Origin of the sequence: Nonomuraea guangzhouensis, from assembly GCF_019396345.1 — a bacterium.
Taxonomy (GTDB): domain Bacteria; phylum Actinomycetota; class Actinomycetes; order Streptosporangiales; family Streptosporangiaceae; genus Nonomuraea; species Nonomuraea guangzhouensis.
Genome location: NZ_JAHKRM010000016.1, coordinates 251,972 through 295,435 on the forward strand (window position 1 = coordinate 251,972; position 43,464 = coordinate 295,435).

The 43,464-nt window shown below is 69.4% G+C and carries 43 protein-coding genes; 30 read left to right on the top strand and 13 right to left on the bottom strand.

The features are described 5' to 3' along the window. Nucleotides 1-53: 53 nt before the first annotated feature. Nucleotides 54-257 (bottom strand): cold-shock protein, encoded by a 204-nt coding sequence (locus KME78_RS32085; protein WP_219533118.1) that lies wholly within the window; start codon nucleotides 255-257, stop codon nucleotides 54-56. Between the two features lie 482 nt (nucleotides 258-739). On the opposite strand from KME78_RS32085, the gene KME78_RS32090 reads away from it, so the two are divergent. Further along, nucleotides 740-1,255: a hypothetical protein gene (locus tag KME78_RS32090; RefSeq protein WP_219533119.1), complete on the top strand. Its 516-nt coding sequence runs from the start codon at nucleotides 740-742 to the stop codon at nucleotides 1,253-1,255. A gap of 114 nt (nucleotides 1,256-1,369) precedes the next feature. Here KME78_RS32090 and KME78_RS32095 read toward each other — a convergent pair whose 3' ends face one another. Then, the gene (locus KME78_RS32095; RefSeq protein WP_219533120.1) at nucleotides 1,370-1,870 is read right to left on the bottom strand and encodes a GNAT family N-acetyltransferase; all 501 of its coding nucleotides are present in this window, start codon (nucleotides 1,868-1,870) and stop codon (nucleotides 1,370-1,372) included. Between the two features lie 340 nt (nucleotides 1,871-2,210). Between KME78_RS32095 and KME78_RS32100 the strand changes: the two genes are divergently transcribed. Genes KME78_RS32100 through KME78_RS32110 form a run of 3 tightly spaced genes read left to right on the top strand, consistent with a single transcriptional unit; the run spans nucleotide 2,211 to nucleotide 4,675 of the window. Beyond that, complete coding sequence (locus KME78_RS32100) at nucleotides 2,211-3,440, top strand: Tm-1-like ATP-binding domain-containing protein (protein WP_219533121.1); 1,230 nt, start codon at nucleotides 2,211-2,213, stop codon at nucleotides 3,438-3,440. Beyond that, entirely contained in the window at nucleotides 3,437-4,258 is an 822-nt protein-coding gene (locus KME78_RS32105; RefSeq protein WP_219533122.1) for a phosphoenolpyruvate hydrolase family protein, read from the top strand. The genes KME78_RS32100 and KME78_RS32105 overlap by 4 nt, the downstream gene beginning before the upstream one ends. Nucleotides 4,259-4,267: 9 nt before the next feature. After that, complete coding sequence (locus KME78_RS32110) at nucleotides 4,268-4,675, top strand: cupin domain-containing protein (RefSeq protein ID WP_219533123.1); 408 nt, start codon at nucleotides 4,268-4,270, stop codon at nucleotides 4,673-4,675. 72 nt (nucleotides 4,676-4,747) lie between these two features. Here the strand turns inward: KME78_RS32110 and KME78_RS32115 are convergent, their stop codons facing one another. Continuing rightward, on the bottom strand, nucleotides 4,748-5,620 hold the full coding sequence (locus KME78_RS32115; protein WP_219533124.1) for a CAP domain-containing protein: 873 nt from the start codon (nucleotides 5,618-5,620) through the stop codon (nucleotides 4,748-4,750). A gap of 509 nt (nucleotides 5,621-6,129) precedes the next feature. On the opposite strand from KME78_RS32115, the gene KME78_RS32120 reads away from it, so the two are divergent. The 4 genes from KME78_RS32120 (at nucleotide 6,130) to KME78_RS32135 (ending at nucleotide 9,494) form a co-directional block, all read left to right on the top strand. Continuing rightward, a complete protein-coding gene (locus tag KME78_RS32120) occupies nucleotides 6,130-6,495 on the top strand; it encodes an ArsC/Spx/MgsR family protein (protein WP_219533125.1) in 366 nt (121 codons plus the stop codon). Nucleotides 6,496-6,647: 152 nt separating this feature from the next. Further along, the gene (locus KME78_RS32125; RefSeq protein WP_219533126.1) at nucleotides 6,648-7,787 is read left to right on the top strand and encodes a sugar ABC transporter substrate-binding protein; all 1,140 of its coding nucleotides are present in this window, start codon (nucleotides 6,648-6,650) and stop codon (nucleotides 7,785-7,787) included. Then, nucleotides 7,780-8,748, top strand: a complete 969-nt coding sequence (locus tag KME78_RS32130; RefSeq protein WP_219533127.1) for an ABC transporter permease — start codon at nucleotides 7,780-7,782, stop codon at nucleotides 8,746-8,748. The genes KME78_RS32125 and KME78_RS32130 overlap by 8 nt, the downstream gene beginning before the upstream one ends. After that, nucleotides 8,745-9,494 (top strand): ATP-binding cassette domain-containing protein, encoded by a 750-nt coding sequence (locus KME78_RS32135; protein ID WP_219533128.1) that lies wholly within the window; start codon nucleotides 8,745-8,747, stop codon nucleotides 9,492-9,494. Before KME78_RS32130 ends, KME78_RS32135 begins: the two co-directional genes overlap by 4 nt. A 3-nt stretch (nucleotides 9,495-9,497) precedes the next feature. On the opposite strand, the gene KME78_RS32140 is transcribed toward KME78_RS32135, so the two are convergent. Both KME78_RS32140 and KME78_RS32145 read right to left on the bottom strand, forming a co-directional pair. Continuing rightward, entirely contained in the window at nucleotides 9,498-10,145 is a 648-nt protein-coding gene (locus tag KME78_RS32140; protein ID WP_219533129.1) for a CAP domain-containing protein, read from the bottom strand. Nucleotides 10,146-10,226: 81 nt separating this feature from the next. Then, nucleotides 10,227-11,009 (bottom strand): CPBP family intramembrane glutamic endopeptidase, encoded by a 783-nt coding sequence (locus tag KME78_RS32145; protein ID WP_219533130.1) that lies wholly within the window; start codon nucleotides 11,007-11,009, stop codon nucleotides 10,227-10,229. A gap of 277 nt (nucleotides 11,010-11,286) precedes the next feature. Here KME78_RS32145 and chvE point away from each other — a divergent pair, with 277 nt between their 5' ends. The 3 genes from chvE to mmsB are packed head-to-tail and all read left to right on the top strand — an operon-like array spanning nucleotide 11,287 to nucleotide 15,222. After that, on the top strand, nucleotides 11,287-12,423 hold the full coding sequence (chvE, locus tag KME78_RS32150) for a multiple monosaccharide ABC transporter substrate-binding protein (protein WP_219533131.1): 1,137 nt from the start codon (nucleotides 11,287-11,289) through the stop codon (nucleotides 12,421-12,423). Nucleotides 12,424-12,427: 4 nt separating this feature from the next. Further along, a complete protein-coding gene (mmsA, locus tag KME78_RS32155; RefSeq protein WP_219533132.1) occupies nucleotides 12,428-13,966 on the top strand; it encodes a multiple monosaccharide ABC transporter ATP-binding protein in 1,539 nt (512 codons plus the stop codon). Then, on the top strand, nucleotides 13,963-15,222 hold the full coding sequence (gene mmsB, locus KME78_RS32160; protein WP_219533133.1) for a multiple monosaccharide ABC transporter permease: 1,260 nt from the start codon (nucleotides 13,963-13,965) through the stop codon (nucleotides 15,220-15,222). The genes mmsA and mmsB overlap by 4 nt, the downstream gene beginning before the upstream one ends. Before the next feature lie 24 nt (nucleotides 15,223-15,246). On the opposite strand, the gene KME78_RS32165 is transcribed toward mmsB, so the two are convergent. Beyond that, entirely contained in the window at nucleotides 15,247-16,083 is an 837-nt protein-coding gene (locus KME78_RS32165; RefSeq protein ID WP_246652385.1) for a PaaX family transcriptional regulator, read from the bottom strand. 118 nt (nucleotides 16,084-16,201) lie between these two features. Here KME78_RS32165 and KME78_RS32170 point away from each other — a divergent pair, with 118 nt between their 5' ends. The 4 genes from KME78_RS32170 (at nucleotide 16,202) to KME78_RS32185 (ending at nucleotide 19,408) form a co-directional block, all read left to right on the top strand. Then, complete coding sequence (locus KME78_RS32170; protein WP_219533134.1) at nucleotides 16,202-17,692, top strand: acyl-CoA synthetase; 1,491 nt, start codon at nucleotides 16,202-16,204, stop codon at nucleotides 17,690-17,692. An 87-nt stretch (nucleotides 17,693-17,779) separates the two neighbouring features. Beyond that, nucleotides 17,780-18,634 carry an NAD(P)H-binding protein gene (locus KME78_RS32175; RefSeq protein ID WP_219533135.1) on the top strand — a complete coding sequence of 285 codons (855 nt, stop codon included), beginning with the start codon at nucleotides 17,780-17,782 and terminating at the stop codon, nucleotides 18,632-18,634. Nucleotides 18,635-18,667: 33 nt separating this feature from the next. Next, complete coding sequence (locus KME78_RS32180) at nucleotides 18,668-19,081, top strand: hypothetical protein (RefSeq protein ID WP_246652387.1); 414 nt, start codon at nucleotides 18,668-18,670, stop codon at nucleotides 19,079-19,081. Nucleotides 19,082-19,105: 24 nt separating this feature from the next. Further along, complete coding sequence (locus tag KME78_RS32185) at nucleotides 19,106-19,408, top strand: ArsR/SmtB family transcription factor (protein WP_308127219.1); 303 nt, start codon at nucleotides 19,106-19,108, stop codon at nucleotides 19,406-19,408. A gap of 465 nt (nucleotides 19,409-19,873) precedes the next feature. Here the strand turns inward: KME78_RS32185 and KME78_RS32190 are convergent, their stop codons facing one another. Then, nucleotides 19,874-20,920 (bottom strand): GlxA family transcriptional regulator, encoded by a 1,047-nt coding sequence (locus tag KME78_RS32190; protein WP_246652389.1) that lies wholly within the window; start codon nucleotides 20,918-20,920, stop codon nucleotides 19,874-19,876. A 71-nt stretch (nucleotides 20,921-20,991) separates the two neighbouring features. Between KME78_RS32190 and KME78_RS32195 the strand changes: the two genes are divergently transcribed. The 3 genes from KME78_RS32195 to KME78_RS32205 all read left to right on the top strand — a co-directional run bounded on the left by KME78_RS32195 (nucleotide 20,992) and on the right by KME78_RS32205 (nucleotide 22,392). Continuing rightward, nucleotides 20,992-21,306, top strand: a complete 315-nt coding sequence (locus KME78_RS32195) for a cupin domain-containing protein (RefSeq protein WP_219533137.1) — start codon at nucleotides 20,992-20,994, stop codon at nucleotides 21,304-21,306. A gap of 85 nt (nucleotides 21,307-21,391) precedes the next feature. Continuing rightward, nucleotides 21,392-21,766, top strand: coding sequence for a protein-tyrosine phosphatase family protein (locus KME78_RS32200; RefSeq protein ID WP_308127220.1), 375 nt, complete (start codon nucleotides 21,392-21,394; stop codon nucleotides 21,764-21,766). Between the two features lie 35 nt (nucleotides 21,767-21,801). Continuing rightward, nucleotides 21,802-22,392 (top strand): TetR/AcrR family transcriptional regulator, encoded by a 591-nt coding sequence (locus tag KME78_RS32205; RefSeq protein WP_219533139.1) that lies wholly within the window; start codon nucleotides 21,802-21,804, stop codon nucleotides 22,390-22,392. Between the two features lie 9 nt (nucleotides 22,393-22,401). On the opposite strand, the gene KME78_RS32210 is transcribed toward KME78_RS32205, so the two are convergent. The 3 genes from KME78_RS32210 to KME78_RS32220 all read right to left on the bottom strand — a co-directional run bounded on the left by KME78_RS32210 (nucleotide 22,402) and on the right by KME78_RS32220 (nucleotide 25,752). Continuing rightward, the gene (locus tag KME78_RS32210; protein WP_246652390.1) at nucleotides 22,402-22,989 is read right to left on the bottom strand and encodes a DUF305 domain-containing protein; all 588 of its coding nucleotides are present in this window, start codon (nucleotides 22,987-22,989) and stop codon (nucleotides 22,402-22,404) included. A 110-nt stretch (nucleotides 22,990-23,099) separates the two neighbouring features. Next, nucleotides 23,100-24,263 carry a pyridoxal phosphate-dependent aminotransferase gene (locus KME78_RS32215; protein WP_219533140.1) on the bottom strand — a complete coding sequence of 388 codons (1,164 nt, stop codon included), beginning with the start codon at nucleotides 24,261-24,263 and terminating at the stop codon, nucleotides 23,100-23,102. Nucleotides 24,264-24,378: 115 nt separating this feature from the next. Next, complete coding sequence (locus KME78_RS32220) at nucleotides 24,379-25,752, bottom strand: VCBS repeat-containing protein (RefSeq protein WP_219533141.1); 1,374 nt, start codon at nucleotides 25,750-25,752, stop codon at nucleotides 24,379-24,381. A 109-nt stretch (nucleotides 25,753-25,861) separates the two neighbouring features. On the opposite strand from KME78_RS32220, the gene KME78_RS32225 reads away from it, so the two are divergent. From KME78_RS32225 to KME78_RS32270, 10 genes are all read left to right on the top strand, one after another. Then, nucleotides 25,862-26,629 (top strand): GntR family transcriptional regulator, encoded by a 768-nt coding sequence (locus tag KME78_RS32225; RefSeq protein ID WP_219533142.1) that lies wholly within the window; start codon nucleotides 25,862-25,864, stop codon nucleotides 26,627-26,629. 61 nt (nucleotides 26,630-26,690) lie between these two features. After that, nucleotides 26,691-27,980, top strand: coding sequence for an ABC transporter substrate-binding protein (locus KME78_RS32230; protein WP_219533143.1), 1,290 nt, complete (start codon nucleotides 26,691-26,693; stop codon nucleotides 27,978-27,980). A 2-nt stretch (nucleotides 27,981-27,982) separates the two neighbouring features. Next, entirely contained in the window at nucleotides 27,983-28,894 is a 912-nt protein-coding gene (locus KME78_RS32235) for a carbohydrate ABC transporter permease (protein ID WP_219533144.1), read from the top strand. Further along, a complete protein-coding gene (locus tag KME78_RS32240; protein WP_219533145.1) occupies nucleotides 28,891-29,691 on the top strand; it encodes a carbohydrate ABC transporter permease in 801 nt (266 codons plus the stop codon). The genes KME78_RS32235 and KME78_RS32240 overlap by 4 nt, the downstream gene beginning before the upstream one ends. Further along, a complete protein-coding gene (locus tag KME78_RS32245) occupies nucleotides 29,688-31,745 on the top strand; it encodes a GH36-type glycosyl hydrolase domain-containing protein (protein ID WP_219533146.1) in 2,058 nt (685 codons plus the stop codon). Before KME78_RS32240 ends, KME78_RS32245 begins: the two co-directional genes overlap by 4 nt. Then, on the top strand, nucleotides 31,742-32,596 hold the full coding sequence (locus tag KME78_RS32250; RefSeq protein ID WP_219533147.1) for an ROK family protein: 855 nt from the start codon (nucleotides 31,742-31,744) through the stop codon (nucleotides 32,594-32,596). The genes KME78_RS32245 and KME78_RS32250 overlap by 4 nt, the downstream gene beginning before the upstream one ends. After that, on the top strand, nucleotides 32,593-33,357 hold the full coding sequence (locus KME78_RS32255) for a sugar isomerase domain-containing protein (RefSeq protein ID WP_219533148.1): 765 nt from the start codon (nucleotides 32,593-32,595) through the stop codon (nucleotides 33,355-33,357). Before KME78_RS32250 ends, KME78_RS32255 begins: the two co-directional genes overlap by 4 nt. Further along, on the top strand, nucleotides 33,354-34,046 hold the full coding sequence (locus tag KME78_RS32260) for an SDR family NAD(P)-dependent oxidoreductase (protein WP_219533149.1): 693 nt from the start codon (nucleotides 33,354-33,356) through the stop codon (nucleotides 34,044-34,046). Before KME78_RS32255 ends, KME78_RS32260 begins: the two co-directional genes overlap by 4 nt. After that, complete coding sequence (locus tag KME78_RS32265; protein ID WP_219533150.1) at nucleotides 34,043-35,260, top strand: FAD-dependent oxidoreductase; 1,218 nt, start codon at nucleotides 34,043-34,045, stop codon at nucleotides 35,258-35,260. Before KME78_RS32260 ends, KME78_RS32265 begins: the two co-directional genes overlap by 4 nt. Next, complete coding sequence (locus KME78_RS32270; protein WP_219533151.1) at nucleotides 35,257-36,201, top strand: phosphotriesterase family protein; 945 nt, start codon at nucleotides 35,257-35,259, stop codon at nucleotides 36,199-36,201. The genes KME78_RS32265 and KME78_RS32270 overlap by 4 nt, the downstream gene beginning before the upstream one ends. Here the strand turns inward: KME78_RS32270 and KME78_RS32275 are convergent. Further along, entirely contained in the window at nucleotides 36,198-37,025 is an 828-nt protein-coding gene (locus KME78_RS32275) for an alpha/beta hydrolase family protein (protein ID WP_219533152.1), read from the bottom strand. The two genes, KME78_RS32270 and KME78_RS32275, sit on opposite strands and share 4 nt — an antisense overlap. A 76-nt stretch (nucleotides 37,026-37,101) precedes the next feature. Between KME78_RS32275 and KME78_RS32280 the strand changes: the two genes are divergently transcribed. Further along, a complete protein-coding gene (locus KME78_RS32280; RefSeq protein ID WP_246652391.1) occupies nucleotides 37,102-38,400 on the top strand; it encodes a M28 family peptidase in 1,299 nt (432 codons plus the stop codon). Here the strand turns inward: KME78_RS32280 and KME78_RS66430 are convergent. Further along, nucleotides 38,388-39,017, bottom strand: a complete 630-nt coding sequence (locus KME78_RS66430) for a TetR/AcrR family transcriptional regulator (RefSeq protein WP_308127221.1) — start codon at nucleotides 39,015-39,017, stop codon at nucleotides 38,388-38,390. The two genes, KME78_RS32280 and KME78_RS66430, sit on opposite strands and share 13 nt — an antisense overlap. A gap of 178 nt (nucleotides 39,018-39,195) precedes the next feature. Next, nucleotides 39,196-41,817, bottom strand: a complete 2,622-nt coding sequence (gene rph, locus KME78_RS32290) for a rifamycin-inactivating phosphotransferase (RefSeq protein WP_219533153.1) — start codon at nucleotides 41,815-41,817, stop codon at nucleotides 39,196-39,198. A gap of 256 nt (nucleotides 41,818-42,073) precedes the next feature. On the opposite strand from rph, the gene KME78_RS32295 reads away from it, so the two are divergent. Continuing rightward, nucleotides 42,074-42,676, top strand: a complete 603-nt coding sequence (locus KME78_RS32295; protein WP_219533154.1) for a TetR/AcrR family transcriptional regulator — start codon at nucleotides 42,074-42,076, stop codon at nucleotides 42,674-42,676. Nucleotides 42,677-43,464: the final 788 nt, after the last annotated feature.

The window sequence follows — 43,464 nt, forward strand, 5'->3', positions numbered from 1 at the left end:
CGAACCGGGGCCCGCACCCGCGGACCCCGGCTCGTCGTGATGATGCGTCGTGATCAGACCGGGACGATGTTCTCGGCCTGCGGGCCCTTCTGGCCCTGCGTGATGTCGAAGCTCACCTTCTGGCCTTCCTGCAGCTCGCGGAAGCCCTGGGTGGCGATGTTCGAGTAGTGGGCGAAGACGTCGGCGCCGCCGCCGTCCTGCTGGATGAAGCCGAAGCCCTTTTCCGAGTTGAACCACTTCACGGTGCCAGTCGCCATGTCGATCTCCCTTGATAGGCGCAGAGCTGGGACGCGCAGGTCACGAATCCCATGTCGCCGCAATGACCCATCCGGAAATGACCGGGTGAAAACAACACGCCTTTGGGGGGCAAACCCCGTCGGGCGCGCACAGAGTTCGTGGGTACCAAAACTGCAACAGCTGTCACGCTAGCACGTGGACTCTCGTAGTCCCTCACGAGAAATGGCAGATCTTTGGACCTGCCTGGTGGAACGGAAAATCACCGCTGCCGCGCCATCCCCAGCCGCCCGGCCGCCTTCACTCCGGCGACGAGCGCGGGCAGTCCCGGCCTCGCCGCGGCGCCGGCTTATGTTAACCCGACATAGACAAATCAAAGCGGCATATCAGACAGCTCTAATGTTGCGTCGGCAGAGTTCAAGTCATGCGGATGACCCTTCGAGGCCGAATTCATCGGGGGTTCGGCCAGGTCATCCAGGATTGGACGTTGATCTCAGTGCGCTTCATGAAGCCCCTCACCGTGACCGCCGCCGCCACCGCTCTCATCGCCCTGCCGTTCGCGGGCGGCGCATTCGCCGACACCGCGAAGCCGCACCCCACCACGACGGTCACGCCGGGCCCGAAGACCACCCCCACCACCCTGCCGACCGCACCGGTGAAGACCGCCCGCCCCACCCCCACGGCTGACACCCTGTACGTGCAGGAGACCAAGCGGCGCGACCACACCTCCCTCGACGTGTCCGTCAACCCGAGCCGGGTCAAGCAGGGCGCCTCCTACGGGGTGACCATCGTCGTCAAGGGCGCGCCGGCGGGCGGCAAGGCCACGATCACCAGCCCCGAGGGCAAGAGCTACCGGGTCTCTCTCGACCAGCGGAAGGTCACCAAGACCCTGACCGTGCCGGCCCACGCCAAGCCCGGCACCAAGACCGTGTCCGTCAAGGTCGGCAACCGGGTCGCCACCGCCACGTTCACCGTCGTGGGCCGCGCCCACCGCGATGACCACCGCCACGAGGGCAAGTAGACCCTCGTCGCGGACTCGACCCGCGCCGCGGACCGGCCGTGTCCCCGTGGCCGGTCTGGCGTGGGCGCCGCGCCGCCGTACCAGAACGAGCTGGTACGGCGGCGCGGCGCGGGATCACACGCCGAACGGCGGCGCGTACCTGATGGTGCCCGCCGGCAGCGGGCTCCCGTCCAGCGACATGGCCATCAGCGCCTCGTCCGGCACGTCGAAGGACACGCCGATGCCGTGGCCGGAGGCGATCGTGAAGCCGAACCGCGGATAGTACTCGGGATGTCCGAGCACGACCACGGCGCTCTCGCCCCGCTCACGGGCCGCCTGGAGCGCGGCCCGGGTCACCGCCGCGCCCGCTCCCTGCCGCTGTACGGCCTGCGACACGGCCACCGGCCCGAGGGCCAGCGCGGACGCCTGCCCGATGTGGCAGCGGGTGAGCAGGGCATAGGCGACGATGTCCCCCTCAGGGGAGACCCCCACCCAGGACAGACCCGGAATCCAGGCCGGATCGCGGCGCAGCGCCTCGACGAGGTCGGCTTCCAGCGGGGTGGGGAAGGCCGACAGGTTGACCGCGCGAATGGCAGCGGCGTCTTCAGGCGTTTCCGCCCGCAGTGAGATGTTCAACGGAACCCTTCATCGGATGAGAGGGCTCCCGCGGAGAACGGCCGAGCTCAGCGGCGTTGACCGGCTCCCGGGCAGCCCGTAGAGACAGGAGAGGAGATGCCGCGCACAGCGGCCACCCAACGGGCGGTCATACGCTCCTCGCTCCTTTCCCTACTCACCGGCGCCTCAGCCGTCGTTCATCCGACAATGATCAACATACCGCACGGCCCGGCGAAATGCACGATCGACAGCGTTCGCCGAAGATTGGCTGGAGCGGGCGTTCGGTAGGCGGGGTTCACAAAGGCGCTCGACGCGATCAATGTGGCGAGGAAGGTCTTCGAACAGAGGGGTGTGGCGTGAGATGCCGACCGTCGTACTGATCGGGACGCTCGACACCAAGGGCGAGGAGTACGCCTGGCTGCGCAACCGGCTGGTGGAGCTGGGCAGCGACGTGCTCGTGGTCGACACGGGAGTGAACGACCCCGGCGTGGCACTGCCGGCCGACGTCTCCAACGAGCGGGTGGCCGAGGCGGTCGGCGGTGATCTGCGGGCGCTCCAGGAGGGGGGCGACCGTGGGGCCGCCGTCACCGCGATGGGCGAGGGCGCGGCGGTGGTCATGGCCGAGCTGTATGGCGAGGGCCGGGTCGACGCGGTGCTGGCCGTGGGCGGCAGCGGTGGATCGTCGATCGCCGCGCGGGCGGTCCGCGACCTGCCCATCGGCCTGCCCAAGTTGATCGTGTCCACGATGGCGTCGGGTGATGTGTCGCCTTATGTCGGGGCCAGGGATGTCACGCTGATGTACAGCGTGGTCGACATCGCCGGCGTCAACCGGGTCTCCCGGGCGATTCTCGGCAACGCGGCGGCCGCCGCCTCGGGCATGGCCAAGGCGCACCACCTGGCCAGGGCGGCGCGGACCGCGCAGAGTGAGGATCGGCCGCTGATCGGCGCGTCGATGTTCGGCGTGACCACCCCCGCCGTGGACGCGGCGCGCGCGCGGCTGGACGAGCTCGGTTACGAGGTGCTGGTCTTCCACGCGACCGGGTCGGGCGGCCGGGCGCTGGAGGGGCTGGCGGCGAGCGGGCTGCTGGCCGGGGTGCTGGATCTGACCACCACCGAGCTGGCCGACGACCTGGTCGGCGGGGTTCTGTCGGCGGGACCCGAGCGGCTGACGGCGGCGGGCGCGCACGGCGTGCCGCAGGTGGTCGCCCCCGGCGCCCTGGACATGGTCAACTTCGGCCCGCGCGACACTGTGCCCCCGCGGTTCGCGAACCGGCTGCTGTACGTGCACAACCCGACCGTCACGCTGATGCGTACCACGCCGGAGGAGATGGCCGAGCTGGGTGCTCGGGTGGCCGCCAAGCTCGGCGCGGCGACCGGCCCGACGGAGCTGTTCATCCCGTGGCGGGGCGTGTCCGCCCTGGATGCGCCGGGCATGGACTTCCACGACCCCAAGGCCGACGAGGCCTGCTTCGAGGCGCTGGCCGCCTTCCCCGCGACCGAGCGGCTCGACCTGCACATCAACGACCCGGAGTTCGGCCGGGCGATGGCCGAGCGGCTGCATCGCCTCATCTCGGGAGGGGATCCCTCGTGACCAGACAGGAGGTGCTGGCCAGGCTGCGCCGTACCGTCGCGGCGGGGCGGCCGGTGATCGGCGCCGGCGCGGGCACGGGCCTGTCGGCCAAGTGCGCGGAGGCCGGCGGCGTCGATCTGATCATCATCTACAACTCCGGCCGCTACCGGATGGCCGGGCGCGGCTCGCTGGCCGGGCTGCTGCCCTACGGCGACGCGAACCAGATCGTCGTCGAGATGGCGTCCGAGGTGCTGCCCGTCGTCGCCGACACCCCGGTGCTCGCGGGCGTCTGCGGCACCGACCCGTTCCGGGTCATGCCGCGCTTCCTCGACCAGCTCGCCGCGATGGGCTTCGCGGGCGTACAGAACTTTCCCACCGTGGGCCTGTACGACGGGGTCTTCCGGCAGAACCTGGAGGAGACCGGCATGGGCTACGAGCTGGAGGTGGAGATGGTCCGGCTGGCCCACGAGCGCGACCTGGTCACCGCTCCTTACGTCTTCGACGAGGACCAGGCCCGAGCCATGGCCGGGGCCGGCGCCGACGTCCTGGTGCCGCACGTCGGGCTGACCACCAAGGGCAGCATCGGCGCGGGCACCGCCCTGACCCTGGACGAGGCCGTGACCCGGGTGCAGGCCATGCGCGACGCCGCGGCGGCCGTCCGGCCCGACATCCTCGTGCTCTGTCACGGCGGCCCGATCGCCGAGCCCGACGACGCCGCCTATGTCCTGTCGCGCACCCAGGGCGTGGTGGGCTTCTTCGGCGCCTCGTCCGTCGAGCGGCTGCCGACGGAACGGGCCATCACCGAGCAGGTACGAGCCTTCAAAGCACTGAACTTCTGAGGAGCCGCCATGCACGTCAGCCCGGACACCGTGCCCACGATGGCCTTCGACTGGGGGTCCATCAAGTGGTTCGTCACCCCGTCGGCCATCGAGGGGGCGAGCAGCACACTGGGCGAGGTCATCATCAACCCCGGTCAGGGGCATGCCCGGCACAACCACCCGAACGCCGAGGAGATCATCTACGTCATCTCCGGTGAGGCGTCGCAGATGGTCGGCGACGGTGAGCCGTTCCCGATCAAGGAGGGTGACACCGTGCACATCCCGGCGGGCGCCTACCACTCGACGTTCAACTCGACCTGGCGGCCGTTGCGGCTGATCGTCACGTACACGCCCGGTGGCGAGGAGAAGGCGCTGGAGGGCGCGCCCGACCTGCATCTGCACGAGCCCGGCAGGGTGGCGGAGTGGCGTCAGGCCTGAAGAGTCCTGGTTTGAGGTGATGCCCCGCGGCCGGGCGGCCGGCCGCGGGGCATCGTTCTTCTCGGGCGGCCGCTACTTGGCGGCGAAGTCCTGGGTCCAGTAGATCTGGCCCCGGGAGTTCTTGGCCGCGCCGACACCGATGAGGTTGTACTTGCAGTTCATGATGTTGGCCTTGTGGCCCGGGCTGTTCATCCAGCCGGTGACCACGGACGCCGGGGTCGGCTGGCCCATGGCGATGTTCTCGGCCCAGCCCGTTCCGCCGGTGAAGCCCGCCGCGCGGATGCGGTCCAGGAAGCTCCGGCCGTCCTGCGAGGTGTGGTCGAAGTAGTTCTTGGCCGCCATGTCGGAGGAGTGGCCGAAGGCGGCCGTGCGCAGCTGGGCGTCATGCTTGAGCGGCTTGCAGCCGCCCTTCGCCCGCTCCGCGTTGGTCAGCCGCACGACCTCGTTCTCGTCGGCCGTGCCGACCGTGTCCGACGGCGAACTGGTGGTCGTGGGAGTGGCCGTCGGCGACGACGTGGGCGACCCCGTGGGCGACGGTGTGCCCGTCGGGGTGGGCGTAGGCGTGGTCGGCGCGCAGGACGGCAGCCGGACCGGCCGGGACTTGCCGGTGTTGCCCTGGTAGTCGGTGACGGACGCGTAGTAGACACCGGGGGTGCACGGCAGCGCGACGGTGACCCGCGGGCTGACGCCCCTGCCCGACGCGCTCTTGACGATGCGGTCGGGGCCGGGCACCGCGCGCTTGATGCGGACGCGGACCAGGGCGCTGCCTTCGCAACCGCGCCGGGTGGCGGAAACCTGGATCTTGCCGGCGGGGGTGACCTGCGGCTTGGCCACGGTCACGCGACATTCGGTTGGCCGCGCCGCTGCGGCGTCGGCCGTGGCGATCGGCGCACCGAGGGCTGCCAAGCTCACGAGGCCCGCGAGTACCCCAAGGGGTCTACGCATATGGGTGTCCTCCGTTGGGAGTGGACGGCGGTTGGGCGTTCCGCATTCTGTCGGTGCCAGGTGCCCTCTGTCATGAAATTTCAGACATCAATCTGTTATCTGGGTAAACCAGAGGGGATCCTGAGGCGTCAGGAACCCCTGCTGGCACAGGCCTTTCCGGCCGGAATCCGGGTCCGGAATTTTTTTCTGGAGATCAGCGACTCGATCACACTCGGTAACCGGAGGGCTCTACGCCGTGGCGTGCGGACCGGCTTGACATGGCAGCCCCCAGCCTCCGGAACAGATCGAACTTGGGGGAGATGGCGGCGGTGTTCTCGGCCGCTAAGCCCCTGGTCACAGGGCCATCCGAGCGTGGCATGACCATTTGGCGGCGCTTGACGTGGGTAATCCGTATGGCTAACACTTGCTAGTGAAATAGGGGGCAGGTCACGTTCAGTGCGCCTCCTGTTTCGCCATGGGACGCCTTGCCGGACGGCTCCGCGCTCCTCGCATCCCCAAAGGAAGTCAGCATGGAGATCTGGATCAACCCCGACTGCTCCAAGTGCCACTCCGCGCTGCAACTCCTGGACACCGAGAACGCCGAATACACCATTCGCCGCTACCTCGACGACCCGCCCAACGAGCTCGAACTCCGCGAGGTGCTCACCCGGCTCCGCCTCGAGCCTTGGGACATCACCCGGTTCGGCGAGACCACCGCCGCTGACCTCGGCATCGCCGACTGGCCCCGCGACATCGCGAACCGCAATCGCTGGATCAAGGCGCTGGCCAGCCACCCGATCCTCATCCAGCGCCCGATCATCACCGCCGGGGACGGCGCGGCCGTGGTCGGCCGTACGTCAGAGGCCGTCCGCTCCGTGCTCTCGCGCTCGTCCTAGCCGCGTCGACCCGCACCTCAGATCCGCCGGATCATCAGGGCTCCGCCTTGCCCATTGACACGCTTCGAGAACCTTTTAGTTTTTTCAGTGGGCGTGCTGACGGGGGAAGCGATCACCCTGGACCGATCCTTCAGGAACAAGAGGTCGAGCGCATGGATGTCCATCCCAAGGTCGAAGAGGCAGTCGAAACGCTCAGTCTCCCCCCGATCGCCCGGCGGCGCCTGCTGTCCGGTGCCGGTCTGGCCAGCGCATCGGCCGCGGCGGCCGCGCTGCTGGCGGCGTGCACCTCCAGCCAGGACAAACCCGCCGCGTCCGGCGGCGCGGGCGCTCCCGGCGACTTCCCGGCCACGCCCAAGTGGAAGTTCGTGCTCGTCTGCCATGTCACCACGAACCCGTTCTTCACCCCCACCCAGTACGGGGCGCAGGACGCGTGCGCGCTGCTCGGCACGGACTTCCAGTGGACGGGCTCGAAGGACTCGATCGTGGCCGAGATGGTCAACGCGTGCAACACCGCGATCTCCGCCAAGGCCGACGGGCTCGCGGTGGCCGTGGTGGACAAGGCCGCGTTCCGCGAACCGGTCGGCAAGGCGCTCGACGCGGGCATCCCCGTCGTGTCCTACAACGCCGACGGCGCCCGCGAGGACAAGGGCACCGCGCGGCTGGCCTACATCGGCCAGGGGCTCTACGAGTCCGGATACGCCCTCGGCCAGCGCGCCCTCCAGCAGGTGGACTCCGGCGAGGTCGTCGGCTTCATCGCCACCCCCGGCGCCCTCAACATCCAGCCGCGGATCGACGGCGCCCAGCAGGCGTTCAAGGACTCCGGCAAACCCATCAAGTTCACCCCGGTCGGCACGAACGCCGACATCACCAAGGGCTTATCGATCATCGACGCCTATGCGCGGGGCCACCCGAACCTGGCCGGGATGCTCGCCGTCGACGCCGGATCCACCCAGTCGATCGGGCAGACGGTCAAGAAGTACGGCATGCGGAGCAAGGGGCTCAAGGTCGCCGGCGGCTTCGACCTCGTACCCGAGACCCTGACGGCGATCAAGAACGGCGACCTCGACTACACCATCGACCAGCAGCCCTACCTGCAGGGCTTCCTGCCGGTGCTCTACCTGTACCTCTACAAGCTGTCCGGCGGGCTGCTCTTCCCCTCCGAGACCAACACCGGCCTGCTCTTCGTGACGAAGGACAACGTCGGCCCCTACCAGACGACCAAGACCCGCTTCGAGGGCTCCGACACCGCGCAGAAGCTCGTGCCACGCTCCGGTGCCATCGCTCATGCGTAGGATCCGCGAGGAGTTCCTGCGGCACCGGGAAGCCAGCGTGCTCGTGGTCGCGATCGGCCTGGGCCTGTACTTCGTGTCGGTGACGGACGTCTTCGTGTCCTACGACAACCTGGTCAACATCTCCCAGGCCACCGCCCCCGCGGCGATCGTGGCGTGCGGCACGGTCCTGCTGCTGGTCAGCGGTGAGATCGACCTGTCGGTGGGCGTGGTGGCGGCGCTGGCGCCGTTCATGATGCACTACGCCATCGACTTCTGGGAAGTGCCCGCGATCCCGGCGATCCTGCTGGCGCTGCTGACGGGGACGGTGATCGGGCTCGGGAACGGGTTCGTCACCGTCGTGCTGCGGGTCCCGTCGTTCGTGACCACGCTGGGCACCTTCTACGCGGTGACCGGCGTGGTGCTCACCACCTCGCACGCCTATCCGGCCGAGATCCCCGCCGTCGTGGACGGGACGATCGGCGAGTGGCTCGGGGCGGCGAACTGGGCGCATCTCGGCTGGACCCTGGCCATCGTGACCGTGCTGCACATCCTGCTGACCAGGACCCGGTGGGGGTTGCACACGATCGCGGTCGGCGGCAACCCGCTGGGCGCCTCGGAGGCGGGCGTACGGACCGGCCGCATCAAGATAGGAAATTTCATGATCGGCGGGACTCTGGGGGCGTTCGCCGGGCTGATCGAGGCGTTCCGCATCCACACCATCGACCCGAACATCGGCGGTGGCACCGGCCTGATGTTCACCGCGGTCTCGGCGGCGGTGATCGGCGGCACGGCGCTCGCGGGCGGCTCCGGGACCATCATCGGCTGCGCGCTCGGGGCGCTGGTGCTGGCCGTACTCCAGAACGGGATGAACCTCATCGGCATCTCCGCCAACCCGTACTTCCTCATCCTGGGCGCCGCGATCCTGCTGTCCATGATCGCGAATGTCTCCCTGACCCGGCTGCGAAGGGCGGGACGGACATGACCGCGATCCTGCGTACCGAGGCCCTGTCCAAGCGGTTCGGGGCGGTCACCGCGCTGCGGGAGGTCAGCCTGACCCTGGAGCGGGGAGAGGTGCTGGGGCTCATCGGCGACAACGGCGCGGGCAAGTCCACGCTGGTCAAGCTCCTGTGCGGGTTTCACCAGCCCGACTCGGGCCGCATCCTGCTCGACGGCGAGGAGGTCGCGCTGAAGTCCGTACGGCAGGCGCGATCGCTGGGCATCGACATCGTCTACCAGGACCTCGCCCTGATCAACGAGCTCAGCGTCTACCACAACATGTTCCTCGGCCGGGAGCACGTCGGCTTCGGGCGGCTGCTGAGCAACCGGCGCATGCGCGGGCTCGCCGCCGAGCACCTGGAGGCCATGGGGGTCCGCATCCCCTCGGTCGACGTCGAGGTGGCCAAGCTCTCCGGCGGGCAGCGGCAGGCGATCGCCGTGGCCCGTTCGGTGTACTCGCGATCGAGGATCCTGCTGCTCGACGAGCCGCTGGCCGCCATGGGCGCCAAGGAGGGGGCGCTGATCCTCGACCTGGTCAGTGACCTCAAGGCCCGCGGCGAGGTGTCCATCGTGATCATCGCGCACAACTACGCCCAGATCCTGGAGGTCTGTGACCGGGTCAACCTGCTCCAGCACGGCACGATCACCTTCGACAAGCCCACGGCGCAGACCTCGCTCCAGGAGCTGACGGACCTGGTGGTGGAGGAGTATCGCCGGGCCCGCCGCCCCTGACCGTCACCGGCAGAAGCCGAACACCTCCGTCGTCACCAGGGTGACGTTGGAGGTGACACCCGGGCGCGCGCTCCCGTTGCGTACCGAGATGCCGGTCTGCTTCATCTGCGGGTTGAGGATGTTCTGCCGGTGGGAGGCGCTGCCCATCCACCAGCGCACCGCCGCCCGAGGCGTCGCGTACGAGGTGCCCCAGCCGGCGTAGACGTTCTCCAGCGCCTGCCACGTGCCCGAGGGGCAGTAGCCCGCCGCGCGTATCCTGCTGCCCACGGTGGACCCGGTGACCGGGTTGACGTGCCAGTTGGCGCCGTCCACCCACCACTTCTGCTGGATGGCCGCCTTCACGTGACCGTCAGCCGCGTTGAACAGCCGCAGGCTGTCCTCCACCGGGGCGAGCCCGGCCTTCGCCCGCTCGGCGTTCACCAGGCAGCGGATGCTGCCCGAGGCGAACCCCTCGTTGAGCGCGACCGCGGCCTTGATCCGGCTGTCATTCCAGTCCGGATACTGCTGCCGGTACCACTGGGGCGTCCGGACGGTGTCGTCGGCGCCGCTGCACGCCGCCGCCACCGACGCGGGTGCCGGGGCCGTGACCAACAGGCCCAGCGCCAGTAGTGACGACGCGGCCGCCGCGGCGGCGAGCCTCTGCATGCCCATGGTCGTTTCTCCTCATGTCGGGATTTCTCGTCAGTCCCGACTGTGCGATCCGTGGGCACGGAGCACATGAGTAAGACCTACTCAGGGCAGCCAGCTCACCCGGCCGTGCAGGGCGGCGTAGCCGGCGAAGGCGACGGCGTCGATGAGCGTGTGCGCGATGATGAGCGGCATGGCCCGGCCCCAGCGCTGGTACAGGCGGCCGAACACCAGCCCCATCACCACATTGCCGACGAAACCGCCGAACCCCTGATAGAGGTGGTACGACCCGCGCAGCAGCGCCGCCACCACCACGGAGCGCCAGGGCGCCCATCCCGCCTGCTCCAGCCGGCGCAGCAGGTAGCCGCTGACGAGCACCTCTTCGAGCACGCCGTTCTGCGCGGCGGCCAGCAGCAGGACCGGGATCCGCCACCACACGTCGGGCAGCGCGCCGGCCACGACGTTGAGGTTGATCCCGGCGGCGTACACGGCCAGGTAGAAGGCCAGCCCCGTCCCGCCGATCGCAGCCGCGAGCAGGGCGCCGCGCACCAGGTCGCGCCGTGGTTCGCGGAGATCGACGCCGATGGTCCGCATCGACTCGCCGGAGCGTACCAGCAGGTAGGCGACGAGCCCGACCGGGGCCACGGAGATTGCGATGTCGACGAGCTGCAACGCCAGGTCCAGCCAGGGCCGGTCGGGAGCCAGTGAACGGACGAGTACGGCCTGCTGCCCCTTCAGCTGCTCTGGCGCCGTGAGCGCGCCGATCAGCCGGACGAGCGCCACGAGGCCGCTGGCCCCCAGCGAAACGGAGAACACCACGAGGATCTCGGCCCGGATCAGCCTCGGTCCGAGGGTCAGGGGCGGCGCGGCGGGGGACTGCGTGGTCATGGCCGCAGAGTAGCCGGAAGCCGGTAAAAGGAGCCTCAGCGCGAGCGACTTTCCGGGGGACGTGCCCGCCGGTGACCTCCAGGCGGGAGCTCGCCGGATCGACCGGTCGCCGGCGGAAGGTAGCCTCGCACCGCAGGCCCAGGCCACTTGAACTGTGAAGCTTGTGTTACGTCTACGTTATCCCCTTCGCTTGACACCGGAAATGTTAGCGATAACACTCGCGGGATCGGCTGTCTCCCACGACGCGCGGGCAGCCCCCATTTCCGCAAGGAGAAATATGAGATTTCCACGATTCGCGGCCGTGGTCTCCGTCCTGGCGCTAGCCACGGTCGCGACCGCATGTGGCTCGGCCGAGAAGACGGTCGACCAGCAGGCGGCCGCCAGCGCCTCCGCGGGCAGTGCCGGTGCGCTGGTGGGCGTCACCATGCCGACCAAGTCATCGGAGCGTTGGATCCACGACGGCGACAACGTCAAGGCCGGGCTGGAGAAGCTCGGATACAAGGTGGACCTGCAGTACGCGGAGAACGACATCCCGACCCAGGTCAACCAGATCGAGAACCAGATCACCAAGGGCGCCAAGCTCCTGATCATCGCCTCGATCGACGGCACGGCCATCACCACGCAGCTCCAAGAGGCCGCTGACAAGAAGATCCCGGTCGTCGCCTACGACCGGCTGATCCGCAACAGCCCGAACGTCGACTACTACGCCACCTTCGACAACTTCAAGGTCGGCGTGCAGCAGGCCACGTCGCTGCTGGTCGGACTGAAGCTGCTGAACGCCGACGGCTCCGCGGGCAGCGCCAAGGGCCCGTTCAACGTCGAACTGTTCGCCGGTTCGCCCGACGACAACAACGCGACGTTCTTCTTCAACGGCGCCATGTCGGTGCTCAAGCCGTTCATCGACAAGGGCACGCTCGTCGTCAAGAGCGGCCAGACGGACTTCAAGACGGTCGCCATCCTGCGCTGGGACCCGGCCACCGCGCAGAAGCGCATGGAAGACCTGCTGACCAAGACCTACAGCGGCGGCACCAAGGTCGACGGCGTCCTGTCGCCCTACGACGGCCTGTCGATCGGCATCCTGTCCGCGCTCAAGAGCAACGGCTACGGGACCTCCGGCCAGCCGTACCCGACCGTGACCGGCCAGGACGCCGAGCTGGCGTCGGTGAAGTCGATCATCGCGGGTGAGCAGTACTCCACCATCTACAAGGACACCCGGCAGCTGGCCGACGTGACCATCAAGATCGCCGACACCGTCCTCAAGGGTGGCAAGCCCGAGGTCAACAACACCAAGGACTACGACAACGGCAACAAGGTCGTGCCGTCGTACCTGCTCCAGCCGCTGATCGTCGACAAGACGAACTACGAGAAGGAACTCGTGGACACCGGCTACTACACCAAGTCCCAGCTGGGCTGACGACATGACTGATGACATCCTGCGGATGCGCGGGATCACCAAGACCTTCCCCGGAGTCAAGGCGCTGCAAGACGTCAACCTGTCCGTACGGCAGGGCGAGATCCACGCGATCTGCGGCGAGAACGGTGCCGGCAAGTCCACGCTCATGAAGGTGCTGTCGGGCGTCTACCCGCACGGCACCTACGAGGGCGAGATCTTGTTCGAGGGAGAGCCATGCCGGTTCGCCGACATCCGTGACAGCGAGCACCGCGGGATCGTCATCATCCACCAGGAGCTGGCCCTGTGCCCGCAACTGTCGATCGCCGAGAACATCTTTCTCGGCAACGAGCAGGCCAGCAATGGCCTGATCGACTGGAACCGGACCAACCACGAGGCGGCCGAGCTGCTGAAGCGGGTCGGGCTGCACGAGAACCCGGTGACGACGATCTCCGACATCGGGGTCGGCAAGCAGCAGCTCGTGGAGATCGCCAAGGCGCTGTCCAAGCGGGTGCGCCTGCTCATCCTCGACGAGCCGACGGCCGCGCTCAACGACGAGGACTCGGCGCACCTGCTCGACCTGCTGCGTGGCCTGCGTGATGAGGGCATCACGTGCGTGATCATCTCGCACAAGCTCAACGAGGTCATCGACATCGCCGACTCGATCACCATCCTGCGTGACGGCCGGACGATCGAGCGGCTCGACATGGTCACCGACCACGTCACCGAGGGCCGCATCATCTCCGGCATGGTCGGCCGCGACCTGGAGAACCGCTTCCCGCCGCACGAGCCGAACATCGGCGAGGAGGTGCTGCGCATCGAGGACTGGACGGTGCACAGCCCCGCCCATCGCGGCCGGGTCGTGGTCTCCAACGCCAGCCTCACCCTGCGCAGGGGTGAGATCGTCGGTCTGGCGGGGCTCATGGGCGCCGGCCGGACCGAGCTGGCCATGAGCGTCTTCGGCCGCGCCTACGGCACCGACATCTCCGGCCGCATCTACAAGGACGGCCGGCAGATCGAGATCCGGTCGGTGCAGGACGCGATCCGTCACGGCATCGCGTACGCCACCGAGGACCGCAAACGGTACGGCCTCAACCTGATCGAGGACATCAAGCGGAACGTCTCCGCCGCCGCGCTGCCGAAGCTGGCCCGGCGCGGCTGGGTCAACGACAACGAGGAATACCGGGTCGCCGACGAGTTCCGCGCGAGCATGAACATCAAGGCGCCCAGCGTGCTGAGCGTCACCGGCAAGCTCAGCGGTGGCAACCAGCAGAAGGTCGTCCTGTCGAAGTGGATCTTCACGGACCCCGACGTGCTCATCCTGGACGAGCCGACCCGGGGCATCGACGTCGGCGCCAAGTACGAGATCTACTCGATCATCAACCGGCTCGCCGACGAGGGTAAGGCCATCCTGGTCATCTCGTCGGAGCTGCCCGAACTCCTGGGGCTGTGCGACCGGATCTACGCGTTGTCGGCCGGCCGGATCACCGGCGAGGTCCCGCGCGAGGAGGCCACGCAGGAGGGCCTCATGCAGTACATGACGAAAGGACTGGACGAGATCCGATGAGCAGCACCTCATCCACTGACGCCGGGCTGGCGCCCGCCGGCCAGGAACCGCCCCCACCGCGGGGACAGGAAAGGTCCTCGTGGCTGTCGTTCAACGTGCGGCAGAGCGGCATCTATGTCGCGTTCGCGCTGATCGTCGTGCTGTTCGCGTTCCTCACCAAGGGGGCGCTGCTCCAGCCGCAGAACATCTCCAACATCATCGTCCAGAACTCCTACGTCCTGATCCTGGCCATCGGGATGATCCTCATCATCATCGCCGGGCACATCGACCTGTCCGTGGGATCGGTCGTGGCCGTCACCGGGGCCATCTCCGCCGTGCTGATGGTGAACTACGGCGTGCCGTGGCCGCTGGCGCTGGTCATCACGCTGGTCGCGGGCGCGCTCATCGGCGCGTGGCAGGGGTTCTGGATCGCCTACTACGGCATCCCGGCGTTCATCGTGACGCTGGCCGGCATGCTGCTGTTCCGCGCGCTCACGCTGACCGTGCTGGGCAACCAGGGCATCGGGCCGTTCCCTGACGCCGTCCGTACGCTGTCGAACGGCTTCACCGACGGCTATCTCGGCAACATCGGGCTCGGCCCGCTGGGCGGCGCGGACCTGTTCAGCCTGCTGCTCGGCCTGGTGGCGGTGGCCGGAATGGCCGCCAGCCAGTGGCGGAGCCGGGTGGCGCGGCAGGGTTACGGCCAGAGCGTGGACCCGCTGCCGATCTTCCTGCTCCGCATCGCCGCGGCCGCCGCGGTGATCCTCGCGGTGGTGGTGCAGCTGGCCAGGTTCAAGAACCTGCCCTGGGTGCTGATCCTGCTCGCGGTGCTGGTGCTGGGCTACTCGCTGGTGACCAGCCGGGCCGTGTTCGGCCGGCGGATCTACGCCATCGGCGGCAACCTGCAGGCGGCGCTGCTGTCCGGCATCAAGGTCAAGTCCGTCGTCTTCTGGATCTTCGTGAACATGGGCGTCCTGTCCGCGCTCGCCGGGATCATCTTCGCCGGGCGGCTGAACCAGGCCGGGCCCACGGCGGGCAACTCCTTCGAGCTGGACGCGATCGCCGCGGCGTTCATCGGCGGTGCGGCCGTCCAGGGCGGCGTCGGCAAGGTGGTCGGTGCGGTCACCGGCGGTCTGATCATGGGCGTCATCAACAACGGCATGTCGCTGATCGGCGCGCCGAGCGAGCGGGTCATGTTCGTCAAGGGCGCCGTCCTGCTCGCGGCCGTGGCCTTCGACGTGTGGACCAAGCGCCGCGCGGCGTCCGGCAGCCGCTGATCGAGCGGTCAGCTGACCGCTCGATCAGCTGACCGGTGAGGTGACGGCCAGTTCGTCCAGGACGGTGTCGGCCAGCACCCTGGCGCTCGGCTCGTAGTCGCGGGCCAGGGTGTGGAACACCTGCTCGGCCCGGATCGCCGGCCAGTCGGCCGGCAGGTGTTCGGCCGGCAGGTGCGGGTCCTGGCGGACCAGCTGCAGCCAGTCGGTGTGCAGGAGAAGCTGCCGGGCCAGATCGTCGGCCGCCGAGGGGAGCGGGTTCGGTGTGTCCCAGCGGTCGAGGAACGCCCGGTAGCGGGCGGCGATCCGCTCGGTGCTGAACGCCTTCCGCACCAGGTCGGCCGACTCGGTCGGCTTGAACGCCCGGGCCGTCATCACGGTGACGTGATCGCCGAGTTCGAGCGGGGCGAGGATGCCCCCGACGTCCTTGACACCCGGCGCGATCCACAACCCGCTCTGCAGCAGGCCGAACCCGGCCCAGATGAGCTGCGAGCGGAGGTCGTGCCGGGTGCTGCGCAGGCTGTCGGGGATCGAGAAGCCCACCAGGGTCCAGGCGCCGTCCCAGTCGCGGTTGACCGCGCCGGTCTCCCAGACCCGGCGGCGCCCGTCGTCGAGCACCTCCACCGCGTGCTCGGTGAGCCCGAAGTACATCCTGCGCCCCTGACGGTGGCGGGCCAGCAGCCCCCGCTTGACCATGCGGGTGAGCGTCGAGCGCACCGCCTCCTCGGTGACGCCGAGCCGGGCGAAGACGTCGATGACGCTGCCCGAATAGACGGCAGTGCCGCGCCCCAGGACGTAGACGCCGAGAAAGCTGAACATCAGGGACTGCGGACGGGCCGTCAGAGCGTCTGCATCGCCGAGCATCACAGCACCGAGGGTAGACGGATCCGTCACGGTCGGCAAAACTCTGACTCAGGTTGAGAAACTGCCCCATGTAAATGGGGTAGGTATCGGACTGACCGATGCGAGAGGCCGTACGCCCATGGAGAACGCGGGAGTGGGAGGGTGGCCGGCTCGCCGGGCCCAGATGACGCCGGACCGTACGGCGTTCGTCTTCGAAGGCCGGGCGGTCACCTACGCCGAGGTGCACGAGCGGACGACGAAGCTGGCCGCGCGCCTGCGTGCGGCCGGGGTGGGGGCCGGAGACCGGGTCGCCTACCTCGGCCCGAACCACCCCGCTCTCGCGGAGACCATGTTCGCCACGCACCTGCTCGGCGCGATCTTCGTGCCGCTGAACTTCCGGCTGACCGCGCCTGAGATCGGCTACATGCTGGACGACTGCGGCCCGGCCGTCCTGATCCACGCGCCCGAGTGCGCCGAGGTGGTCCGGGCGCTCTCCGGCACCACCGCCCTGCTCGTGCCGGACGTCGAGAGCTGGCTGGCCGAGGGTGATTCCGCGCCGATCGACGTACGGGTCGGGCTGGACGACCTCGCGCTCATCCTCTACACCTCCGGCACCACCGGGCGGCCCAAAGGCGCCCTGCTCAGCCACGCCAACCTGGTGTGGAACACCTTCAACATGCTGATCGGCGTCGACGTGACGAGCGACGAGATGACGCTGATCAGCGCGCCGCTCTTCCACGTCGCCGCGCTGAACCAGACGCTGCTGCCGACGTTCGCCAAGGGCGGCTGCTCGGTGATCATGCCGTCCTGGGACGTGGACGCGTGCTACGAGCTCATCGAGAAGCACCGCATCACCTGGATGTTCGGTGTCACGACGATGTTCGCCGCGTTCGCCCGGTCGCCGAGGTGGGCCACGGCCGACCTGTCGTCGCTGCGCAACCTGATGTCGGGCGGCGCGCCGATCCCGGCCGCGCTCATCCGTGTCTACCAGGAGCGGGGCCTGGTGTTCTGCCAGGGCTACGGGCTCACCGAGACGGCGCCGGGCGCGACCTTCCTGGAGGCCGGGCAGAGCGTGCGCAAGGTGGGCTCGGCCGGGGTCCCCGTGTTCTTCACCAACGTACGCGTGGTCCGGCCCGACCTCACCGGCACGGCCGTCGGCGAGCCGGGCGAGGTGCTGGTCCAGGGGCCGAACGTGACTCCCGGCTACTGGCAGAACCCCGAGGCGACCGAGGCGGCGTTCGTGGCGGGCGGCTGGCTCCGTACGGGCGACATCGGCGCGTTCGACGACGAGGGCCACCTGCACCTCGTGGACCGGGTCAAGGACATGTACATCTCGGGCGGAGAGAACGTCTATCCGGCGGAGGTCGAAGGCGTGCTGTTCGAGCACCCGGCCGTGGCGGAGGCGGCGGTCGTGGGGGTGCCGGACGTCACCTGGGGCGAGGTCGGGCGGGCGTTCGTGGTCTGCCGGGCGGCCGTCACCGGCGAGGAACTGCGGGAGTTCCTCGACGGGCGGCTGGCCAGATACAAGATCCCGCGCTACTTCGACCTGGTGGACGACCTGCCCCGGACCGGCTCGGGAAAGCTCCAGAAGGCCGCGCTGCGGGGCCGCCCGCTCAACCGGCCAGGCTGAGACGCCGGACGGATGTCACACTCGGCAGGCCCACCCGGCTCTATGGAGGTGATCGCACATAGATAGGCCCCAGTGAAAGGCCGTGCCATGTTCCTCGTAACCGGAGCCACGGGCGTCGTCGGACGTCCCCTCGTTCAGCTGCTCGTCAGCCAGGGCGCCAAGGTCCGCGCGGTCACCCGTGACCCGCAGGCGGCCGGTCTGCCCGACGGGGTCGAGGTCGTGGAGGCCGACCCCGCACTGCCCAGCTCGCTGGCCTCCTGCCTGGACGGCGTCACCGGCCTCTTCCTCCACCCGCGCGCCGTGGGACTCGCCGCCCCCGAACTGCTGGCACTGGCCAAGGAGCGTGGGGTGACCCGGGTGGCCGTGCTCTCCGCGGAGAATGTCGACGACGACCTCGATCACCAGCCGTCCCGGTTCAACGGGGACCGGAACAAGGAGGTTGAGGCCGCCGCCGTCGCCAGTGGCTTGGAATGGGTGAGCCTGCGGGCCAGTTCCTTCGCGATCAACACGCTCGTGGCGTGGGGCGGCCAGATCCGCGCCGGTGACGTCGTCCGGGGGGCGTACGCGAACTTCTCCGAAGCGCTCATCGACGAGCGCGACCTGGCCGAGGTCGGCGTCCGCGCGCTGCTCTCCGATGACCTGGTGGGCAGGAAGCTTCATCTGACAGGGCCGCGGTCCCTGACGCACGAGGAACTGGTCGCCACCCTCGGTGAGGTGCTCGGCAGGCCGCTGCGGTTCCAGGAGCTGCCGCCGGAGGCCGTCAGGCAGGGCATGGTCGGGATGGGCATGAACGAGGCGTTCGTGGTGGCCCTGCTCGCCAGGTACGCCCGTGGCGCCGGCCGGCCCGCGCTGGTCACCGACGAGGTGGACAAGGCCCTCGGCCGTCCCGCGCGCACCTGGACGGAATGGGCCACCGACCACGCCGCCGCCTTCCACGCCTGACACCCGACAACCCAGAACTCGAAGGAGTACGTCATGGCAGGTGAACACGTGCTCGACGCGGTCGGGCCGAACACGACGCCGCGCTTCTTTCCCACCATGCGGATAACCGTGATCTTGCAGGCGGCCGCCATGTTGACGCAGGCGATCACGGCCGGCCTGTTGATGTCCTCGCCCGATGGCCGGGCGCTGCACGGCGTCACGGCGGTGGTGGCCGTGGCCGCAGGAGCGATCCAGCTCCTCATGGCGATCCTGGTGTGGCGTCCGGGCGGCGGCTCGCCGCGATACGTCGTCAACAGTACGTTCTTGCTGGTTCTGACGCTGGCGGAGGCGGCGCTCGGTGACACGCATGTCCCGGCGGTCCACGTGCCTCTTGGCGTGCTGCTGTTCGGCGGGAGTGTCGTCCTGCTGTCGCGGGTCTGGTCACGCGCCGCCGCCATGGACAGGTAGTTAGCTAATTGCCACAATGCCTTCGTGGTGGATGTGGATCTGGTCAAAGCGTTGGCCAACGACAAGCGGCTGCTGATCCTCGATTGGCTGCGTGAGCCCGAGCGGCACTTTCCGCCGCAGCGTGACGGTGACCTGGTCGATGACGGGGTCTGCTCGCTGTTCATCGCGGAGAAGCTCGGGGTGAGCCAGCCGACCTGCGGCGGGCATCTGAAGGTGCTCAGCGCGGCGGGGCTGGTGCGCGGCAAGAAGATCAAACAGTGGGTGTTCTACCAGCGGGACGAGGAGCGGATCGCGGCGGCCAAGGAGTCGCTGGGCGGCGACTGGTGATCCACCGGCCGGACGCTGACCGCGGATCCGCACCTGGGAGTACGCGATGGACGCGGGCCGGAGAGGCTGTGAGCGGTCGCCCCGGCCCGAGTCGACGCGGCGCGCCGTCACAGGCAGGGGACGATCTGATGGGCTGGACCGCCGACCCGGGTCCAGTTGGTGCCGCCGATCCACTTTTGACGTGCTCCTGGCCCTGGAGGGGCGAGGATTCCCGTGCTGCTGACGCAGCAGTTCATGCCGCGTAAGCAGCACGAGCTGTGGAACAGGATGCTTGACGCTTCACCGACCCGCCTACCGGCAAGTCTCCACGTCCTGTCACCGCCCGTCCGGCGGCCTCGTTGCACCGATGAATCCAGGAAGTGATCTCACGGCCAGCTTGGTTATCGCTCGCCAGTTCGACTACGGAAACCTTACCGTACGCAGTTGAGGCATTGCAAGCAGTTCCGTTCCCTGCACGCTCGCGCCTCAGAGAGCACCCATGCGCAGGCTTACACCATCCCGCCTGAAGATGGGAGAACTGGCCCGCATCTCGTTAGCCGCCGCCGCGGTCAGGGGGTTGGTCCGGGCGCGCAGGTGGAAGGCGCGCCGGTACGCGGCGGGGGTGGTGCGCAGGACGTCGTGGAAGCGGCGGCGGAGGTTCGTGGCCGAGGAGAGGCCGACCCGGGCGGCGATCGCGTCCACGGACAGGTCCGTCTCCTCCAGCAGTGCTCGCGCCCCGGCGATCCGCTGCGCGAGCACCCACTGACCGGGACTGGTGCCGAGCTGGGCGGCGAACATCCGGGCCAGCGTCCGGGCCGACACACCGGCGCGGGCCGCCAGGTCGTCGACGGTCAGCGGTTCGCCGAGCCGCTCCGCGGCCCAGCCCAGCAAGGGGGCGAGGGAGTCGGGCACCCGGGCCCGCGACGGCGCGATGGCGTACTGGAGCTGCCCGCCCTCCCGGTGCGGCGGCATGACCATGTGGCGGGCCACCTTCGCGGCGTACGCGGCCCCGTGGTCGGCCCGGACGAGATGCAGGCACAGGTCGATCCCCGCGCTGGTGCCGGCGCTGGTGGCCACGTCGCCGTGGTCCACGTACAGCACGTCGGAATCGACGGTGACGGCGGGGAAGCGTTCGGCGAGCTCGGCCGTCAGCCGCCAGTGGGTGGTGGCCCGCCGCCCGTCGAGCAGCCCGGCCTGCGCCAGGACGAACGCGCCCGAGCAGATGGCGGCGATCCGCGCGCCCCGCGTGTACGCCCGGCGCAGCGCGGAGAGCACGGCCGCCGGGGCCGTACGGGTCTGCCAGCCCGGGATGACGACCGTGTCGGCGCTCTCCAAAGCGGTCAGACCCTCGGTGACTGTGATCGAGTAACCGGCCAGGGTGGGCACCGGTCCCGGGGTCTCGGCGCAGACGCGGAAGTCGTAGTGGCGGGCGAGCCCCGGCCGTACGGTGGCGAACACCTCTGCGGCGCAGCTCAGCTCGAACGTCGCCAGCGGCGGGCTGGCCAGCGCGACGACACGGTGCTCTGACGACATGGCAGAAAAGTACTCCATGACGTCTTTTCTGGCACTGGGTGGGCGCCGGTCGGCTCGTCAGGATGGCGGGCATGGAACCAGAAGCGCAGGCAGTGCACATCGACGATGTCGTACCGGTGGAGGTGTCGCCCGGCATCGTCAGGAGGCGTCTCACCGCGACCGAGGGGGCCCGGGGCTGGCTCATCGACTTCGCCCCCGGCACGCAGTGGCCCGAGGTCGACGTACACGAGGGGGAGGAGCGCTACTACGTGCTCAGCGGTGAGGTGATCGAGGGCGAGACGCGGTACGAAGCGGGGACCTACGTGGTGTTCGCCGCGGGCAGCCGACACCAGCCGCGGACCGAGACGGGAGCGCGCATGCTGGGGATCAACCTCCTGCCCAAGTGAGCGCCAGAATGGGGACATGACCGACTCACAGTTGACGGGTGCGATCTCACTCCCCGATGGGACCTGGGTCCGTGGCCGTGGCCTCTTGAACGAGCCCCCTACGGGGCCCGCTCCCGACTACGGCCTCTACCTGGGTTCGTCGGGGTTGCGCCGGAAGGGTGGGGCCGGGTTGTCCTGGCCGCACGACTGGATCGACTGGCCGGACTTCCTCCTGCCCCGCGATCGTGACGACGCCGTGCGGCGGATCCGCGCGCTGTACGAGCGGGCCCGCGCCGGGGAGCGGGTCGAGGTGGCCTGCGGCCATGGGGTCGGCCGCACCGGCACTGTCCTGGCCTGCCTGGCCGTGCTCTCCGGGCTGTCCCCGGCCGAGGCGATCACCTGGGCACGGCAGAACCACCATCGCCGGTCGGTCGAGACACCGTGGCAACGCGGCTGGGTCGCCCGCTTCCCGGTGGGCTGAACCCCACGGTCCGGCCCGTCGGTAGGCTGGACGGCATGGTGAAGAGCGTGGCCCGGGAGCCCGTTCCAGCACGTCGCGCCGACGCCGAGCGCAACATCGCGGCGATACTCGACGCGGGCATGCGGCTGCTCGGCGCCGACCCGGCCGCCAGCGTCGCCGACGTCGCCAAGGCCGCGGGAGTGGGCAGGGTGACGCTCTACGGGCACTTCCCGTCTCGGGAGGCCCTGGTCGACGCCGTGCTCGATCACGCGATCGGCATCGCCGACCTGGCGCTGGGCGGCGTCGACATCGACGAGCAGCCGGCGCCCGAGGCCGTGGCGGCGCTGCTGCGATCGTCCTGGCAGGTGCTCGACCGGCATCGGCGGCTGTTCCTGGCCGCCGACCGGGTGCTGCCCATGGAGCGGATCCGCGAGCACCACGATGTTCCCCTGCGGCGGATCGAGCGCCTGATCGCCCGTGGGCGGGACGACGGCGACTTCCGTACCGACCTGCCGTTGTCGTGGCTGGTGACCACGTTCTTCGGCGTGCTGCACAGCGCCGCCCAGGAGGTGGAGTCCGGACGGCTGGAGCAGGCGGACGTCGAGCGGGTGCTCGTCACGACCATGCTTTCGCTGCTGTGCCCCTGAGACCACGGGTCAGAGCCGCTGGCCGATCTCCTGGAGCAGCGCCACCTCGCCCCGCTGGTGGATCACCATGTGCGCGGCCATCTTCTTGACCTCGGGGTGGGCCCCGTCGGTCTGCTCGGTGCGGGCCATCTCGACCGCGCCGTTGTGATGGGCGATCATCCCCTCCACGAACAGCTTGTCGAACTCCTGGCCCTTGGCCGACGCGAGCTGCTTCATCACCTTCTCCGACAAGAGGCCCGGCATCTCATGCCCCATGTGGCCGGACATCGCGGGCTTGCCCCATGCGGTCAGCCAGCCCTTCATGGTGCCGATCTCCCGTTCCTGGTCCGTCTTGATCTTCGCCGCGAGCTCCTTGATCTGGACGTCACTCACCCGGGACGCCGCCAGGCCGGCCATCTCCACCGCCTGCTCGTGATGCGGGATCATCATCTGCGTGAACATCACGTCGGCGTCGTTGGCCGACGGTGCCCTGGCCGCCGTCGCGGCGACGGGCGCGGCGCTCGACATGCCCTCGTGGCCGGTCATGCCGGTGCCTCCACATGCGGTGAGCAGGGCGAGCGCGCCCGTGGCGGCGTACACGCGCATTCTGGCCCGCAACGCGGTCCCTCCCAACTGGTTGGCTCAGCCTCCGCCTCTGTGGTGCCGCGCCCGGGTGGACGAGCGCGGCACCACAGAAGCAGAGGCGGGGCAGGGTTATGTGCAGAGGATCAAGCCGACAACGGGTTCACCGCTCGATGGTGCAGGCCGGTGACGGGGATCTCATGCAGGCTGCCGGAGTACAGATACTGGGTCATGCCGACCAGTAATCGCCGTACGTCCTCCTGCGGGCGGACCACCAGCCGGAGGAACTGGCTCGTCGTGCCCAGCTTGTTGCCGCACTCGCGTACGTACACGCCGTGCTCGGAGAGCAGGTGGTCGCGCAGCGGCACCCCATCGTGCCCGGGTGGCAGCTTCACCAGCAGGAAGTTGCCCTGCGAGGGCAGGACGGAAAGCTCCGGCATCGCGCTGAGCTGGTGGAACATCGCCCTTCTGTCCTGGCCGAGCAGCCTGAGGCTCTCCTGGTACTGGGGCATGCACTGCTTCATCATGAACACCACCACCTCGGCGAACGAGTTGAGGTTCCACTTGGGCAGCGCGTCGCGTACCTTCCCGGCCAGCGCCGGGTTGGCGACCATGTAGCCGAACCGGATGCCGTGCAGCCCGAAGTTCTTGCCGAGGCTGCGGAGCACGATCACGTTGGGCCGGACGGCGGCCTCCGCGGCTATGCCCGGGTATGGCTCGGCGTCCACGAAGTCGCCGAACGACTCGTCGACGATCACCAGGTCCAGGTCGATGAGCTGGTCGAGCAGCCACAGGACCTCATGTTTGGGCAGGTAGCCCCCGTCGGGATTGTTGGGGTTGCAGATCACCGCCACACGGGAGCCGCGCATGCGGATGAAGCGGACGTAGTCATTGACGTCGAGGGCGAAGTTGCGGCTCTCCATCAGCGGGTACATGTCGACCCGCTTCCCGGTCTCCATCGGCTGGTCGGTCCAGCGGCCGAAGGTGGGGATCGGCACCGCCAGGCTCTCCTTCACCAGCAGGTGGTCGATCCAGGTGATCAGCTCGGTGGAGCCGTTGCCCATGGCGACGGTCTGGGGATGAAGCCCCATCGTGGAGCAGAGCTCCGCGGTGATCGTGCCCGCGTCGCTCGGATAGAACTTAAGGATCGTCTCCAGGTTCCTCCCGAGGTGCTCGAATATTTCCGGGGTCGGGAAGTATGGGTTACACGGGATGCAGAAGTCCACCGGGGCACGCTGTCCCGATGAGCCGCGCAGCAGTGAGAAGTACGAAGGGCTGTGCGCCTGCGCTCGCAAAAGGCTGAGCTCCACGACACCTCCTGGGGCACGTGTCCGGACGTGAGTAGGTACGCGTAGCTTTGGGAGTCGGTTCAGCCGATAACGACCTTTCGGCCCGCGCGCTCGCCGGACGATCCCGTCCGCGGCCCTACTTGGCGGACCACATTCCCAGGTGGGAACCCGTGTCGGACGCCTGGAGCGCGGCCGGGTCGAACGAGCGGGCGCCGTCGGTGGTCAGACCGCCGGTGGAGCCGGGCAGCACCCAGGCCGCCCCGGTGCCCTTGGCCGTGCCGCTCTCCCCGGGGGCGCCGACGCCGAGGTCGGCCTTGCCGTCGCCGTTGGGGTCGCGCAGGCTGACGGAGGCGCCGAACCGGTCCCCGTCCTCGGCCGTCCCGGGCACGCCCGGACTGGCCTGCGTGAACAGCCGCGCACCGGCTGGGCCGTCCCTGCCGCCGCGGAACAGCAGCACGGCGCCTCCACCGGCCTTGCCCGGCAGCCCGGCGGCGAGGTCGGCGTACCCGTCGCCGTCCACGTCCCCGGCGGCCAGATCGAAGCCGAACTGGTCGCCCCGCTCTCCCGTCCCCGGCACGCCGGGGCTGTCCTGGGTGAGGGTACGGGTGCGCCGGCCGGGGCCGTCCGCCGAGCCGTACAGGATCTTGATGGTGCCCTTGTCGCTCTTGAGGGTGTCGACGAAGCCGCCGGGGGCGACGCGCATCACCAGGTCGCCGTAGTGGTCGCCGTCGATGTCGCCCACGGTGGCGGTGGTGGCGGCGTCCAGCCTCGCCGGCCGCCCGGCGAGGCCCTGCGGGCCGCCCTTCCAGAACAGGGACGGCTCGGCCCGTTCCTCCCAGGCGTGCATGGTGACCAGGTCGTCCTTGCCGTCGCCGGTCAGGTCGCCCGCGACCAGCCTCTTCGGGTCCTCGTAGGAGCCGCCCAAAGTCACCTTGCGGGCGGCGCTGCCGTCACGTCGGAACGGGCCGTGGAAGATGTTCACGGTCCCCCTCTCGCCGGTGGCGGCCAGGTCGGCGCTGCCGTCGCCGTCGAAGTCGCCGGCGGCCAGCTCCCGGCCTTCGGCCCGGTCGACCAGGTCCGGCGCCACTCCGGGGCGCGGGGGGTCGATCAGCGGGGTGCCCAGCGCCAGCCCGTCCTTGCCGCCCCACAGCAGGGTGACGAACCGCCGGTCCAGATCGAACGGGTTGTACGAGCTGACGGCCAGATCGGTGTAGCCGTCGGCGTTGAAGTCGCCGGCCGCCGTGCGGGCCCCGAACGCGTCCGCGGCCACGGGGTCGTTCGGCACGTTGGCGCTGTCGAGGTGGAGGATCCGGCGCCGGGCGGGATCGACCCCACTGGCCGCGCCATACAAGATAGCGATATATCCGGCTTTAAGGGTGTGGCCGACCGTGCCCGAGGGCGCGGAGATCGCGTAGTCCTCGTAGCCGTCGCCGTTGAAGTCGACGGTGCCGCCTCCGTGAGGGGCCAGCACGAGGGACGCGCAGATCACCGCACTCGCGACAGCCCACACAGATCCTCCACCTGGCCCTCGATCTCAGCACGATACACAACGAGTGGTTGACACCATCCAGGTCGAGCAGAAAAGATACGGTCGTCCGTACAACTTAGGACGTGAGCGTATGACCGACTGGGAACGCCGGCTGGGTCTCGACCCGTCAGCCGCTGTGCCGCTCTACTACCAGCTCCGCGAGCGTCTGCGCGCGGTCATCCGCGACTGCGAGCCCGACACGCTGATCCCCGCCGAGAAGGACCTCATGGTCTACGCGGGCGTGAGCCGGGCGACGGCCCGCCGGGCGATCGGCGACCTGGTGCAGGAGGGCCTGCTGGTGGCCAGGCAGGGCAGCGGCACCTACACCGCCCCGCTGGCCGTGGCCCCCGAGCTGGGCGCGCGCCCGGCCGGCTTCACCGAGACGATGGCGCGACTCGGCCGCAAGCCGACGACGCGGGTGCTCAAGGCCCATCTGCAGTCGGCCGGCGCCGACGTCGCCGTGGCGCTCGGCCTGCGGGAGGAGCAGCAGGTCGTCTTCGTCGAGCGGCTGCGGTTGATCGAAGGCGCGCCCTGCATGCTGGAGAGCGCCCACCTGCCCGCCGAGCTGGTGCCCGGCATCCTCGACGAGGACCTGACCGGCTCGCTGTACGACCTGCTGCGCATGAAGTACGGACTGACTCCCGCGAGCGGCAGGGAGACCATCGGGGCGGTCAACGCCGACTACCGGCTGGCCGAGCTGCTGCACGTCCCCATCGCCGCCGCCCTGCTGGCGACCGCCCGCAACACCTGCACCGAGAGCGGCGTCGCGCTCGAATACACCATCCGCCACGCGCGCGGCGACTTCGCCGTGTTCTCCGTGGAGCTCAACGACGCCAAGAACGCCCTGATGGGCCAGTAACCCCCCAACTTTCTGCCACCTTGCGGTCCGGTGGCGGAGCCTTGCCTTCCGGAGGTTGAGCATGACCATGTTGACCCGGCGCAACCTGCTCAGAACCGCCGCGCTGGCCACGGCGTCCGGCGTGCTCGCCGCCTGCGGCTCATCGGACCCGGTGGCCACCGTGCCCGCCGACGGGGTGCCGCGAGGGAAGATCTCCGTCTGGCTGCACCAGACCAAGTCGTACGACGCGGTCTTCACCCCGCTGTTACGCAGCTACATGCAGGAGTTCGGCGGCGTCGACATCACCCCGCTCTACGTGCCCTCGGACAAGCTCGACGCCAAGCTGCTGACCGCCTTCGCCGGTGACGTGCCGCCCGACCTGGTCAAGATCGGCGGCTGGACCATCCCCGGCCACGCGCGCAAGGGCCGGCTCGCCCCGATCATCCCCAAGGCCATGGGGGTGGCCGACGAGAAGGCGCTGATCCAGGACTACGACCCGGCCGCGATCGGTTCGCTGTCGTACGAGGGCAAGCTCTATGGCGTCCCCATCGACTACACGATCTGCTACCTCTACTACCGCAGGGACAGGTTCATAGAAGCCGGGCTCGATCCGGACAAGCCCCCCACGACCTGGGAGGAGGTCGCCGAGTACAGCAAGAAGCTGACCTCGGCCGACGGCAAGAAGGTGGGCCTGCAGTGGATCCTGGGCAATCCGCAGTGGACGCTGATGCAGCTGCTCGCCCTGGTCAAGGGGAAGGGCGGCGGGATACTCAGCGCCGACGCGAGCAAGGCGACGCTGTCCACTGACGCGGGTGTCGAGGCGCTGCGTTACTACGGGAGCCTGGGCAACGCGAAGCTGTCCAACCCGCTGTCCGGTTTCGGGCTGTTCGCCACCGGGGAGGCGGCCATGCTGGTCTCCGGGCTGTTCGCGATGGATCTGTTCCCCACGCTGAGCCCCAAGCTGACCTTCGGCAAGGTCTTCGACATCGCCCCGATGCCGCGCTGGGACGCCGGCCAACCCGTCGCCCCCGCCTACACCTGGGGCTGGGCGGTGGCCAAGCAGTCGAAGCTGCCCTACACCGCCTGGCACTTCGTCGACTACCTCCAGCGCCAGGACGTCGCGGCCAAGCAGCTCAAGGACGCCAGCCTGCTCACGCCGGTCAAGGGCTGGGAGAAGCTGACGGGTGCCGACCAGAAGGCGCTGGACATCATGGCGGCCGCCGCCCCGCACGCCGACTTCGGCCCGCAGACGCCGGTGTGGAACGAGATGGCCAAGGCGCTGACCGACGCCGCCGACGCGGTCGCCTTCGGCAAGAAGACGCCCGAGCAGGCGGCCGCGGACTTCGACCAGGCGATGCGGATCACGCTGTGACGGTGTCCTTACGGCTGGTGCCGCCCATCGCCCAGGTCTCGGGCAAGGGCCAGCGATGGGCGGAGGCACGTACCGGTGGCCTGCTGGCCCTGCCGGCGGCGGTCTACTTCCTGGTCTTCTGGCTCGTGCCGTTCGTCGTGGCCGTGTATCTCAGCTTCACCAGCTACGACCTGGCCGGGACGCCCGAATGGACCGGCCTGGACAACTACCGCAGGATGCTCGGCGACCCCGGCTTCTGGAACTCGGCCCGCGTCACCGCCGCCTACACGATCGGGTCCGTGGTCCCGTCGATCGTGCTCGGCCTGGCGATAGCGGTGCCGCTGAGCAAGCCGGGCAGGTACAACGCCTTCCTCCGCGGCCTGGTCATGATCCCGGCGGCGATGCCACTGGTGGCCACCTCGATGGTGTGGTCGGTGATCTTCGCCGAGAAGGGCCTGGCGAACGCGCTGATCGGGCTGTTCGGGGCCGCGCCGAAGCCGTGGCTGACCGACGAGGGGCTCGCGCTCTGGGCGCTGGTGATCATGACGACCTGGAAGCATCTCGGGCTGTTCGTGATCATCCTGACCGCGGGGCTGCAGGGGCTGCCGCTGAGCGTGTTCGAGGCGGCCGCGCTCGACGGCGCCGGTCCGGTGCGGATCTTCTACCGCATCACGCTTCCGCTGCTGCGCCGCACGCTGCTGTTCGTGCTGGTCATCGCGGTGGTCGGGGCGATGCAGTCGTTCGTGCCGGCCTTCCTGCTGACCAAGGGCGGACCGGCCGGCGCCACCGAGGTGCTGCCGCTCTACCTGTGGGCGACCGGCTTCGGGTTCGAGCGCATGGGCTACGCCTCGGCGATCGCGATGGTGCTGCTGGTGGCCATGCTGCTGCTCTCGCTGGTGCAGTTCAGGGTGCTCAGGGGAGGCGAGGAAGGGTGAAGGTGGTCCGCGGCACGCTGCTGACGCTGGTCGTCGCCGTCCTGCTGCTGCCGGTGTACGCGATGTTCGCGGTCTCGTCCGCGTCGGACGTGACCGATCTGGGCGGGTTCGACTTCGACGCGTCCCAACTGGGTGCGCACGTCTCGCAGCTGTTCAACCAGGGCGACTTCCCCGTCTATCTGGGCAACAGCCTGATCCTCTCGCTCGGCATCGGCGTCCTCGAAGTGATCTTCTCCTCCGCCGCCGGGTACGCGCTCGCGCAGCTCCGGTTTCCGGGCAGCCGGGTGCTGTTCGCGCTCATCGTGGGGACGCTCTCGCTGTCGCCGATCGTGGTGCTCGTGCCGATGTACCTCATCGTCAAGGAGCTGGGCTGGATCAACTCCTATCAGGGCATGATCGTGCCGTTCATGATGAGCGCTTTCGGGGTGTTCCTGGTCCGTCAGTTCGCCCTGGCGATACCGCGTGAGCTGCTGCTGTCGGCGCGGGTGGACGGTGCGAGCGAGTTGCGGATCTTCGTCCGCATCGGGGCGCCGCTGTTGCGGCCGGCGCTGCTCACGCTCTTCCTGCTGCAGTTCCTCGCGCAGTGGGACAACCTGCTGTGGCCGCTCATCGTGGCCAACGATCCCGGCCTCTGGCCGCTGCCCGTGGGGCTTTCCCAGCTCCAGACGGAGTACGACTTCAGCATCGGCCTGGTCAGCACCGCGGCCCTGATCACGGCGGTGCCGCCGCTGGTGCTGATGTTCATGTTGCAGCGCTACTACGTGGCCGGGCTGACCCTGGGAGGGGTGCGGAAATGAGCGCTTTCGGGGAATGGACCACGGCGTACGGGCTGCCTGCCTTCGCGTACACGATGGACCAGGAGCGCGACCCACGCGCCGAATGGGACCCGGTCCTGGATCCGCTCACCCGCCGGCACTTCCTCCATGTCGGGAACCGGCGGATCACGCTGGTCACGGACAACTACGGGCTCAGCGACCTCTTCGACGAGCACACCGGGCTGCTGTGGCTCACCCGGGGCACGGGCGTCACCCGAGCCGGGACCCTTTCCACCGATATTTCGGGATCGGAGCGGATCTTCGGGCCGACGTTTTCGATCGTCCGGGTCGCCGATGACCGGGTGACGCTGGAGCGTACGGTGCTGTGCCCCGAGGGCGAGTGGCCGTGGGTGCTGATCCGGCTGCGCGTACGCAACCTCCTCGACGAGCCGGTACGACTGGAGCTGACCGAGGAGTGGACGCCCGCAGCCGCCCGGGTCGAGCTCATCACCGGCGCGAAGCCGGCCGAGGATCCCGGACTGGAGCTCGAACTCATCGGCGGGGCCCGGACCGGGTCCGGCCACTTGAACGTACCCCTGGATCTGGCGGCGGGCGAAGAGCGGCTGCTGGAGCTGAGGTACGGCCTGCTGGACGGCGGGACCGCAGCCCCGCCGTCCAGCGGAGTCCCGGCGTCCGGCGGCTGGACGGACGGCAAGGCGAACGGCTGGGCGGGCGAGGCGGCGGGGGTGTTCGACCGCAGCCTCGCCGCGCTGCGTGACCGGCTGCCCAAGGCGGTCGCGGCGCGGGCGCCCGAGGCCGCGCGGGAGGTCCCGTGGCACGCGGCGCTGCTGACCGGCGCGTCCTGCGCCGACGGCGTGCTCGGCGGGCACACCCTCGACCAGGGCTCGTGCTACTCCTTCCGGCACGGCTTCAACGGCGCCGCGCGCGACCCGCTCCAGCACGCGCTGCCGCTGGTGTACATCGAGCCGGACCTGGCCCTGTCCGTGCTGCGCAACACCTGCGCCTGGGGCGGCCCCGACGGGGACCTGCCTTATGCGCTCGGACCGGACAAGCAGCCATGGACCGACCTGTTCCGCCCCTCGGACCAGAACCTGTGGGCCCTGTGGCTGGCGGCCGAATACCTGAGCGCGACGGACGACCTGGCCGCCTTCGCCGACGCCGTGCCGTACCACCCGGTCCATGGGGCCACGCCGGTGCCGCTCGGCGAGAACCTGCGCCGGCAGTTCAGGTTCCTCACCGACGTGGTGGGCCGGGGAGAGCACGGCCACCTGCGGATACTGAACGCCGACTGGAACGACATGGCCATCACCGAGAGCGGCGTGGACCGCGAGGTGATGATCTCGCACGGCGAATCGGTCCTGAACTCCGCCATGGCCGCCTGGGTCCTGCCACGCTACGCGACCCTGGCCGAGCGGCTCGGCGACCACGCGACCGCGGCCGAGGCCCGCAAGCTCGGCGAGGAGCTGCGTGATCTGGTGGCGGGCGAGTGGAACGGCCGGTGGTACCGCCGCGCGTACGGCCCGGGAGCGGTCGTCGGAGAGGATGACATGTGGCTGGAAGTGCAGCCCTGGGCCATTCTGAGCGGCGCCGCGGCACCCGAGCGGGCTGTGGACCTGTTGCACACGATTGAGCGGACTTCCGCCGCCGACTCGCCGCTGGGCGCCCGGCTGCGCTGGCCCGACCGGGGCGCCTACGGTCCCGGCGGGGTCGGCACGATCTGGTACGCGATCAACATGACGCTGATCTGGGCCGCCGCCGAGCACGTTCCCGAGCTGGGCTGGCAGTGGTGGCGCCAGATGTCCCTGGCCGCCCATACGGCTGCCTACCCGGACGTATGGGAGGGCACGCTGTCCGGCCCCGACGCCTACCTGGCTCCCGAGACCGAGCGGCCGGGCCGTACGTGGGACCTGGCCGAGGTCGGCGTCGCCATGCAGGCGTACCCCGTCGCCAACCTGCACAGCCACTCCCAGCCGTTGCTGGCCTACCTGCGGCTGCTCGGCGTCGAGCCGTTCCGCCCGGCCAAGGCACCCGATGACGCCGGGTTCGAGTCGCGAGTCCTGCGGATCGGGTCGTGACGCGGCTCGGGGTCGACGTCGGCGGAACGTACATCAAATGGGTGCTGCTCGACGAGGACGAGGTGGTCAGCACGGGCACCGTCCCCACGCCGCCGACCCCCGACGAGACGATGACGTTCGTCGCCTCGCTGGCCGCGCGGCGCGTGGAGAGCATCGGCATCGGGCTGCCCGGCCACGTGGACAGGGAGACCGGGACCGCGCTGTTCGTGCCGAACCCGCCCGGGAACTGGGACGGCTATCCGGTCGGCGCGCGGCTGGGCGAGCTGACCGGGACCCCGGTGGCCGTGGTCAACGACGCCCGCGCGTTCGGGCTCGCGGAGCTGCTGCTCGGGGCGGCTCGCGGGCTGCCTGACGTGCTGTTCGCGGTGCTCGGGACCGGGGTGGGCGGAGCGGTGGCGCTGCGCGGCGGGATACTCGTCGGCCCGCGCGACAATGTCGGCGAGATCGGGCACGTCACGGTCGCCCCGTGGGGGCCGGACTGCTGCTGCGGCAACCGGGGTTGCGTGGAGACGTTCGCCGGCGCGCCGGGCATCGTGCGGGCCTTCGGCTCCGGCCCGCCCGAGGCCGTCGCCGAGGCCGCCAGGGCGGGTGACGGGCGGGCGCAGGGTGTGCTCTCCAGAGCCGGCTGGGCGCTCGGCATCGCGCTGGGCGACGCGGCGGCGTTCTTCGGCGTCAGCACGGTGGTCGTGGGCGGCGGGGTGGCCGGCGCGCTCGATCTGATGCGGTCCGCCCTGAACACGGAACTTGAGCGGCGACGTCCGCTCATCGGGGACATCGCGGTGCTACCTGCCGTACTCGGCCCGATGGCAGGGGCGATCGGCGCCGCGCTCTATGGGAGGAGATCTGGATGAAATGGATACGGCGCGCGATGGAGTTGCTCGGCGAGATCGAGCGGACACAGGAGGAAACGCTGACTTCGGCCGCTCGGATCGCTGCCGCGGCCATCGGCGGTGGGGGCGTGGTGCACACGTTCGGCACCGGACATTCACGGATGGGGGTGGAGGAGATGTTCCCCCGTTACGGGTCCTATCCCGGCTTCCATCCCATCGTGGACCTGTCGACGACGTTCTACACCCAGGTGGCCGGGTCGAACGGGATGCGGCAGGCGATGTTCATCGAGCGGGTCGAAGGGCTCGCCGACGCCATCCTGGCCAACTTCGAGCTGCGGCCGACCGACGCGGCCATCGTGTTCAGCGTCAGCGGGCTGAACGCCGTGCCGATCGAGATGGCGATGGGACTGCGCAAGGCCGGACTGCCCGTGGTGGCCGTGACCTCGATGCGGGAGACCACGGCCGTCGAGCCCGGCCATCCCAGCGGGACCCGGCTCGCCGACCACGCCGACGTGGTGATCGACCTGTGCACCCCGGTCGGTGACGCGCTGTGCTCCGTCGACGGGCTGGCCGAGCCGGTCGGTCCGGGCAGCACGCTGGCCGCCGTCTCCGTGGTCAACGAGATCAAGGTCCGTACGGCCGAGCTGCTCGTCGCGGGCGGCTGGATCCCGCCGGTCATCTCCAGCGCCAAGCTCGTCGGCGCCCCGCGCTCCGAGGAGCTGTTCGAGGCCGCCTATCTCGAGCACGCCCGCCGCGCCGCCGCCGTGCTCAGGAAACCATGAGCGCCGTACTGGTGGCCGGCTCGGACGGCGGCATCGGCCGCGCCTGCGTGGCGGCGGTCGAGGCCACCGGCGGGGCCGCCTTCGGCGTGGACCTGGCCGGCGGGATCGACATCACCGCGCCGGGGCACGCGGAGCAGGCCCTGGCCCAGGCGACGGCCGTACACGGGCAGATCTCCGGCGTCGTGCACGCGGTCGGCATGTCGGGCCGCTCGCTCGGCGACGGCGGCGTGGTCGAGTGCACCGACACGGCCTGGCACGAGGTGCACCGGGTCAACCACGAGTCGGTGTTCCGGCTGCTGCGCGCGGCGATCCCGGCGATGGGGAAGGGCGGCTCGATCGTGGTGATCGGCTCGGCGCTGGCCTCGTCGCTCGACGACGACTTCCGCACCGTGGCCTACGCCTCGGCCAAGGGCGCGCTGATCCCACTGATCAGGACCGCGGCCCGTGAGGCGGCGCCGCACGGCGTTCGGGTCAACCTGATCTCGGCCGGGCTGGTGGCCACGCCGATGAGCCGCCGCGCCAGGACCTCCGAGACCGTCAAGGCCAAGCTGCCCTCACTGATGCCGCTCGGCGCCGGGCCGTGCGAGCCGGAGGAGGTCGCGCAGGCCGTGCTGTGGCTGCTGTCGCCGTCGTCCGGGCGGACCACGGGCGCGGTCATTCCCGTCGACGGAGGGTGGCACCTGCGATGAACGTGCTGTGGGAAGGCGACGTGGTGGTCGCGGGCGGGGGCAGCGCCGGGTGCGCCGCCGCCGTCGCCGCGGTGCGTTCCGGGGCGTCGTGCCTGCTGGTGGAGTCGGCGGGCTTCCTCGGCGGCACGGGCGCCGCGGTGCTCGACACCTTCTACGGCTTCTACGCCCCCGGCCCCGTCTCGCGGCGGGTCGTCGGCGGCGTCGGCTGGGAGGTGTGCGAGCGGCTCTTCGAGGCCGGAGCCGCCTTCGAGCGGCCCAACACCTATGGCGCGGGCACCGGGGTGACCTACGAGCCCGAGGAGCTCAAGCTGGTCTGGGACGCGCTCGTCCCGGACGCGCTGCTGCACGCCAGGGTCTGCGACTTCGTGCCCGGCACCGGCGTGGTCGTGGAGACCGTGGCGGGCCGGTTCCTGGTCAAGGCCCAGGTGGTGATCGACGCCACCGGGGACGCCGAGGTGGCCTGGCGGGCCGGCGCCACCCTCGACCGGCCGGGAATGCGGCTCCAGCCGATGACGGCGACGTTCCGGCTCGGCGGGGTCGATCTGTCCGCCACCAGCACGGCGGAGCTGCACGCGCTGATGGCCGACGCCGATCTGCCGAGGCGTGAGGGGTCCGTGCACAGGACCGTGCACGACGGGATCGTGCACACCAACCTCACGCGGGTGACCGGCCTCGATCCGACCGATCCGGTCCAGCTCGCGGAGGCCGAGCGGGTGGGGCGGCGGCAGGTCCGCGACTACGTCGGCTTCCTGCGGGCGAAGGTGCCGGGGTACGGCTCCGCCGTGCTGCTCAGCACGTCCGTACGTATCGGCGTACGGGAGTCACGACGCCTGGTCGGACGATATGTCCTGACTTCTGATGATGTGTTGGCCGGGAGGGATTTTCCGGACACGATCGCGCGGTGCGGCGCGCCCATCGAGGACCACGCCTCGGGGGACGCCACCCGCTGGGAGTACGTCCACGATTTCGGCACCTACGGGATCCCGTACCGGTGCCTGCTCCCGGTCGAGGTCGGCGGGCTGATCGTGGCCGGGCGCTCGTTGTCGGCCACGCACGACGCCCACGCCTCCGCCCGGTCCATGGGGCAGTGCATGGCGATGGGGCAGGCGGCGGGGACGGCGGCGGCGCTGGCCGTACAGGCGGGGGTGGAGCCCGCGGCGGTGGACACGGAGCTGCTGCGTAAGCGGCTGCGAGAAGGAGGAGCGCTGCTGTGACGGTCCGGACCGTGCTGGGGGACGTCGACGAGATCGGCATCACCTACGCGCACGAGCACCTGTTCATGACCGGCGACTGGCCGGTACGCAACGAGCCGGACTACCGGCTCGACTCCTTCGACGCCGCCGTCGTGGAGGTGACGGAGGCGCAGCGGCTCGGCCTGTCCGCGGTGGTCGAGATGACGCCGCTCGGCTTCGGCCGCAGCCCGTCGCTGATGAAGGAGCTGGCGGAGCGGACCGGGCTGCACGTGATCGCGGTGACCGGGTTCCACAAGAGCGGTTACTACAGCGACGCGCACTGGCTGCACCACTACTCGGTCGACGAGATCACCGAGCTGCTCGTGACGGAGATCGAGCTGGGCATGGACGAGTACGGGCTGGTGGGACCGCTGGTACGGCGGTCGACGGCGCGCGCGGGTGCCATCAAGATCGCCACCGGGTACCACGCGTTCGGGCGAGGGGTGGCGCGGCTGATCAGCGCGGTGGCCGCCGCCGCGCGGCGGAGCGGGGTGCCGGTCGTCACCCATTGCGACAAGGGCACGATGGGGCACGAGCTGCTCGACGCGCTGGCCGCCGAAGGGGTGGCGGCCGATCGGGTGGTGCTCGGGCACATCGACCACAATCCCGATGCCGGATATCTCGTCTCATTGGCGGAGAGAGGGGCTTATCTGGCCTTTGATCGGCCCGGACGTATCAAGTACGGCCCGGACAGTGACATCGTCGCGCTCGTCGCCGAGCTCGCCGGGCACGAGCTGGGGGATCGGGTGCTGTTCGGGATGGACCTGGCGCGCAGGTCGTACTGGCCGAGCCTGGGTGGCGGACCTGGCCTGCCGTACCTCCTGGAGCGGTTCGTGCCGCGGCTGGAGGCCGCGGGTCTGGGTGAGGTGGCCAAGGCGGCGCTGACCGAGAACCCGCGCGCCGCCTTCGCGCTGCGCCGTTAGGGCAGGTTCTTCTCCACCTGGTTCTGCCAGTTCGTGTTGGTGTTGAGCTCCGGGGTGGTGCCGGCGAAGGCGCCTCTGGCGTAGGTGTCGCCCTGGAGCTGGTACATCAGCCAGGCCGTCACGTAACCGAGGAAGCCTCCGCCCGTGCCCTGGATCGTGTTGTGGTCGGCGCCCTTGAGCTGCGCCTTCGCCGCCGCGCCTGGGACCTGGCCGTAGTACGTCTGGAGGGCCGAGTTGGGGGAGATGAGGGTGTCGTTGGCGCCGCTGACGAACAGCACCGGGCAGGTGAGCTGGTCGACGTAGAACTTGTCCCCCGAACCCACCCAGATCGGCGCGGGCAGCGCGATGGGGATGACGGTGTCGATCAGGCCGCCGGACTTGGTGGCGGTGTTGACCGCGCCACCGGCGCCCTGGGAGTGGCCGACCGCGCCGACCTTCGTCACGTCGAGCTTGCCGTAGAAGACGCTGGAGCTGTCGGTGTTCCGGGCGATCAGGTACTGGGCGGCGGCGATCATCTCGGATCCGGTGCCGGTCGTGGTGTCGGTCGAGGCGACCACGGCGAAGCCCCAGGAGGCGAGCTGGTTGAGCAGCCCGGGATACTGCGTGGGCACGGCGCCCGTGCCGTTGCCCCAGGTGATGATCGGATGCTTGACACCCCCGGCGCCTAAGTCCGCCGGATAGTAGAGCTTGTAGCCCGGCGCGTCGGCGGTCGCGACCGCCCAAGGACCGGCGACCTTGTAGTGCGCCTCGATGGTGTCCGCGGCCTGGGCCGGTCTGGCCACGACCCCCAGCAGGAGCACCACGACGGCCACGAGAAGCTTCATACGGCCTCCACAAGTTGTACGGATGACCGAAACTGTCGCTTCACAAAGGACCTGTGTCAATGGTTGGATCAGGCTCATGGAGCACGTGCCTTCCGCTGTCGAGATGCTCGGCTGGATCGAGACCGTCGTGTCGCGGGGCATCCGCCGGCCGGGATATCCGGCCGACGGGTGGACCGAGCGGTGGCTGGCCGAGCGGCTGACCGAATTCGGGCTGGAGGTCACGCTGGAGCCGGTGGAGGTGCCCCGCTGGCAGCCCGGCACCGGGGTGCTGCGGCTCGACGACGGCACGGAGCTGGCCGGGTTCCCGCTCCCGCACACCGCGCCGACCGACGGCCTGCGCGCCAGGATCGTGCCGCTCGCCGACGCGGGACCAGGCGACATCGCGGTGGACGAGCTGGCCTTCACCGAGCTGCCGCAGTCGTACGTCAGCACGCTGGCGACCTCGGCCTACGACCCGGAGGGCGTCTTCGACACGCTCGTCCAGACCATCCCGTTCGGCCCCCGGATGATGGAGGTCGTCGAGCCCGCGCTGGAGGCGGGCGCGGCCGGCTACATCGGGGCGCTGACCGGGCTGCCGTGGGAGACGCGCGACTACTACGTGCCCTATGACGCGATCGAGCGGCCGATTCCCGGTCTGTGGCTGTCGGGGAGCGACGGCCGGCGGCTTCTGGACCGGCTGCCCTGCACGGGCGAGCTGGTCGCCCAGTCGGTCACCGACACCGTGACCACGCACAACGTGGTGGCCACGCTGCCCGCCGACTCGCCGTACACGGTCATCGTCGCCTCCCACCACGACGGGCCGTGGGCGTCGGCTGTGGAGGACGCCTCCGGCATCGCGCTGGTCCTGGCCGCCGCGCGTCACTGGTCTCAGGTGCCAGCCTCGGCCCGGCCGCACAACCTGATGTTCCTGTTCACCTCCGGGCACATGGCGCACGCGGCGGGCACGAGGGCGTTCATCGAACGCCACCGCCCGCTGCTGGCCGATGTGGTGCTCCAACTGCATCTCGAACATGCCGCGCTGCGCTGCGACGGCGTGGACGGAGAGCTCGTCCCCACCGCGGACCCCGAGGTCAGGTGGTGGTTCACCAGCCGGATGCCACGGCTGGAGAAGCTGGTCGCCGAGACGCTGGAGACGGAGAAACTGCGCCGGTCCTTCGTGCTGCCGCCCGACGCGTTCTCGCCCATGCCGCCCACCGACGGGGCGTTCTTCCATCCTGAAGGCGTGCCGCTGGTGCACTTCCTGTCGGCGCCGATGTACCTGTTCGACTCGGCCGACACCCTCGACAAGATCGACGTGGCGGGGCTGGAGCCGCTGGCCCGCGCTGCCGTACGCATCGTGGCCGGCACCGCCGGGTGGTCGCCTCAGCCCTGCTGATCGAGGGCTTCCTGATACTTCGCGGCGTCCTCCAGGCTGAGCATGGGATGCGAGTAGATGTCGATCAGGGCCTGGGCGAGCAGGCGGTCGCCCTCCGGGCTGTACACCTCGACCCCCATCGCCCGGGACAGGTGCTGGTGAAGGACCGAGACCGACAACGCCATCGCGGTGCCCACCGCCGCCCGGGCCTTGCGGGGCACACGAGGGGGATCGGGCCGGTTCCGGTCGAGCTCCTCGAGCCACTCCTCGCTGAGCCGTACGAGCTCGTCGAAGACGGTCTCGGCCCGGCCCTCGGCCAGCGCCCGCGCCACATACCTCTGGTACGGCCCCAAGGCGGCCTGGGCGACGGCCACATAGTTGACGTCGCTCGGTAGGGTGTCGGCCCGGACCTGGTCGTTGATCCGGCGGAGCAGCCTGGCCAGGTAGTCGTCACAGGCCTCGCGCAGCGCCTCCTTGGAGCCGAAGTGGTGGCGTACCAGCCCGGAGGACACGCCGGCGGTCTCGGCGATGCCCCGGATCGTGGCCCGCTCGAACCCGTGCTCACCGAAATGCCGCAGGGCCGCGTCCCTGATCCGGGCGCGGGCGGTGAGGTCTTCGGGCTCGGGTCCGATCGTCACGCTGTCACCGTCGTTTGTATAGTCAGCTACTTGATCAGGAAGTCTACTATACGCCGGTATAGTGAGGTGTATTCATCGGACGCGGGTGCGGAGCCGCGCCCGCGTCCGTAAGGACAGCACCTCCACGTAGCCCTCGCTTCCCGTCAGGACAGCACTTCTACGTAACCTTCGCTTCCCGTCAGGACAGCACCTCTACGTAGCCTTCGCTTCCGTTCAGCCGGATGAGCTGGCCATCGTGGATGCGCTGGGTGGCACCCTCCACGCCGACGACCGCCGGCAGCCCGTACTCCCGGGCGATCACCGCACCGTGCGTCATCACGCCACCGACCTCCATGACGACCCCCTTCACCGAGACGAACAGCGCGGACCAGCTCGGATCGGTGAACACCGTGACCAGGATGTCGCCCTCTTCCACGTCGGCGTCCTCCATGCTCAGGACGACCCGCGCACGCCCCTCCACGACGCCCGACGACACCGGGATGCCCGCCAGCGCCCCCTCCGGCCGGTTGCTCCCGTCGTACTCGCCGTTGATCACCTCACCCTCCGAGGTGATCACCCGCGGCGGGGTCAGCTTCTGGTACGTCTCGTGCGCCTCCCGCCGCTCGGTGATCACGGCGTAGTCCAGCCGCCCGGTGTTGACCACCTCCCTGAACTCCTCCAGGGACAGGAAGTACACGTCCTCCGGGTCCTTGATCACTCCCTGGGCCACCAGCTTCCTGGCCTCGCCCATCAGCGCCTGCTTGTACAGGCCGTACCGCTGCAGGCACGCGTGCTTGGAGTACTCCCGGTAGCCGATGAAGTGACGCACCAGGCTCATCTGCCGCGCCGCCTTCTTCGCCTTGCGCTTGTTCTGCAGGTTGGCCAGGAGGTCGTTCATCGTCCGCTCGGCCTCCGCGCGCCCCTGCTCGATCTTGCGTTCGCGCTCGCCGGGGGCGAAGTTCTTGATGTTGCCGAGGATGAGCGGGACGAGCAGCGTCGGGTCCTCGCTCCACCGTGTCCTGGTGAAGTCGATGTCTCCCTGGCAGTGCATGCCGTACTTGTGCAGGTAATCCTCGATGACGGGGCGGACGACGTCGCCGCCGTCGCGTTCGGAGAGTCCGCTGAAGAACGTGTCGCGCTCGGCGTCACCGAGATAGTCGATGACGTCCGGGTACTGCCGCACGACGTCGGACACGTGCAGCAGGTCGAGCCCCATCGCCGCCACCACGTTGTGGTCAGCCGATTGACCGACGGCGTCGGCGGCGTTCTTGACGCCCAGCCAGGCGTTCATGTGCTTGTTGACCCAGTTCACCGACTGGATGCCGAGGAACGCCGCTGCCACGCTCCGCGGCTCGAACATGATGTCGGTCAGCTCACGGTGGTCCTCGATGATGAACGCGAACACCTCGTCACCGGACTTGGTGGCCATCGCCGCCTGGAGTCGCGCCACCGACGCCTCGTTCTGCGCGATGAGCTCCGGGACGACTCGGGGATCGTCCTCGCGGGAGAGCTTGAGGTACTGGCGGGCCATCGGCAGCAGGCCGCCCTTGCCGAAGTTCATCACCGACGTCTTGCCGTGCGCGAGGGACTGGACGAAGTCCTTCCTTGTCAGCACGGTCCGCAGGGCGTTGGCCATCAGCACGTCGACCTGGCCGAGGCTCTTGAGCGTGATCGGCCTGGCCCACGACGACGCGAGCTCGTGGGACATGTCCTTGTAGAACCGGTTCCCGGCGACGTCCATCTTCGGCCGGCCGAGCCACTCGTCCAGCAGGAGGAAGAATGACAGGCCGAGCGGGGTGAACGCGTCGGTCATCATCTGCCGGTGCCCGTACGAGATGTAGACGTGGTTCTTGCCGTCGTCCGGGACGGGAACGGGGTACAGCGTGGTGATGGGACGGCTCTGCAGCACGTGGAACACACCGTCGGACAGGCCCCACTCGATGTCCTGCGGCCGGCCGAAGTGGGCCTCGATCCGCCGCCCGAGCGTCTCCAGCTGCAGGATCTGCTCGTCGGCCAGGGTCTGCGCGTTCTGCCGCGCGGCCTCCACCGGCCGCTCCTCCGTACCGCCGTCCGCCGAGGCGCGCAGCTCCATCGTCTGCGTGGAGACCACCTTGTCGATGATCCGCCCCGCCTTGACCCGGTAGGTGTCGGCGTTGACCAGCCCGGACACCAGCGCCTCACCCAGGCCGTAGCCCGCGTCGATCGAGACCACCCGGCGGTTGGACGTGACGGGGTCGGCGGTGAACATGATGCCCGCCGCCTCGGGGAAGACCATCCGCTGCACGACCACCGACACCCGGACCGCACGGTGGTCGAAGCCGCTCCTGATGCGGTACGCCACCGCGCGGTCGGTGAACAGCGAAGCCCAGCACCGCCTGACGTTGTGGACGACCGACCCGGGCCCCCGGACGTTCAGGTAGGTGTCCTGCTGCCCGGCGAAGGAGCTCGACGGCAGGTCCTCGGCGGTGGCGCTCGACCGTACGGCACAGGGGACGTCACCGAGCTCTGCCAGGTGGGCGACGATGTCGCGCTCGATCTCCGCTGGTACGGCCAGCGCCTCGATCGCCGTACGGAGGCGGGTGCAGGCTTTGGCGATGCCCGTTCGGTCGTCGGCCCGCAGGCCGGCCAGCCCGTCGATGAGCGCACTGACCGTGGGGTCCTGCTCCACGACTGCCCGGTAGGCCGTGGTGGTGACGCAGAAACCGGCCGGCACGCGTACCCCGTCGATGGCGGACAGCTCGCCGAGGTTGGCACCCTTGCCGCCGACCAGGGGGAGCTGGGTTTTGTCGATCTCGTGGAAGCCGAGTACGTAGGCGCTCATCGCTGGATCCCATCTGCCTCTCGTGTGGAGAGCTTCGAGCTACTTTCAATACAGTACAGTACTGTATTGAAATGAAATCCACAGGAGTCCCATGCCTCATGACCACCTGGCCCCACCGCCCGGACCCGCCAACCCAGGCCGGTTCGACTCCGCATGACTACAATGCGGACGTGTTCAGCATTTTCGGCGTCGGCGTCGCCCGCGATGTCGTCGTCGGCGCGGAGGAGATGAGCGTGACTCTCCCCGAGCGGTCGACATGACCGACACCGCACCCCCCGCACCGTCCCAGCGCCCAGCCGGCCGCCCGCGCAGCCAGGAGGTGGACGCGGCCATCCTCGCCGCCGCCCTCGACCTGCTGATCGAACGAGGCGCCGTACTGACCAGCATCGAACAGGTCGCCCAACGAGCCGGCGTAACCCGAGCCACCGTCTACCGAAGGTTCCCCGACAAGACCGCCCTGCTGATCCAGGCCATCGAATCGGTCCACCAAGCACCCGAGTCCGAGATCCTCGACTGGCCGGACATCGACCGAATGCTGACCGACTGGGCCACCTACCTGAGCATGCCCCGCAACCGCTCCATGCTCCGCAGACTGTACGGCGCGGTGGACGACTATCCCGAACTGCTCCAGACGTACCGCAACTCCCACGGCGGCCGCCGCGCCTCAGCCGAACTCGCCACCCTGAGCCGGGCCCGCGACAACGGCCAACTACCGCCTGACAGAGACCTGAGCATCCTCCAGCAGGTGCTCACCGGCGCAATACTGCACCACCTCGGCGCCTACCCCGACTCAACAAGCGCCACCGACGTCAAGACGTACCTCACAGCCGTACTCCAGCAGGTCGGCTACCACCCCTGACAAGCAAGGGCCTCCAAGAGGGCGCTTCGCGCTATGGGGTCGGGCTGTGTCTAATGGGGGGCGGCGCCCCCCATGCCCCCACAAAGGCATGGTCCTCGCTTCGCTCGGGCGCTCTTATTGGGGGCTTCGCCCCCGGGCGAGGGGCTTGCCAGCCCCTCGCGCTCCCCGGCGTTCGGCCGATTCGGCTTCGTCCAGTACTTCGGTAGGAAACGAACCGTGCATTGTCCTCCAAGGGGACGCCGGAGTTGGTCAGCAGCGAAACCGAAATGTTCGTGCCTCCTCATTCTTCTCTGCACCAACAGAATCATTGGAGGGAGTTCAAGGGGTGGCGGGCACAGGCGCTGTCACATAGGCTCCACCAAGCCCGGAACGGTTCATGTCTTGTCCTGCGCTGGTCAGACTGGCGCCGCCAGCACCAAGCCACTGGCCCGACGCTGTCACTACCAGCGCAGATCCAAACCATGATCGCGAAATATCACTCGAGTACCAGGGACAGCTCATCAGCCGGTAGAGCCGCGACGCAGGTTCGTCGCCGCCTCTCCTGGACGCGCTGCTTGGCCTGGGGCCTGGTGCCCATTGATCGACGCTGGACGCGGCCTCACCATGTTCAGGCGTGACGCGTAAATACCGCAGACTGCGTTCGTATCTCCGGACCAGCGGGCTAGTGTCATGCGCCTGAAATTCGCCGGAGATATTTAGCGAGGGATTCAAGTATCTCTTCGGCGGTCTTCTTCCACACGAAGGGGCGGGGATTGTCGTTCCACTGAGCGATCCAGTCCCGGATGTCT

Excerpts from the sequence above, each read along its gene's own strand:
- KME78_RS32145 (WP_219533130.1), bottom strand. The coding sequence starts at position 11,009 with ATGACCACGCAGTCCCCCGCCGCGCCGCCCCTGACCCTCGGACCGAGG.
- KME78_RS32295 (WP_219533154.1), top strand. The coding sequence starts at position 42,074 with ATGACCGACACCGCACCCCCCGCACCGTCCCAGCGCCCAGCCGGCCGC.
- KME78_RS32090 (WP_219533119.1), top strand. The coding sequence starts at position 740 with ATGAAGCCCCTCACCGTGACCGCCGCCGCCACCGCTCTCATCGCCCTG.
- rph (WP_219533153.1), bottom strand. The coding sequence starts at position 41,817 with ATGAGCGCCTACGTACTCGGCTTCCACGAGATCGACAAAACCCAGCTC.
- chvE (WP_219533131.1), top strand. The coding sequence starts at position 11,287 with ATGAGATTTCCACGATTCGCGGCCGTGGTCTCCGTCCTGGCGCTAGCC.
- KME78_RS32175 (WP_219533135.1), top strand. The coding sequence starts at position 17,780 with ATGTTCCTCGTAACCGGAGCCACGGGCGTCGTCGGACGTCCCCTCGTT.
- KME78_RS32135 (WP_219533128.1), top strand. The coding sequence starts at position 8,745 with ATGACCGCGATCCTGCGTACCGAGGCCCTGTCCAAGCGGTTCGGGGCG.
- KME78_RS32260 (WP_219533149.1), top strand. The coding sequence starts at position 33,354 with ATGAGCGCCGTACTGGTGGCCGGCTCGGACGGCGGCATCGGCCGCGCC.
- mmsA (WP_219533132.1), top strand. The coding sequence starts at position 12,428 with ATGACTGATGACATCCTGCGGATGCGCGGGATCACCAAGACCTTCCCC.
- KME78_RS32120 (WP_219533125.1), top strand. The coding sequence starts at position 6,130 with ATGGAGATCTGGATCAACCCCGACTGCTCCAAGTGCCACTCCGCGCTG.
- KME78_RS32165 (WP_246652385.1), bottom strand. The coding sequence starts at position 16,083 with ATGCTCGGCGATGCAGACGCTCTGACGGCCCGTCCGCAGTCCCTGATG.
- KME78_RS32180 (WP_246652387.1), top strand. The coding sequence starts at position 18,668 with ATGGCAGGTGAACACGTGCTCGACGCGGTCGGGCCGAACACGACGCCG.
- KME78_RS32125 (WP_219533126.1), top strand. The coding sequence starts at position 6,648 with ATGGATGTCCATCCCAAGGTCGAAGAGGCAGTCGAAACGCTCAGTCTC.
- KME78_RS32255 (WP_219533148.1), top strand. The coding sequence starts at position 32,593 with ATGAAATGGATACGGCGCGCGATGGAGTTGCTCGGCGAGATCGAGCGG.
- KME78_RS32140 (WP_219533129.1), bottom strand. The coding sequence starts at position 10,145 with ATGGGCATGCAGAGGCTCGCCGCCGCGGCGGCCGCGTCGTCACTACTG.
- KME78_RS32190 (WP_246652389.1), bottom strand. The coding sequence starts at position 20,920 with ATGTCGTCAGAGCACCGTGTCGTCGCGCTGGCCAGCCCGCCGCTGGCG.
- KME78_RS32085 (WP_219533118.1), bottom strand. The coding sequence starts at position 257 with ATGGCGACTGGCACCGTGAAGTGGTTCAACTCGGAAAAGGGCTTCGGC.
- KME78_RS32225 (WP_219533142.1), top strand. The coding sequence starts at position 25,862 with ATGACCGACTGGGAACGCCGGCTGGGTCTCGACCCGTCAGCCGCTGTG.
- KME78_RS32170 (WP_219533134.1), top strand. The coding sequence starts at position 16,202 with ATGGAGAACGCGGGAGTGGGAGGGTGGCCGGCTCGCCGGGCCCAGATG.
- KME78_RS32280 (WP_246652391.1), top strand. The coding sequence starts at position 37,102 with ATGGAGCACGTGCCTTCCGCTGTCGAGATGCTCGGCTGGATCGAGACC.
- KME78_RS32230 (WP_219533143.1), top strand. The coding sequence starts at position 26,691 with ATGACCATGTTGACCCGGCGCAACCTGCTCAGAACCGCCGCGCTGGCC.
- KME78_RS32245 (WP_219533146.1), top strand. The coding sequence starts at position 29,688 with ATGAGCGCTTTCGGGGAATGGACCACGGCGTACGGGCTGCCTGCCTTC.
- KME78_RS32275 (WP_219533152.1), bottom strand. The coding sequence starts at position 37,025 with ATGAAGCTTCTCGTGGCCGTCGTGGTGCTCCTGCTGGGGGTCGTGGCC.
- KME78_RS32115 (WP_219533124.1), bottom strand. The coding sequence starts at position 5,620 with ATGCGTAGACCCCTTGGGGTACTCGCGGGCCTCGTGAGCTTGGCAGCC.
- mmsB (WP_219533133.1), top strand. The coding sequence starts at position 13,963 with ATGAGCAGCACCTCATCCACTGACGCCGGGCTGGCGCCCGCCGGCCAG.
- KME78_RS32100 (WP_219533121.1), top strand. The coding sequence starts at position 2,211 with ATGCCGACCGTCGTACTGATCGGGACGCTCGACACCAAGGGCGAGGAG.
- KME78_RS32265 (WP_219533150.1), top strand. The coding sequence starts at position 34,043 with ATGAACGTGCTGTGGGAAGGCGACGTGGTGGTCGCGGGCGGGGGCAGC.
- KME78_RS32195 (WP_219533137.1), top strand. The coding sequence starts at position 20,992 with ATGGAACCAGAAGCGCAGGCAGTGCACATCGACGATGTCGTACCGGTG.
- KME78_RS32130 (WP_219533127.1), top strand. The coding sequence starts at position 7,780 with ATGCGTAGGATCCGCGAGGAGTTCCTGCGGCACCGGGAAGCCAGCGTG.
- KME78_RS32110 (WP_219533123.1), top strand. The coding sequence starts at position 4,268 with ATGCACGTCAGCCCGGACACCGTGCCCACGATGGCCTTCGACTGGGGG.
- KME78_RS32205 (WP_219533139.1), top strand. The coding sequence starts at position 21,802 with ATGGTGAAGAGCGTGGCCCGGGAGCCCGTTCCAGCACGTCGCGCCGAC.